At 44.2% G+C, this 57,671-nt stretch carries 38 protein-coding genes and 3 pseudogenes (2 of these 41 cut by a window edge); 17 read left to right on the top strand and 24 right to left on the bottom strand.

The window, feature by feature from the left end; translation table 11 throughout:
• Window positions 1-634, bottom strand: the 5' portion of a protein-coding gene (locus tag CCZ37_RS18395) for a polyprenyl-phosphate transporter (RefSeq protein ID WP_094501995.1). The gene continues 287 nt to the left of window position 1, outside the view; 634 of the gene's 921 nt are visible here — the first part of the coding sequence; its start codon is at window positions 632-634; the stop codon falls past the left edge of the window.
• A gap of 650 nt (window positions 635-1,284) precedes the next feature.
• Between CCZ37_RS18395 and gltS the strand changes: the two genes are divergently transcribed.
• Window positions 1,285-2,511 carry a sodium/glutamate symporter gene (gene gltS, locus CCZ37_RS18390; protein ID WP_094501993.1) on the top strand — a complete coding sequence of 409 codons (1,227 nt, stop codon included), beginning with the start codon at window positions 1,285-1,287 and terminating at the stop codon, window positions 2,509-2,511.
• Between the two features lie 44 nt (window positions 2,512-2,555).
• On the opposite strand, the gene CCZ37_RS18385 is transcribed toward gltS, so the two are convergent.
• Window positions 2,556-3,299 (bottom strand): flagellar brake protein, encoded by a 744-nt coding sequence (locus CCZ37_RS18385; RefSeq protein WP_010320088.1) that lies wholly within the window; start codon window positions 3,297-3,299, stop codon window positions 2,556-2,558.
• A 135-nt stretch (window positions 3,300-3,434) separates the two neighbouring features.
• On the opposite strand from CCZ37_RS18385, the gene CCZ37_RS18380 reads away from it, so the two are divergent.
• Window positions 3,435-3,722: a GNAT family N-acetyltransferase gene (locus tag CCZ37_RS18380; protein ID WP_094501991.1), complete on the top strand. Its 288-nt coding sequence runs from the start codon at window positions 3,435-3,437 to the stop codon at window positions 3,720-3,722.
• Window positions 3,723-3,734: 12 nt separating this feature from the next.
• Here the strand turns inward: CCZ37_RS18380 and CCZ37_RS18375 are convergent, their stop codons facing one another.
• Entirely contained in the window at window positions 3,735-4,706 is a 972-nt protein-coding gene (locus tag CCZ37_RS18375) for an endonuclease/exonuclease/phosphatase family protein (RefSeq protein ID WP_094501989.1), read from the bottom strand.
• 37 nt (window positions 4,707-4,743) lie between these two features.
• Here CCZ37_RS18375 and CCZ37_RS18370 point away from each other — a divergent pair.
• A pseudogene (locus tag CCZ37_RS18370) lies at window positions 4,744-4,899 on the top strand (MFS transporter); the annotation flags it as partial.
• Window positions 4,900-5,002: 103 nt separating this feature from the next.
• On the opposite strand, the gene CCZ37_RS18365 reads toward CCZ37_RS18370, so the two are convergent.
• From CCZ37_RS18365 to deoD, 6 genes are all read right to left on the bottom strand, one after another.
• The gene (locus tag CCZ37_RS18365; RefSeq protein ID WP_094501987.1) at window positions 5,003-6,133 is read right to left on the bottom strand and encodes an HlyD family secretion protein; all 1,131 of its coding nucleotides are present in this window, start codon (window positions 6,131-6,133) and stop codon (window positions 5,003-5,005) included.
• Window positions 6,133-6,519 carry a DUF3302 domain-containing protein gene (locus tag CCZ37_RS18360; RefSeq protein ID WP_064626596.1) on the bottom strand — a complete coding sequence of 129 codons (387 nt, stop codon included), beginning with the start codon at window positions 6,517-6,519 and terminating at the stop codon, window positions 6,133-6,135. Before CCZ37_RS18360 ends, CCZ37_RS18365 begins: the two co-directional genes overlap by 1 nt.
• 62 nt (window positions 6,520-6,581) lie before the next feature.
• A complete protein-coding gene (locus CCZ37_RS18355; RefSeq protein WP_094501984.1) occupies window positions 6,582-8,162 on the bottom strand; it encodes a GGDEF domain-containing protein in 1,581 nt (526 codons plus the stop codon).
• Entirely contained in the window at window positions 8,143-9,630 is a 1,488-nt protein-coding gene (locus CCZ37_RS18350; protein WP_094501982.1) for a hypothetical protein, read from the bottom strand. The genes CCZ37_RS18355 and CCZ37_RS18350 overlap by 20 nt, the downstream gene beginning before the upstream one ends.
• A gap of 163 nt (window positions 9,631-9,793) precedes the next feature.
• Entirely contained in the window at window positions 9,794-11,263 is a 1,470-nt protein-coding gene (locus CCZ37_RS18345; RefSeq protein ID WP_094501980.1) for a lactate dehydrogenase, read from the bottom strand.
• Between the two features lie 60 nt (window positions 11,264-11,323).
• On the bottom strand, window positions 11,324-12,034 hold the full coding sequence (deoD, locus tag CCZ37_RS18340) for a purine-nucleoside phosphorylase (protein ID WP_094501978.1): 711 nt from the start codon (window positions 12,032-12,034) through the stop codon (window positions 11,324-11,326).
• A gap of 309 nt (window positions 12,035-12,343) precedes the next feature.
• On the opposite strand from deoD, the gene CCZ37_RS18335 reads away from it, so the two are divergent.
• The 4 genes from CCZ37_RS18335 to CCZ37_RS18320 are packed head-to-tail and all read left to right on the top strand — an operon-like array spanning window position 12,344 to window position 16,478.
• On the top strand, window positions 12,344-13,297 hold the full coding sequence (locus CCZ37_RS18335; RefSeq protein WP_094501977.1) for a YbgA family protein: 954 nt from the start codon (window positions 12,344-12,346) through the stop codon (window positions 13,295-13,297).
• Window positions 13,287-14,120 carry a MerR family transcriptional regulator gene (locus tag CCZ37_RS18330; RefSeq protein WP_010317560.1) on the top strand — a complete coding sequence of 278 codons (834 nt, stop codon included), beginning with the start codon at window positions 13,287-13,289 and terminating at the stop codon, window positions 14,118-14,120. Before CCZ37_RS18335 ends, CCZ37_RS18330 begins: the two co-directional genes overlap by 11 nt.
• Window positions 14,121-14,136: 16 nt before the next feature.
• Window positions 14,137-15,549: a deoxyribodipyrimidine photo-lyase gene (gene phrB / locus CCZ37_RS18325; RefSeq protein ID WP_094501975.1), complete on the top strand. Its 1,413-nt coding sequence runs from the start codon at window positions 14,137-14,139 to the stop codon at window positions 15,547-15,549.
• Window positions 15,550-15,554: 5 nt separating this feature from the next.
• On the top strand, window positions 15,555-16,478 hold the full coding sequence (locus tag CCZ37_RS18320) for a L,D-transpeptidase family protein (protein WP_094501973.1): 924 nt from the start codon (window positions 15,555-15,557) through the stop codon (window positions 16,476-16,478).
• Window positions 16,479-16,599: 121 nt separating this feature from the next.
• Here the strand turns inward: CCZ37_RS18320 and CCZ37_RS18315 are convergent, their stop codons facing one another.
• Window positions 16,600-16,869 (bottom strand): Lpp/OprI family alanine-zipper lipoprotein, encoded by a 270-nt coding sequence (locus CCZ37_RS18315; protein WP_010319826.1) that lies wholly within the window; start codon window positions 16,867-16,869, stop codon window positions 16,600-16,602.
• Between the two features lie 389 nt (window positions 16,870-17,258).
• Here CCZ37_RS18315 and CCZ37_RS18310 point away from each other — a divergent pair, with 389 nt between their 5' ends.
• Complete coding sequence (locus CCZ37_RS18310) at window positions 17,259-18,605, top strand: DEAD/DEAH box helicase (RefSeq protein ID WP_010319827.1); 1,347 nt, start codon at window positions 17,259-17,261, stop codon at window positions 18,603-18,605.
• Between the two features lie 227 nt (window positions 18,606-18,832).
• Here CCZ37_RS18310 and CCZ37_RS18305 read toward each other — a convergent pair whose 3' ends face one another.
• The 8 genes and pseudogenes from CCZ37_RS18305 to CCZ37_RS18265 all read right to left on the bottom strand — a co-directional run.
• Window positions 18,833-19,258: an NUDIX domain-containing protein gene (locus CCZ37_RS18305; protein ID WP_094501971.1), complete on the bottom strand. Its 426-nt coding sequence runs from the start codon at window positions 19,256-19,258 to the stop codon at window positions 18,833-18,835.
• Complete coding sequence (locus tag CCZ37_RS18300) at window positions 19,255-20,565, bottom strand: adenylosuccinate synthetase (RefSeq protein ID WP_094501969.1); 1,311 nt, start codon at window positions 20,563-20,565, stop codon at window positions 19,255-19,257. Before CCZ37_RS18300 ends, CCZ37_RS18305 begins: the two co-directional genes overlap by 4 nt.
• Window positions 20,558-21,226, bottom strand: a complete 669-nt coding sequence (locus CCZ37_RS18295; RefSeq protein WP_094501967.1) for an HAD family hydrolase — start codon at window positions 21,224-21,226, stop codon at window positions 20,558-20,560. The genes CCZ37_RS18300 and CCZ37_RS18295 overlap by 8 nt, the downstream gene beginning before the upstream one ends.
• Before the next feature lie 70 nt (window positions 21,227-21,296).
• Complete coding sequence (locus CCZ37_RS18290) at window positions 21,297-22,373, bottom strand: hypothetical protein (protein WP_094501965.1); 1,077 nt, start codon at window positions 22,371-22,373, stop codon at window positions 21,297-21,299.
• Window positions 22,324-23,112, bottom strand: a complete 789-nt coding sequence (locus tag CCZ37_RS18285) for a 1-(5-phosphoribosyl)-5-[(5-phosphoribosylamino)methylideneamino] imidazole-4-carboxamide isomerase (protein ID WP_094501963.1) — start codon at window positions 23,110-23,112, stop codon at window positions 22,324-22,326. Before CCZ37_RS18285 ends, CCZ37_RS18290 begins: the two co-directional genes overlap by 50 nt.
• A gap of 376 nt (window positions 23,113-23,488) precedes the next feature.
• Window positions 23,489-25,834 (bottom strand): VolA/Pla-1 family phospholipase, encoded by a 2,346-nt coding sequence (locus tag CCZ37_RS18280; RefSeq protein WP_094501961.1) that lies wholly within the window; start codon window positions 25,832-25,834, stop codon window positions 23,489-23,491.
• Between the two features lie 15 nt (window positions 25,835-25,849).
• Window positions 25,850-27,085, bottom strand: a complete 1,236-nt coding sequence (locus tag CCZ37_RS18275) for an outer membrane protein transport protein (protein WP_094501959.1) — start codon at window positions 27,083-27,085, stop codon at window positions 25,850-25,852.
• Window positions 27,086-27,430: 345 nt separating this feature from the next.
• Window positions 27,431-27,580 (bottom strand): annotated as a pseudogene (locus tag CCZ37_RS18265) (alpha-amylase); the annotation flags it as partial.
• Between the two features lie 199 nt (window positions 27,581-27,779).
• Here CCZ37_RS18265 and CCZ37_RS18260 point away from each other — a divergent pair.
• Complete coding sequence (locus tag CCZ37_RS18260; protein WP_094501955.1) at window positions 27,780-28,688, top strand: aldo/keto reductase; 909 nt, start codon at window positions 27,780-27,782, stop codon at window positions 28,686-28,688.
• A gap of 127 nt (window positions 28,689-28,815) precedes the next feature.
• Here CCZ37_RS18260 and CCZ37_RS18255 read toward each other — a convergent pair whose 3' ends face one another.
• On the bottom strand, window positions 28,816-30,399 hold the full coding sequence (locus tag CCZ37_RS18255) for an EAL domain-containing protein (protein WP_094501953.1): 1,584 nt from the start codon (window positions 30,397-30,399) through the stop codon (window positions 28,816-28,818).
• A 377-nt stretch (window positions 30,400-30,776) separates the two neighbouring features.
• Here CCZ37_RS18255 and CCZ37_RS18250 point away from each other — a divergent pair, with 377 nt between their 5' ends.
• Window positions 30,777-40,217, top strand: coding sequence for a retention module-containing protein (locus CCZ37_RS18250; RefSeq protein ID WP_094501951.1), 9,441 nt, complete (start codon window positions 30,777-30,779; stop codon window positions 40,215-40,217).
• Between the two features lie 145 nt (window positions 40,218-40,362).
• Here the strand turns inward: CCZ37_RS18250 and CCZ37_RS18245 are convergent, their stop codons facing one another.
• The 3 genes from CCZ37_RS18245 to CCZ37_RS18235 form a co-directional block, all read right to left on the bottom strand.
• Window positions 40,363-41,685: an anaerobic C4-dicarboxylate transporter gene (locus CCZ37_RS18245; protein WP_094501949.1), complete on the bottom strand. Its 1,323-nt coding sequence runs from the start codon at window positions 41,683-41,685 to the stop codon at window positions 40,363-40,365.
• A 280-nt stretch (window positions 41,686-41,965) separates the two neighbouring features.
• A complete protein-coding gene (locus CCZ37_RS18240; protein ID WP_010318425.1) occupies window positions 41,966-42,415 on the bottom strand; it encodes a GNAT family N-acetyltransferase in 450 nt (149 codons plus the stop codon).
• Between the two features lie 42 nt (window positions 42,416-42,457).
• Window positions 42,458-43,552 (bottom strand): response regulator, encoded by a 1,095-nt coding sequence (locus CCZ37_RS18235; RefSeq protein WP_094501947.1) that lies wholly within the window; start codon window positions 43,550-43,552, stop codon window positions 42,458-42,460.
• A 129-nt stretch (window positions 43,553-43,681) separates the two neighbouring features.
• On the opposite strand from CCZ37_RS18235, the gene CCZ37_RS18230 reads away from it, so the two are divergent.
• The 3 genes from CCZ37_RS18230 (at window position 43,682) to CCZ37_RS18220 (ending at window position 50,543) form a co-directional block, all read left to right on the top strand.
• Window positions 43,682-47,644 (top strand): hybrid sensor histidine kinase/response regulator, encoded by a 3,963-nt coding sequence (locus CCZ37_RS18230; protein WP_094501945.1) that lies wholly within the window; start codon window positions 43,682-43,684, stop codon window positions 47,642-47,644.
• Window positions 47,645-47,806: 162 nt separating this feature from the next.
• Window positions 47,807-49,543 carry a methyl-accepting chemotaxis protein gene (locus tag CCZ37_RS18225; protein ID WP_094501943.1) on the top strand — a complete coding sequence of 579 codons (1,737 nt, stop codon included), beginning with the start codon at window positions 47,807-47,809 and terminating at the stop codon, window positions 49,541-49,543.
• Between the two features lie 385 nt (window positions 49,544-49,928).
• Window positions 49,929-50,543, top strand: a complete 615-nt coding sequence (locus CCZ37_RS18220) for a LysE family translocator (protein ID WP_094501941.1) — start codon at window positions 49,929-49,931, stop codon at window positions 50,541-50,543.
• Window positions 50,544-50,640: 97 nt separating this feature from the next.
• Here CCZ37_RS18220 and CCZ37_RS18215 read toward each other — a convergent pair whose 3' ends face one another.
• On the bottom strand, window positions 50,641-50,850 hold the full coding sequence (locus CCZ37_RS18215) for a hypothetical protein (protein ID WP_010319361.1): 210 nt from the start codon (window positions 50,848-50,850) through the stop codon (window positions 50,641-50,643).
• Window positions 50,851-50,933: 83 nt separating this feature from the next.
• Window positions 50,934-51,121: pseudogene (locus tag CCZ37_RS18210) on the bottom strand (glyceraldehyde-3-phosphate dehydrogenase); the annotation flags it as partial.
• Window positions 51,122-51,345: 224 nt separating this feature from the next.
• Between CCZ37_RS18210 and CCZ37_RS18205 the strand changes: the two are divergent.
• The 4 genes from CCZ37_RS18205 to CCZ37_RS18190 all read left to right on the top strand — a co-directional run.
• Entirely contained in the window at window positions 51,346-51,762 is a 417-nt protein-coding gene (locus CCZ37_RS18205; protein WP_094501939.1) for a hypothetical protein, read from the top strand.
• Window positions 51,763-51,843: 81 nt separating this feature from the next.
• Window positions 51,844-53,307: a TolC family protein gene (locus CCZ37_RS18200; RefSeq protein ID WP_094501937.1), complete on the top strand. Its 1,464-nt coding sequence runs from the start codon at window positions 51,844-51,846 to the stop codon at window positions 53,305-53,307.
• A gap of 9 nt (window positions 53,308-53,316) precedes the next feature.
• On the top strand, window positions 53,317-54,819 hold the full coding sequence (locus CCZ37_RS18195) for an efflux RND transporter periplasmic adaptor subunit (protein ID WP_094501935.1): 1,503 nt from the start codon (window positions 53,317-53,319) through the stop codon (window positions 54,817-54,819).
• Window positions 54,816-57,671 carry the 5' portion of an efflux RND transporter permease subunit gene (locus tag CCZ37_RS18190; RefSeq protein ID WP_094501933.1) on the top strand. 273 nt of this gene lie beyond the right edge of the window, so the window shows 2,856 of its 3,129 coding nt (coding positions 1-2,856); it begins with the start codon at window positions 54,816-54,818; the stop codon falls past the right edge of the window. Before CCZ37_RS18195 ends, CCZ37_RS18190 begins: the two co-directional genes overlap by 4 nt.

The raw sequence follows: 57,671 nt of genomic DNA, 5'->3' as shown, positions 1-57,671 counted from the left end.
GAGAAAAACTCAGTAAACCACCGACACATCCGAGTAAAAAGAGTGCCAAAATATCGGCTTGCATCTCTTTCACCGCGCCCAGTACCGGTGCGTACATACCAATCAGCAACAGGATAAAACTGCCTGAAATTCCCGGTAGAATCATGGCGCAGATGGCAATAGCACCGGCTAGAACTGTGTTCAGCGCTGTTGGCTCCATCTGCATTGGGTTAAGCACCGTAATACTGTAAGCAAACGCAATTCCCAGCAAAGCGAAGACCAATCGAGAAAGTTTGAACTGCTCAATTTGTTTCACAATATGGAACACCGAAACCAGAATTAAACCGAAGAAGAACGACCAAATAGGAATAGGATGCGTGGCGAGTAGCCAAGAAATGAGTTTAGCCAAAGAGAGGATACTGGTGAATATTCCCCCAAACAGTGCGAGCAAGAAGAAGCCATTAATATGTTGAAATGCGGCGGCTAATCCATCTCGTTTGACTATACGCAATAAACTCGGGTTAATCCTACGAATGCTTTCAAGCAAAGTGTCATAGATACCAGTGATGAATGCAATGGTTCCACCCGAAACACCCGGCACCACATCGGCGGCACCCATGGCCATTCCTTTTAAAAATGTACTGAAATAATTCATTGAATCTGCATGATTAAGTGTATGTACCGGAAGTATATAATGAAATAACCAAGAAATGCTTGTACAAAAGAGGAGTGAGTGGTGCTGGCTTAATGTGAAAAAACGCAGAGAATGAGTTTGTTTTATAGCAACTGGGTGAGTATTATTTTGCATTTTTTCGCATAATGCAATTCGCGCAATGCGATAAAGTACTACATTTTGATGAATTGATGTGATGTATAGCTAAAAAGTAGCCATTTTTTAGTTGGCATACTTAATGCATAAACTTATTTGACCCTTCTTAAAGCCGAGGGTCACCTAGCCAACTGACGTTGTTAGTGAATGAGTTTGTTCACACTATATATAAGCCAATCGCATCATTGCGGTTGGCTCTTTTTTTGTCTGTTAGGTATGATACGCCTCCTCGCTCGTCTAATGAGAGTTTGCAAATGACAATCAAAAGCCGTGAGCGAAGATGTTTTTCGAGCAAAACCAGTTAGGCCATATGTTCGTAAAACCCATCAAATAAACATCGTATGTCATTGTAAATAAACAATATCCATAAGGATGATCCGTATCGATCAATCGTATTTTTTTCGAGCTTATCAAGTTTTCTTTGATGATCTCCAAACTCATTAAGGAAGATGAGTGAAGCAGTAATAAGAGGTTATATGCACCATTTAATTTCAATTGGGCCCCTTGAGTCTTTCTTAATCGCTATTAGCGTGCTTTTTTTAGGCCACTTTATTAACGCAAAACTGCCTATCTTGGAAAAATTCAACATTCCTGAGCCCATCGTCGGTGGCTTAATTGTCGCTTTCGCGATCACTCTTCTACATTTTTACGGCTTAGATTTAGAGTTCTCATTGCCGTTGCAGAATATTTTTATGCTGATGTTTTTCAGCACCGTAGGCCTTGCGGCCAATTACACTCAACTGGTTAAGGGTGGCGCAAAAGTCTTTCTTTTCCTCGCCGTTGCCTCGTTTTATATCATCATCCAAAATGGCGTCGGTGTATCGTTAGCGACGGCTCTTGGTCTTGACCCACTGATGGGGTTGATCGCCGGTTCTATTACCCTCTCGGGTGGACACGGTACGGGAGCGGCGTGGGCTCAAACATTCAACGACAATTATGGGCTTAGCAATACGCTAGAAATTGCCATGGCCTCAGCGACCTTTGGTTTGATCATTGGTGGGATTATCGGTAGCCCAGTAGCTCAAAAACTCATTAATAAAAACGGGTTTGAATCTGAGTATGGACGAGGAACTAAAACGCACGATAAGTTCCCAGAACTAGTTACCTACAATGAATATGAAGAAGATAAAGTCACCGCAAAGAAAGTGATTGAGGGTTTGTTCATTCTTCTCATTTGTGTCACAGGTGCTAAATATTTAGAGCAGGGGGTAAGTGCATTTGAAATCAAATGGTTGATGATCCCCGATTTTGTCTATGCGCTTTTCATCGGTGTGTTCATTACCAATATACTGGAATTGACGAAAGTTCATAAAATTGATGCTGAAACCGTTGACATCTTAGGCACCGTTTCCCTATCGCTATTTCTTGCTATGGCGCTCATGAGTTTAAAGTTATGGAATATTTTTGACTTGGCTGTCCCATTTCTGGTGATTTTAGCAGTGCAATCGGTGGTGTTGGGTATCTTTGCTTATTTTGTCACTTTTAAAGTGATGGGATCAAACTATGACGCCGCTGTGATCGCTGGTGGGCACTGCGGCTTCGGCCTTGGCGCTACTCCAACAGCGGTGATGAACATGGGGTCGCTAGTGACACGATATGGCCCATCACCACAAGCGTTTATGGTCGTGCCAATCGTTGGGGCATTCTTTGTAGATATTGTGAATTTGGTGATATTACAAGGGTATATTTCGTTTCTCGGTTAAAAATAATAGCAATACACCCTAACTTATTGGTTAGGGTGTATTGCTTACTTCAGCGTTAATTTTGTGCCATCAAACTTCAATTGACTTAATAAACTCTTTGCATTTTTGACACCTTCTTCATCAAACTGCACTCCGTAACGAGCATAGTGCAGTGAGCGTTGCAGGTTACAAACTTTGCCCATCAAAGGCGCAAAGAATTGGCTGCCGCGAGCATCAGTAAATAATTCGAGACTAATCTTATCACCCACTTGGAAAGTGCGCCCAAGAGGCGGTGTGACAAAACGGCAGCCACTTTTGGAGAGATCTCTTACCTCACAATCCGACTTATGCGTTCCTACCGTTGCTTTTCCTGCCAGATTCACATCGTAACGAGCTTCTTTGCGCAGTTGGGTCACTTGCATGCTGTTGGGAATGGATAACATGGCGAGCGGTATAGGCTCTTGCAAGACATGTAACAACTGGCTACGAAAATGGATTAAAGCCCCTTCGCCACGTGGTGAAATAGCTCTGATATTCATCCAAAAACCTTCTTGGAAGAAAAAAGAGAGATCATCTGCGGAAATTTTAGGAATTTCTACAAGGAGATGGGAATGAGAGTAGGTACCGATAAATGACGTTTTACACTGAAATTTCGTACCAACGGGAGTGGTTATACTTAAGGTTAGTTCGCTGCTGTGCTCAACCATAGATAACGCATCAGTACTATTAAGTGTCGATAGAGTTTTGTTACGTTCAACCGAATGATTTTGGCTCTGTTCATCTTTCAGCACTGCCGACTGCGATTCCATCTTATTTTCTCCGTGATGCAGTAGCTGCATTTTATTCTAATTTTTGTAATAGTTTAAATTCTAGGAGTAGATATTTAAAGATTCAATTTTGAGAATAACAATTTATTTGATTTATATATCAATTGGGAAGTTATCATGACCCATGAAGTGCGACATGACATACAAAATTGTCAATATAAAGTACATCTTGAGGGTAATCTATTCGCAACAGTGGCATACCAAAAACAGGATGATGTGTTGTTTATTGTTTCGACTCGCGTACCGGATGAGCTTCAGGGTAAAGGATACGGGAAAATTATGATGGAAAGTGTATTACCGCAAATTGAAGCGCAAGGTTACACCATTAAACCTGTCTGTAGCTATGTTGTGCATTATTTAAATCGACACAGTGAATGGCAGCATTTATTGCATCGAGAGCCGTAACATACAACCCCATTAGAACGGTGCTGTGTTTACTTTTAATGTGACTGCGACCAGTGCATGATCAGTGCTGCAGTTATCCAGTTCATAGCTTGGGTTAACCAGATGCTGGTCAAGCACAGTGTAGCGGCTGACATCACCTTTCATTGTATGAGTAAAAGGGGAGAAATCCGCAGAAAGAAGAATATAGTCGAGTACGGACCCCTTGGCTCCGGCGTAATGAGTGGCTTTGCGAGGCTGCTCCATACTCTCGGTATGCAGATCCCAAGCATCGTAAAGCGCATAGCCAGCCAGCGGTTGCTGTGTTTCTGGTCTGCGGTATAAGGCCTGCGATAGTAGTCCTTGAAACTCCTCGTGATGTAAAGATTTATTAAAATCGCCCATTAACACGCAAGGTCGCCCAGTTTGCTTTTGAGTATTGATAATATATTGGTGAGTTAGGTTTGCTTCAAACCCTCGTTGAACAGTAGATTGCCAGCGTCCTAGCGTCTCTTGTTGCCATTCATCGATCAGGTTATGAGGTGCAGCAGAGGATTCTGCCGGACGCTGAGATTTAAAATGCACAATATAGACATCGATCTCCCCGAGCATTGGCAGGCAAAGCGTAGCCTGTAACGGTGTACGATTAAAGCAAAAAGGGGCAGCTTGGTTTGGCAGCGTGCCATGTACAGCGCTCACTTGGCGTAGAGGATAGCGAGAGGCTATCGCCACAACCGGATGGCTGTAGATGTATCCATCTTTGACGATCGGCTCATCAACACAAGCCACATACGGATAGCCTAAATCTATCATTTGGTTGCGCAGTTCATCAAAACTGAAAACTTCTTGAAAGCCAATGATATCGGCATCCACTTGTTGGATCTTCTGGCTAAACCATTGCTTTTTTTGCTGCCACTCTGCTTGCGTGTAAATATTATCGAACTGATAATATGCGTTCGGCGGAGCTAAATAATTGAATAAATTAATCGTTGCGAACGTAATCGTCATGTTAAATTCCAATAGTTGTGTGTGGTTTAATCTCACTCCTACGACGTTTGGTTTAATTTGGCTTATCTCTCCGGCGAGCGTCTTTTACATTGGAGCGGTAATGGCACTTGTTGCGCTGCTTTTATCACTCAATATTCCAGTAAAACCCGAAGCGGGTAATGAAGTTAGAATTCTACGTTGGAGCGACAGGTAACAAAAGGGTCGTTTACGACCCTTGTAACACGATGTCAATAGTCACTAGACAAGCAATATCTGGGTTGGCTGTTTTTTTCCACGTATGTCGTGACGGATGGTATCTAATGATCTATGTAGAGATAGTTTTGCCAACTTTTCATCCGGATGAGTACCTTACGCATAATCGAGACATGAGAGAAACTGTCTGAATAGATAGCGGCTTCAAAAGCGGTACCGAGCGGCAGGTGATAATCGCTTAAATCATCGGTAACTTTAAGGGTGACGAGTACGCGTCCATTGGTACGTAATGCCTCAGTTCCTAGCAAGGTGCCTCGTGCTTGGATCTGGCTTTCACCAATTACAGGCAATATCTCAACCACTTCTCCTTTGAAGACTTTTCCGGGCAGTGCTCTGAACAAAAACTCGGCTTCAAAGCCCGGTTGTAGGCGTTGAAGAGAATTTTGCCTAAATGCAGCTGTGTAGATTTTATCTTCTGTGTGTACAAACGTCATCATTGGTGCTAAGGGTAATGGTACGGACATCGCACCTGGTCTGAGAGCTAATTGCGTCACATAGCCATCAGTAGGCGCTCTGACAACGGTTTGTTCAAGGTTGAATTGGGCTTGTCTAAAATCGGCAAGCAGGCGAGCAACGGTAGTATTCTCACCATTGATTTCTGAGTTTAAGGAGATATTGGCTTGATTTAGACGTGCTTGGGCGACTTCTACTGCTGCCTCTGCTGCTTTATAAGCTTGGCGACGGGTATCAAGATCTTGCTCGGTGAATGCTCCTTTATCATACCCACGTTGATAACGAGCATACTCACGTTGTGCTTTATCCCGGTCAGCGATAGCCTGTACTTTCGCTGCCGCAGCTTCAGAAACATTCGATTCTAGGCCGAGTGCACCTTGGCTCGCCTCTTTGATCTGAGCTTCAATTTTTGCCAATTCCGCTTCAAAAGGCACAGGGTCAATTCTAAAAAGCACATCACCTTGTTTTAAGGGCTGGTTTGCTTGTACCGGAACCTCAATCACTCTTCCTCGTACTCCTGAGACGACAGGTGTTGTGGAAAAAACTTGGCTACCCAATTGAGTAAAAGGATGATTATAGTTCATCAGTAAGATCAGGGTGCCGATCAAAATAACGCCACCTAATACAGCGGTAGGGACGGTCCACTTATTTAATGGAATTTTAAAGACTTTGAATATCGCAATACATAAAGCGGCATAAGTCATGATCAGAAGTAAATCCATTATTTTGTCTCCTGATTACTGGTATGGTCGATGTTCGCTTGAGCAACGGGTGGCTGCGCTTTTAACTCATGTAATTCTCGAGTGAGTGTTGCGACTTGATCGATAAGTTCATCGACACGATGATGAATATCGTGCTGCTCTTCTTGAAGTTTAGTGAACCCCCACCCACGATCTTTTCGCCACAAGGTTGCCCAAATCCACAAAAATGGCCAGATGGCATGTAAGGTAAATAGACTGACCCAGCCAGAAACATGAATGGCATCTTGATGTGGATGGTCGCGCTCTTTGGCGATTTCATAAGGGATATCATGAATGACGATGATTCCATAAAAAATGACCAAGGCTACGAAAATCAGTAGACCAAGGGCAAAGTAATCTAAAAACATAGTTGCTCCTGTATTTCAATAACGAGTGTAAACGGCAGCCAATAGCTTAACGTGATGGAAAGTTACTCAGTGCACACTTGGTTGCGGCCATTCGCTTTCGCGCGATATAAGGCTTTGTCGGCGCGGTAGAATGTGCGTTGTGTATTTTCACCATCTCGATGCAAGGTGATACCGATGCTGACGGTTAAGCCGCGCTCACCTAGAATATCGTGCCAACCAAATTGGAATATGCGTTCACGATAGTTTTCGGCATGCATCTCAGCTTGGTCGAGTGAGCTATCTTCTAAAATCACCAGAAACTCTTCACCACCAAAGCGGACACAGGAAGAGCCTCGGAATTTAAAGTAGTTTTTCAACTCACGTGAAACATTGACTATCGCTTTGTCACCAACCAAGTGGCTAAGTTCATCATTAATCGATTTAAAATGGTCAATATCAATGACTAGAAATGCAAATAGCTTCTCATGAAGCAGTAGGTCTTTGAGTTTTACGTCTAACCAGCGGCGGTTGTGTAAGGTGGTGAGTGGATCTGTGAAGACATCCTGTTGAAGCTGGGCCACCGTATTTTTTTGGTGTTCGGTGGTTTCTTTTAGCTCGCGATTTTCAATCTCAGATAAGATCAGTTTGAGCTGCAATTCAAAGCGCGATAAGCGGCGCAGTTGATTGGCCCCCAGTTCACTAATCGGAATATTTTTCATCAGATCAGTTTCAATTCGAAAGCCCTTTTTTTCATAAATTAGGGCGGCTTGATAAAGGCCTTGGCGCTCGCACACGGCGCTGAATGCTCGATACAACTGCTTTGCCATCGTTGGTGACGTGTATCGTTGCAGGCGTTTGTCTGTACTGGCCAGCATCATATTGGCAATATGACTTTTGCCTATTTTAGCAAGGCAGTTGGCCGTTTCAATTCGAATCATATTCGATAGCCAGGTGGAATTCATATTCCCAGCACTGTACTGAACACTAGAGAGCGTAATGAGCGCTTTATCGACTTGATCCTGATAAAGATAAAGTTGAGCTTGATAGAGTGAAATTTGCCCGGTAAGAATTTTATCGCTGACCAAAATACTCAGCTCTTCACACTCTTTAATCAAGTCGTTGGCCGCGGAGATTCTGTGCAGTTGAATGTAACACGATAGCATGTAAAGTTTATAACGCAGGCGTAATGAGCGGCTGGTGATTGCATGATCAATACTGTCAATTTTTTGATAGTAGCGAAGGGCTCGGCTATGCTCGCCGTAAGCATCACATAAATTGCCCATGCCAATGACAGCCATGACATATTCATCAATATATCCAGTATCGACGGCGATATTAGAAACCGACACATATTCGTTGAGTGCAGAGGTAAAGTCACCACTTTCCATTAGGCGTTCACTCAAACTGTTTTTCACCGATAATATGATTTCAGCATCGTCAGGCAATTCAAGTAATGCTAAGGCGTGGCGAAGTTCTTCTATGCTAGCGGACGACTGATGCAGTTCTGAACGGTATTCGGCACTGATGATGTAGCTGAGCGCTTTTTCTTTTGGTGTAGAGGCAATATGTTGTCGGACATGATTCCAGAAAATGATGGCCTCTTCACCCGATACGGAGGTGGCATCCAAACCCGTATCTTTAATCTTACTGAGCAGTACTTCCATGCGACGATTCCTGAGGTTGGCTGTCTTCCAGTTGTTCTAATGTGAATGGGAAACTCAAAATATCTTGGAACATTACTTGAGGTAGCGACCCCGTTAGCCCTTTTCGTTGCCAAGGATATATCTCAATCATCTTGGCTAACACGTGAAAGACGTGCAGTGCCGCATCCCCCTTGTCGGCAAGAAGAAGCCCTAAGCGCTCGCTGCTCAGACGAGAGACGAGATCTTTTTGATTGCAAAGTGAATGGGCAATCTCGGTACATACATCGAGGTACTTTGAATCGCTATGTTGGATAACAATAACCGCGTGATTGGAATGTTTTAGTTCGGTTTTAAACAGCACGAGCTGCTCCCACCAATAGGTTTCTGAAACCACATTGGATAGGTGTTTCTCTGGATCGTACTCGTGTTGCCCTCGAATACGGTTAATGAGTTTTCGTGCTCGTTGCTCAAGCTGCCGCTTAGAGGCTCTCGCTTTATCAAGGCCAATGCGCGCCGTTTGTTCTCGAAGCATCTCAACCGTAAATTGGCGGTATTTCTTAAATGAGTTCAAAGAGGCTTTAAAATCACTACGCTGTTCTGCGACTAGGGATTGTTGGTAGCAAATTTGTGAGAGCAGTTCACCTTTATCAAACGAAGCAGCAGAGGCTTCAGCAAGGTTTAACAGCTCGGTCGCTTTCTTGGAGTTTTTCCTCAGCAGTTCTAAACGAGCTCGACTGATGAATGAGTGGGCTTTCATCCATATCAGGTTATGCTCAACAGCAAGTTCGAGTGCTTTGGTGGTTGCCGCTTCTGCATCTTCGATTCGTTCTAGCCCGAGCAGTGCCAAACCACGAAAATCCCAAACTTCGGCTTGCCAAGTTTTATCGGGATGATCCTGTAGCGCTTCTTCTGCACCATCCAGCACCGTGAGCATATCGATGTATTGGTTAAGTAAGTAGAGATCCCATGCCCACAGAATACGGGCTTTTCCTTCTAACCAATGGATACGGCTGTTATTAGCAACTTTAACCGCTAACTCATGGGTTGAACATGATAGTTGATACTCGTTGGTGATACGCCAAACATTTCCTAAACCAATCAGGCTTTCTATTTGGATCTCAACTTCATCAACCAGAGCCGATTGTTCTAGGGCATTTATCCAATATTGTTGGGCGGTATAATATTTTGCCTGACCCCAAAGTTGCAGCGCGTGAATATGTAGAATTTCGGGGAGGTGGTCATCAGTATCGAGGGTATTTTGAGTGGATAAGGCTTCTTTAATGCGTTTTAAACCGACTCGGTAATCCATTAAACACCAAGCGCAGCGAGATAAAATGATCAAACATTGAATCGCCCCTTCAGGGAAAAAGATCTGCTGTGCTCTCAATAAACACTGCTCAGCGACGATCGACACCTTCTCCGGCTCAGCTTCAATGCGAGTTCTAAGCTGTTCTATTTCAATTTCAAGAAGATATTGGCTTTTATCCAAACGGGTTGTTCCTCAAAAGTAAGAAGCCTAAGTCACCGATTCATTATATGAAGCCAACGTTAAAGCGCACTATTTACTTTCCCAAAAGTGGGTGCATTGGTTATTCATTACCACAATAATCTGCGCTACTTCACAATCCACAGTCTAAATATAACCTAAAAATCTAAGAGAGTAGTTCTTTCAATGTCAGTGGATGTTTGGTTAATTCCAAATTTTGGGCGGCGGTGAATCCATGTTTATCTTGGTAGCACAAATTGTGCCAAGCACGAAAAATATCCAGCATTGGTTGTAGGCCGCCAGGGCGAAGTTTGCGCCTCGGTTCGTTGATAAAGCTTTCGAACAACAGTTGGAAGCGTTTTTGATAGAACTCTGTTTGCTTAATCGATGCTTTATCGAGCCAAGCTTCGGGTGTTGGATTGTCTCCTGCCAAATAGCAAACACCTTTGACAGCCTGTGCCTGATTGGCAATAGCCCAGCGATCTCGCCACCATCCCATGTGAACAATGTCCGTTTTATTCACGGAATGTCCATTTTGCCATTGCGGATCTTCCTCAACGTACATCAAGTCAACATTCTTACGCTTGATTCGCGGCAAACAGACGCTCAATGCGGCAGAACGTAAAACCGGATCTTGAGGCAGATAGATAGAAACTCGCTTATCTTCAAGGCACAAATCCAGCACGTGGAGGAAGTGGGCATAAGAGGTGTAAGGAGGGCGAATCAAGGCGCCTTTAGAAGGATAATGAAAAGTGGTGAGGTTACCCATGGGGTCTTCTACATTACCACGGGCTAAAATTGTTTGGTATTTCTGATCAATACGCTCACGTAATAGCGGAGATGCGTCAGGAGTGGGTAGATTCGCCTCGGATGAATGTTCACGAGAAACAAAACGCGCGGGCGAGTGATAGGGGTTGTGATCAAGCTCGCCAGCAGGCTCTTCATTGGCGGAATAGTTTACGTGCTGACAGAGTATATAACCTGTTTTGGCTTCACCTGTTGCAAACCACAATACGCTGTTGTCGCTATGGGGTTGGAGCGGGATATAATTGCAAGCCAGTTCATATTGGTTTGCATGATTCACCCAACGCGCATCAATCATGGCCAGTTTTCGCCGACAGCGACTGGCAATGTGCTCGACATGATCATAAAACGTTTTTGGGTTGATGGATAATTTACGGCAAATCTCTCGCACCGAATAACTCATGAAGAGTAGGCCGAGTAAGGTTTCTTGAAAAGCGAGTTTTTTGTTGGCTCCTGACCACTTATCAACAAAGGTACTCTGACAAGCTTTGCAACGGTATCGCTGGCGATCGCCGCTGTAGCCAAAAGCGTGATAGAGATGTTTGTGCGTATGAACAGATAAACCGAAATTTTGGCAATCATCACTGCGGCAAGCGGGCAATCCGTCGCTGTGAAGCTGTCTTAAACGGTGTAATTCGTTTAACACTTCTCGGTTGTTAAGTAAGGGGGGGAAGGCTCCACATTCACGACAAACCATCGTTGGACGCTTCGGGTTTACGCGCTGCAGAACGTACCGTTCGGCTTCACTCAGTCCAAAGTTGTCACACGCCAATGTTTTACAAAAGTTGAGTTGTAAACCATCTGCGTCCTTGGGTAGTTGGTCGTTGGACACAATCGCCCCCTCGGGGTAATTTAATGCTGCCAATTTGGGTGAGCAGCTGAGGTTTAAAAATTAGATACTAATCGCGGTTTCAAGCGCGACTTTCATCATGTCGTTAAAAGAGGTTTGGCGATCTTCAGAGCTTAATTTCTCACCGCGAATGATGTGGTCTGACACGGTAAGAATTGTCAATGCTTTTGCGCCTAGATCCGCTGCAACGCCATAAATACCGGCCGCTTCCATATCCACACCTAAGATACCAAGCTTATTCATTTTTTCGAATAAATCACCTTCAGGTGTGTAGAACAGATCAGCGGAAAACACGTTGCCTACCTTCACGGGTACGTTTTGTGCGCGGGCTTGATTGACGGCCGTTTCAAGCAATCCGTAATCCGCAATCGCGGCGAAATCGTGGTTATTAAAACGGATGCGGTTAACTTTGGAATCGGTTGAAGCACCCATACCAATAACGATATCCATTAGATTGACATCGTCACGAACTGCGCCACAGCTACCAATACGGATGATATTTTTTACACCGTATTCTGAAATCAACTCGTGAACATAAATCGAGCATGATGGAATGCCCATACCGTGGCCCATAACGGATACTTTTTTACCTTTATAAGTACCGGTATAACCGAACATATTACGAACATCACAAACCTGTTTAGCGTCATCTAAAAAAGTTTCAGCAATGTATTTTGCACGTAATGGATCGCCTGGCATTAGAACGGTTTCAGCGAAATCACCAACTTGTGCATTAATGTGTGGGGTTGCCATCGTTATTACTCCAAAGTTTTCGAGTCAGCAATTCATTTCTCTAATCAGATAAATTACTAATTCTGTTGAATCTGATGTGTTTTGTTGAGGCAATACTAGCCATGCATGGCAACTCTCCTTGAGAGATTGGTCACAGAATGAAGGTTAATACCCTTTTTTGAGTCCATTGATAACTAAAAGTGTTGGAAGTGGTAAGGCAATCGATTTGGGTAAACGTTTACCTTTTATGTGTACATAAATATATTTTGTATAAGTAGGTGAGCTTGTGCTATACATTATACAACAAATATTTTTGTACACGAGGCGATGATGAGTAATCCTGAAATTCGTATTGGTGTCAGTGCATGTGTGCTAGGAGAGCAAGTCCGTTTTGACTCTGGCCATAAAGCGAGTGACTTTGTAACTAAAGAACTCACCAATTATTTCTCTTTTATACCTGTTTGCCCAGAAGTTGGAATTGGCTTAACGGTTCCTAGGCCTACCATTCGCCTGATCTCTCACGAAGAGCGTTTAGCGCTGGTTGAAACTAAAGATGAAACCAAAGATTACACACAAGCCATGTTCGATTTCTCAGAACGAAAAGTCGATGAACTCGAATTGATGAAATTGCGTGGTTATATCGTTTGTGCTAAATCCCCGACATGTGGCATGGAAAGAGTCAAAGTCTATAAGCATCAACGAGCAGACAAAGAGGGCGTTGGGCTTTATACCGCCACTTTAATGCGTAAAATGCCGTGGTTGCCTGTGGAGGAAGATGGTCGTTTGCATGATCCAGTGCTTCGCGAAAACTTCATTACGCGTGTCTACTGTTTACATGACTTTTATCAATCGATAGGTGACAACCCGACACCGGGCAAAGTAGTGGCCTTTCATTCACGCTACAAATTGACGTTAATGGCCCACCACCCGCAAGCGTATCGAGAACTCGGTCGTTTGGTGGCTGAAGTCAAGCAGCATCCGCCACAGTATTTTATTGAGCACTACCGCCAAGGGCTAATGGATGCGCTCAAACACAGAGCGAGCCGTAAAAACAACACCAATGTTCTAATGCACATTCAGGGTTACTTCAAACGAGCCTTAAACAAAGAGCAAAAGGCAGAATTAGCTCAGGTTATTGATGATTACCGAACAGGTGTTCTTCCTTTACTTGCGCCTATTACGTTGCTCAAACACTACATAAAAATGTATCCCGATGCTTATTTGCAGCAACAGCACTATTTGTCGCCTTATCCACAAACGCTAAGGTTACGTTATGGACTATGAGAACGATCCGGCTGAGAACATGATGACTGAAAAATTATACGCTATTCGAGACGTTGCTGAGATGACGGGAGTAAAGCCAGTGACCTTGCGTGCATGGCAGCGCCGCTACCATCTTGTTCAGCCACAGCGAACAGACAAAGGGCATCGCCTTTATTCACAAGAGGATATCGCGACGATTCGCACCATTCAAGGCTGGCTGGCGAAAGGGGTTTCGATTGGTAAAGTGAGTGCATTGCTCAGTGGCAGTGAAAGCATCACCGATGCTTTGGCAAATCATGGCTCAGAGCTTTTAGAGCAAGAACAATTGCTGCAAGCTTTAGTGGATCTCAATAAAAGCAAAGCAGAATCAACCATTGCCACGGTATTGAAAGAGTATCCGTTAGAGATTGTTGAGCGGCAGTTTGTCTTTCCTGCTATCGATACCTTAGAGCGGGTTAAAGGACCGCTGCGCAGTTTGCAAAAAGGGCTTTTTCAGGCACTGATGATCAGCAAGTTGAGCTCGATCATTGAAGCGGAAAATAAAGCGGCGACTAAGGGGAAATGTCTTTGCGTTAATCTTGATCCGACATCGAGCATACTGGCTTGGCTATGGTTCGTGGGAAAGGTGGAAGCGGGTTATAACCTCACTATCTTAGATGGTGTCGAAGATCTTACCGCTCTTGTTGATCATGATGCTTTAGCAAACTACCAACAGGTTGCGCTGTTTGCTAATCGCTCTTTTACGGAGCAGCAAGTTCAAGCGTTACGGAAATTGCGTATCTCACTGGGAGATAAGCTTTCGTTGTCAGATGTGGTTGCTCGTCTGCACCATTCGTTAGATTAATCAGTAAGGATGTACAGTGAAATTACTCTGGCTGCGCCGAGATTTACGATCCGTAGATAATACGGCATTACATTCCGCCATTGATGGAGAAGAGCCTGTTGTTGCCGTATTCATTGCAACGCCAGCACAGTGGCAAAAACATCATCTTGCCCCAATGCAGGCAGATCTTATTTATCGGCGTTTATTTGAGCTGCAACGTGAACTGCAAGTACTCAATATTGCTCTATTGTATGAGGAAGTCGATGATTACGCTGATGCTGCGCAGCAGATTGCCACCATGGCTAAGCAGCTTAATGCCAGCGCAGTGTTGGTTAATCGCGAGTATGAAATCAATGAGTTGCAGCGTGATGAGATGGCGAGCCAGTTTTGCCTAGAGCACCAGATCGAGTGGCGAGCATACGACGATAAGTGCATTATTGCGCCCGGTTCGGTCAAAAACAAGCAAGGTGATTATTTCAAAGTCTTTACCCCTTTTAAACGAGCGTGGTTATCACAAGCAGCTATCCCTCAAATTTTACCAACGCCTATTTCGGCACATTATGGACCTATAAAGGATCTTGATCCGTTGCTGTGGAGCGAACACCGCTCGTTCAGCTACCCACGCATCAGCAGTGATCATTGGGTGGTCGAGTTCGATGCAATTCGCGCTAAATTACGCCAGTTTTGCCGTGATAAGGTACAGAATTACCACCAGCAACGTGATTTCCCCGCGTTGGATTCGACCAGCGCACTGTCGCCTTATCTCGCAACAGGGGCGCTTTCTGCGCGTCAATGTATGGCGCGCCTATACGCTGAATCGCAACATATTGGGTTGTCAGAAGGGGCGCAAACTTGGCTGAGCGAAATTATTTGGCGTGAATTCTATCAGCATCTGATCGGGTTTCGTCCTGATCTCTGCAAAGGAAAAGATTTTGCGCCTTGGGGGAAATATGTATCTTGGTGGGAGAACTCAACGGCCTTTGAACGTTGGCAGCAGGGGCAAACCGGGTTCCCTATTGTCGATGCGGCGATGCGCCAACTCAATAAAACGGGGTGGATGCATAACCGATTAAGGATGGTTGTGGCCAGTTTTCTAACCAAAGATCTGCATATCGATTGGCGACTTGGTGAGCAATATTTTATGCAAACATTAGTGGATGGCGATTATGCATCCAACAATGGTGGTTGGCAGTGGTGCGCTTCAACAGGGTGTGATGGGCAACCTTATTTTCGAATTTTTAACCCTACCAGCCAAGGGGAACGTTTTGATCCGAAAGGTGATTTTATTCGTCAGTGGATACCTGAATTGGCTTCGTTGCCAGATAAGTACATCCACACGCCTTGGAAATGCCCTGCCGTCAATTCCTTGTCATATCCCGCGCCAATGGTTGATCACAAAGTAGAAAGAGAGATAACCTTACAGCTCTATAAAGACGCCAAGGATACCTGATCACCATGCTACGCAAGCTACTCTCTTTGTGTTGTTGCTGGGGCGCGTTCAGTGTGAACGTGTTCGCCGCGACTTATGATTTTCCCGCCGAAGGCAGTAGCATGGTTGGTCGAACTCAATATCATGTGATTGAGCAGGGCGAAACCCTAGCGCAAATTGCAAAGCAATACGATGTGGGTTTTTTATCTTTGATGGCGGCTAACAAAGGAATTGACCCATTTTTGCCGCAGCAAGAGTTTGTGCTAACCATTCCTTCACAAATTATTTTACCGCGCGTGGCTTACGAAGGCATCGTCATCAACTTAGCGGAACTGCGGCTCTATTACTTCGAGCCTGAAAAACGCAAAGTACATATTTTCCCCGTGGGAATTGGCCGTATTGGTCGTGACACGCCTGAAATGGAAACCACTATCAGCCAAAAACGGCCGAACCCAACATGGACACCTCCTCAATCGATCCGCACTGAATATAAAGCGAAAGGTATTGAACTGCCTGCGGTGGTGCCTGCTGGTCCAGATAACCCGCTTGGCGAATACGCGCTTCGTCTCGCTTATGGTGCGGGTGATTATTTGATCCACGGTACTAACAAAGATTTTGGTATTGGTATGAGAGTCAGCTCAGGTTGTATTCGCATGGATCCCAAGGATATTGAATGGCTGTTTAAGCAGGTTCAGCGTGGCGAGAAAGTGAAAGTGATTGATGAGCCTATAAAATTAGCCTTAGAGCCAGACCGAAGCGTATTTCTTGAAGCTCATGAACCTTTGACTCGTAGTAACGGCAGTAAAAAAGAGTTGCAGGTACCGCAAGAACTTCGCTGGTGGTTAGATGAATTTAACAAATCCGATGCGAAAGCGAGAGCGGTGATCTTGGCGCAAAATGGTGTGCCTGTCGAAGTAGTGGCTGCCGATTTTTCAACCGCATTAGAATAAAGGAATAAGTCGGTGAGCGTATTGGATGGGTGTGTTAATGGGGTGGAATGTTAATAATATTAATAAAAAGGCTTGAATTAACAAGCCTTCGTAGCCATTTTTGTCATGAAAAATAACGAAATTATTTCGTGTATGACTGAGCAATATTATCGATACGCTCGTTTGCACGAGCGGCTTCTTCTTGCGCAGCAGTAGCGGCATCAGCCGCTTGGCTTACTTTAGACGAAAGTGTCGATTGCTCGCTCTTAAGTGCAGAAATTTGATCACTAAGTTGGCTAACTTGATTGCTTAGCTGATCCATTTTCGTCATTTCTACTCCATCAGGTCCTGATGCGCAACCAGCAAGTAGAAGTATAGAAGAAGCGGTAGCTGCAATTAACATCTTGTTCATTATGGAACTCCTGTTTATAAAATTATTATCAATGACGCCTATCCCTTGATGACTTGAAGTATCAGAGGCTGTTTACCTGTAATATCAAGTCGTTTGGGGACCATTTTTTTTGGAAATCATCTTATAGCGACGAACTCAATTGTAGACACTATTTTAGGCTTCACACAGTGGGTAAACGTCAAAATAACCCAAGAATTTCAATTTATGCTCATTTACTCCGCTATTTCTCATCGTTAAGATGCGTATTTTTTTATTTTCTTATGCCTTGAAAAAGTGTACGTGCTGATTATTTTTATGTGATCTCTATCTATCTAAGCGCCTTTCGGGCTATCATATTGCGTTTTCATTCTGACCTCTTGCCCTATTTACTGTGGCAACTTTACAAATTTTTGGAGAATCCTTTGCAGTTTAAAGATTTAGGCTTAGACAATCGCTTATTGAAGACCCTCAAACACTATGACTTCAAACAAGCGACAGAGATCCAACAACAAGCGGTTCCCGTGGCGATTGCAGGTAAAGATTTGTTGGCATCCTCTAAGACTGGTTCGGGTAAAACATTAGCGTTTGTTTTGCCAATGCTGCATAAGTCTCTTAAAACTAAAGCGTTATCAGCAAAAGACCCTAGAGCTCTGATTCTTGCTCCGACACGTGAGTTGGCCAAACAAGTGTACGGTGAGCTGCGTACTATGCTCAGTGGGTTGAGCTACGAAGCAACGCTGATTGTGGGCGGTGAAAACTTTAACGACCAAGTAAAAGCACTGCGCCGTTTCCCCCGTTTTATTGTGGCGACTCCTGGTCGTTTAGCGGATCACTTAGAGCATCGCTCGTTGCGTCTTGATGGTTTAGATACGCTGATCCTTGATGAAGCTGACCGCATGCTGGACCTAGGTTTTGCGCCGGAACTACGCCGTATTCATCATGCGGCGAACCACCGTCGTCGCCAAACACTGATGTTTTCCGCAACGCTTGATCACGGCCAAGTGAATGACTTTGGTACCGAGTTGCTTAAAGATCCAAAACGCATTTCGATTGGTGTTGCCAACGAAGAGCATAAAGACATCACCCAAAAATTCTACCTCTGTGATCATCTCGATCACAAAGAAGCCTTACTCGAACGCGTGCTGCAAGAAGCCGAATATCGACAAGTGATCATTTTTACCGCAACTCGTTCTGATACTGAGCGTTTAACGCTTAAACTCAACGAGCAGAAACTGAAAGCCGTTGCGTTGAGTGGTAACTTAAATCAAAACCAGCGCAACACCATCATGAGCCAGTTTGAGCGCGCTGTATTTAAAATTTTGGTCACGACGGATGTGGCTTCACGTGGCCTTGATATCGCGAATGTGACGCACGTGATTAACTTTGATATGCCCAAACATACGGAAGAGTATGTGCACCGTGTTGGTCGTACAGGCCGTGCGGGTAATAAAGGTGATGCAATCTCGCTGGTTGGCCCAAAAGACTGGGACAGCTTCAAGCGCGTGGAAGCTTTTTTGCAACAAGATATCGAGTTCTCTCAATTTGATGATCTAAAAGGTAAATTTACTGGGCTAAAACCACGTGTTGCGGCCTTTAAGAAAAACGCAGCCGCTAAGACCAAAAGTACTAAGCCTAAGGCGCATGCCGTCAATAAGAAGCCCGTTAAACGCGATAAAACCTTTTATCAGAATGTGGCAGTGGGTGATGCGGTATTTGTGCCGAAAAAAAGAGTTGCACCTAAAGTGGACGATGAGTAATGATGATCGTCATGGCAGTATGAGCTTGTTGTATAGGAGGCTCTGATCCTTCAACATACAATATTGTCTGAAAAAAATATATTATCCGATAACTTAGCTTCTTATAAAAACACCGCTCAATTAGCGGTGTTTTTATATATAAATGAAGGTTTTTTTCTAATTTTCTTAAATAATAATTAATATTGTTTACTGTAGCAGCAATCTAGATAATATTATAATTAGTTTTCTTAAGCATTCTCTTCAATTTCAATAGGTTTAGTGAAACTTAAAGAATGATTTAGTGCTAATGGAATTAACCAACGTAAATTTTCAATTATATTACTGGGTAATTCATCACTTCGTAATTGTATAATTTCTTCTTGTTCAATAGTTTTGGTTGAATAGACCTTATCACTAAAAGTAAAAAAGAAATGGACACGATAGTTATTTGGCCTAGTTAGTACACAAAACAAAGTCCAATCATCGGGTTGAGTAATGACTCCAGCCTCTTCTTCGAACTCTCTTGCCATACTTTGATGAGGAAGTTCATTTTTTTCTATTTTCCCACCAATTCCATTTAAAAGACCATTTTGCCAAGCTGGTGTTAACTTTTTGATTAATGCAACCTGACCGCCATTTTTTGAAAACATAAAGCCAGTGACGTAATAAATCATGCACATTGTTCCAAACTTTGAGTGAAAGCCTGCGTAACCCCATGGTGGTCTAATTGGATCGTTTGATTACGGTCAGCACCGTAAGAGATATATCGAATAGGAGCACTGATCCGTGACTGAATAAATGTAAGGTACTTAATTAAATTTTCATGAAAATCAAAAGATTGCAATTCTTCATTAGGTAGTTGAGGCCAACTGTCTAATTTGGTATAGCTTGGTTTTACTTGATCAAAATGCAATAAGGCTTTGTCGGTGCAGACTGTTTGACCATGTAATGTATAACCTGTACAAATCCAAATTTCGTCCATTCCAGCAAGAACATCGATATTGGTAATTGCTACTTCATTGACGCCATTTAAACGGATAGCATGCTCAATCAGTGCAAGGTCTAACCAGCCACAACGTCTAGGGCGTTGAGACACTGTGCCATATTCACGACCTCTCACGCGAATATACTGGGCGATATCGCCATTAATTTCAGTAGGGAAGGGGCCATTACCTACACGAATCATATAGGATTTCATTACACCCAATACATTGAGTTTATCAGCGGGAATACCAATATAAGCAAAGCAGCTTTGAATTAATGTTGAATAGGCAACAGTATAAGGATAGGTTCCGAAACTGTTATCAAGGTATGTGGCTTGAGAAGACTCTAATAATATGTCATGCCCTTCTTTAAGGAGCTCTGCAATCGCTTGGTTCGTAAAATGGAAATAAGGTTTTAATTTTTGACCTAATTCTAGTAGACGTTCCACTTCTTGCTCAAAACAGAGTGTTAATTCACCTTCAAACACCGCTTCAATTTGCTTAGTTCTAATTTTCCAGAGGAGTTCGAGTTTTCGACGTAGCACTGGCTTATCAAGAGTATCCTCCAGTCGAATACCCAAACGATTTGATTTATCTTCGAAACAGGCACCAACACCAACGCCAACAGAGCCTATCTTCTTAGTACCTTTGTACCTTTCTGACGCTTGGTTAAGCTGAGCATGGATAGTAAGTACAATGTGGCAACGAGGATCGATAAAAATCTTGCTATGTGGACAAGTGATCGTCATAAATTCAATTTCTTGTACTAATTTTTCTAAACTGATAAGCGCACCTTGGCAGACATACAGACATTTACCATCGGATCGGGTTGCTGGTAGTTGAGAAAATGCAGATCGCTGGCCGTTGACTACTACAGAATGTCCGGCATTGGCTCCGCCATTAAATCTGGCAACATGCTGATAATGTTGAGATAATAAATCGACAAACTTACCTTTTCCTTCATCGCCGAACTGAAGTCCTACAATGGCTTTAAACATGTTTTTTCTCCTTAACAAGATAATCGGCAAGTGTTACTGCTTCAATCAGCGTGTTTACTACAGGTTTTCCCGTCGCGGCTAAACGCTGATGGTTGAATGTTCCCCCTGAATAGAGGATCGAAGCGAGTCCCAGCTCTTGAGCTGAATCCGCATCATCCGCCGTATCTCCAATAACCACTATTTCCTCTTTTTTTACCCCCCAATTATTGATGAGATTGTTAACGTGTTGTTTTAGATGAGCGTATTTTCCTTCTGTTGCTAGAGGGGTGGTACGTCCATGAATTTCAGTAAAATGGCTACTGATTCCGAAAGACTCGAGCATTTTTATTAATAAGTCGCGTTCCATTAGTGAACAGATGGAGTGTCGTCGACGCTTATGCAGTAAATCGAGCACATCTTTCGCTAAAGGTGCGTCCAATATTTCATGCTTATAGATAGTGCTAAATTTTTTACCGATATTTTCCCATTCAATTAGAGTTGGCTTACGACCTAAAACTTTACGATAGAAATCGTATACAGGTACGCAATAGAGTGAACGGTACTCTTCTGAGTTTAGAGGGAGTACATCAATATTCATTAATGCCACATTGGTAGCTTTGAGAGAAATATGAAAATCATCTAACAAGGTGCCGTTCCAATCCCAAATAATATGAGCTTCCATAGTGCCTCCTTGTGGACTACTGAAAGTTGGAGTTGTGTAGTGCCTTCGTATTTAAAATTTCTTGAGTATATTAATGATGTTCTAACTGTGAACAATATGTAATCATGGATTCAAAGGCAGAATCATGAATTCCAAGAGTAGATAAAATATTGAGAACATTTTTTGAGTAAGATAACCATTCTTTTATGGTCGTTTTATTATTTTTAGATACTTTATCTTGTTGTATTAATTGTTTGAGTAAATTATGATGGCGAACATTCCATGGTGTTAAATAATCTAATTTTGCCAAATCAAAAACAGTATCTTGGTGTTGATATCCTTTTACTCTTAATAGTTTTTCCCAGTGTAATTCGATAGCTGCAATTTTTGCATTGATTTTATAATAGTCTTTTAATATGCATTTGGTTAAGTTTAGCGTCTTACCTGTCCCGCAATTATCATCTAGTACCAGTACGGATGTATTGAGATCAAGCTCATTCCCCCAAATGTAGTGATTACTGTTACTTATGTCATCATAACAAGAGATCTTAATGTAGTTGAGTTGGCTAAGATGATATGCAGAATAAATTGCTGCGTTTGCTGCACCTCCAAATAAGATTCCTACGCATATATCAAAACGAGGGATTTTCATTATTGAAATTAAAGTTAGTAAGTGGTTATCTCCTTCTAAATAAACTCTAGGTGTTAATCTTGCAATGCTCTGCGGTAAAGATACAATATAGTTACCTAGGGTGTTTATATCCTTTCCTGTTAAATAGTTTACAATTTCAACTGCTATTTCTTGTACTTTCCTTATATGGTATTTAATGGCATCTTTCTCTTGATATATAACAAGTATATCTAATATCCTGAGCAACCCATTAAAAATATGGTCTAATAATATATATTTAATGTGAATATTATTTGTTTCGTTAATTCTATGATAATAATCAAAAATGTCTAGTGTAAGTTCGAAGCATGTCAATTGGTAATAATATCTATGGCCTCTTGATAAATAAAAATTCTCGGTCTTTTTTAATTGAAGATCATTGATGAAAACTAAATCTAAGTTGGTAATGTTCGCAGTAGGTATAACAATTTCTCCTAATAGGCCTACATCAGATAAATCGACTCTGAACGGGCTCATTTTTATTGAGTTTTTGTGCATACTGGATAAACCTCTCAAGTTGGTGTCGCTGAGTATGAATAACTTGTCCTAAGACACTCCCTTCTGTCCCAAGATGTTTTAATCGCGTGATATCTTGTTCTGATGTAACACCTCCACCAGATACTATCGGGGTTTGAGTTTTAGCTATGACTTGTTCAAGTAGAGTGAAATTTGGATGATTCATCATTCCACCACGCTCTATGTCTGTCACCACATAGCGTGGGCAGCCGGACTTATCTAACCATTCGATCACATTCCATAAATCACCTTGTAATTTATTCCAACCACGTGTTGCTAATTTATATTTTGAATTTTTATGGCTCACATCTAAAGCAACTGCGATTTTATCTCTATGTTTTTTAAATAATTCATCACAGAGTAAAGGTTGCTCGAATATCATAGAGCTAATATTAACTCTAGAGCATCCAGCATCAATGTATTTTTCTAAATTATACTTACTCCGTATACCACCACAAATTTGAGTATTCATTTTACTATCAATATGTTTGATGGTTTTAATTATTAAATTTATATTATTTCCAATCCCTGATGCTGCATCAAGATCAACAATGTGAACCCATTTTGCACCTGATTCAAAATAATAGTCAACGACATCGAGTGGATCGCCGATGATATCTTTTATTGAATTTTTATTCATTGTAAAATCTATAGCAGATCTTGAAGTTAAAGCTTTACCTTCTACAATATCAAGCGATGGAAATAAATTAAAATCCAACATCTCTTAAATCCTTAAATTATTTAGTATGACAATATTATTTTATGGTGCGCGGTCTAATTACATCGATTAGTGTTTAAACTCTAATTTGTGTGATTGACTATTTAATAATTTAATTCATTTTTTGTCTTGAGCAGAAGCTAAATTAATATTTTTTTATAGTCAAATAAAAAGTTAAATTATAATGTATAGTTTGATTGTGATAGTGGTTTTGGCTTCTTTTTCTGATAATTCTATGCTTATCCATAATATTTATATGGCTTTATGTTAGGGTGGAATAAATAAGCATGAACTAAAAAATAGAAAGAGAAATGTTATGGTAATCGATATAAGTTTAAAAGCTCCCCAATAAGGGAGCTTTTCGATAGGTAAAGACTGTTTACTCGGTTAAGTTCAAGAAAATAGCCAGTTGTGATAGCGCTCCAGCGCGAAGCACGGCATCGGCCGCGTCTTGTGGTGCGAGAAAGGTTGTGTGTGTACCACTGTCCATTTTTACGAAGACTTTAGACGTATTAGTGATTACATCAGAGGGTACTGCGTTGGCTAATCCCAATAGTGTTGCTAGGGGTTCGGTGCCTGCAGGTGTATTTGTGACATTGTTAGGTACACTCTCGTCTCCCGCCACTTGCAGTAGATAAGCAGGGATTGTTGCGGTTCCACCACTGATTAGGTAACTTGCGTTTGTGTATGGATCCATAGTATCGAGCAAGGTTTGAGTCGCGTAGGTAAATTGATCCAACTGACTTTGCAGTGCCGCTTTGTCTGAGGCAGAGGCTGTGTTTTCAAACGTGGTGTAGCAAACTTTCTCTGTTAACCCTGGACAGTATTGGTCGGCGAATGCTTTGTATTTGGGGCTCGCACTTAAGGCGAGATTATGTTTAATGAGTGGGCCATAGTTTGCTGAACCCATTAACAAGTTACCGATTTGACCACCTGAGTTTGCAATGGCCATTCCAGAGAATTTATACAGCGCATCACCATTAGCATCACCGATAGTGCGGTTCGCGTTCGCAACAGCGCTTAAGCCGACGATTCCTCCCAATGAGTGGCCAAGGAATTTTGGTGGTGTCATCGCGGTATCGTCTGCGTTTGCTAATTGAGAACCAACAAACAATCCTGCATTTTGTGAATAAGTAATGGCCGCACGCAGCCCCATGATATCTAAGATACTCTGACGCGTGTTGTCACGAGCGACCGCCAAGTTGTTCAAGTTGAGGTACGCTAGAATATCGGCATTAGCTGAGCGCTGTGCATCTAAACTGCGAGCACCATGCAGCGGTTGATCAATGGCAATCACGGCGATACCAGCATGGGCTAACTGTGCGGCTGTGAAGTACGCATCTTCTTTAACAGAAGTTATACCGTGTTGGTAAATCACGATCGGCCCGTTTGCTCCTGCGTCAGGAGTAAACAGTAAAAAATCAACGTTTTCTAAGGATTTCACCTTAGGTACAGGACTATAGCGTGTCATGATGCGCTGAGGATCGAGTGGGCTGCCATCAGACTTGGTGAGGGTCAAGCCCACCAGTTTAAGCTGTTCACTTGGGCTGGTTGCTAGTTGAGTCACGTCGATATTGTTAGCAATGAGCTGATTGGCGATGGTGGCTTTTTCATTGTCATCTGCCAAAGCATTTTTAATCAAGGCCAAACTTGGCATTGCTGATTCAAACGGCTGTGAGTTCCAGTTGCTTCCTTTCTCTAAATAATAAGGGAGCTTAACCGTTCCAGTCGTGACATTAACTTGATAACCATTGGTTGTGTATTCAGTTTTAATAAACGCTTTAGCGGTTGTTTTTTCTGCGCCAATGTAAGTTTGAAAATTTGCATCGTTATCAAGTGCGGTTACAAAATCGGTTGTAGCACCAAAGCTCATGGTGTAGGCGGCGCTCAAATTAAGGTTGTTTGGGTTCGCACCTTGCTTCCAAATATTACCAATATCTGTCGTTGCAAGGCCTGCTGCGGTGGCGCCTTTCACACTGTAGAGTGTCTGACCAACAGATTGAGTACTAAACCAAGTTGAATAAATAATCTTGGTTTGATCCACCCCTGTCAAAGCGAAAATGCTTTCCACGCCTTGGGTCACTTTTTGTAGTGCCCCTAGCTTATCATCGGTATAGATTTTCACTTTGGACTTCAACGCGGCGTAGCTGCTGGATGTGCCTGCAATATTGCCATTCACATCGGTAATCTCATCTGTCACGGCTAAAATATATTCACTGGCAGGGTTGAGCGCTTTGTTTGGTACGATCGCAATTTTATCGCTGCTGGCACTGGCGATGGCAGCAAAGTCGGTGTTCAATGTCAGCACATTTTTAACCGTTGGGCTGCCAATCATACTGTCGGTCAGCTCAATTAAATAAATACCGTTAGAGATAAGACCATCAGCCAATCCTACGCCTTCAAAGTCTAAAAACAGTGGCATTGATGTTGACCAACCATCCATTGTGCCCATAGCGGCGACTGGATTGGTTAAGGCGTCATCACCCTTGGTTGGAATTTCTAACGTGCCGTCTTTGGCATTCATGAGTGCAAAAGAGGGCAGTGGTACGTTTGCGTTTGCGCCACTGAGCCTGAATTTTATGCTGGTCTCGCGTGTTAACGCGTTTTGAATGTAGGCTTCGTAAGTGGGTGTTGTGCTTGCTCCCGAACTGCTCGTTTCATCACCACAACCGACTAACCATAACGCAGAGCAGAGCAGCGATATTTTGAATGTTGTTTTAAGCATGACTTGTCCCTGAGTTTAGTTGAACGTGTAGTTAAGTTGAATAGCGCTAAGGTAAGCAGTCCCTTGCGATTCAAACGTCAATGTTTCATTGAGTTTGTTGGTTTCGGTAAACGTGCCGCTTTTACTTTTCACCAGTGCAAAACCCGCATCAATGGATAGCGAGTCGCTGATCACGTAGCTCACGCCTGCTGAATACCAATAACGGTCGCTATCTGGAATACTCAATGTGGCTTCGCCAGCTTGTTCATCAAAAGCAAAACCGGCGCGTAGTGTCCAAGTCGAGTTTAATTGATAAGTTGAGCCCAATGACCAACGGCCACTGTCTTCATACTTTTCAGATTTATAAAAACACTCTCCGTTGGTACATTGTGATGACGTTGCCTTTAACTCTTTGAATGAACTCCAGCCGGTACGTTGGTACCCGTAATGCAACGCCACGCTATCAGTGAGTTGGTGAAATGCGGAAACTTCCCACATCGCAGGTAGCGTGATTTTTAAACGTCCTTCAACAACAGCGTTTGTTGCAACACCTGAGCTATAGCTTGAAAACTCACCATCATCAAAATCCAGATCAACGGCAGAGCGGTAAGCAAAACCGACACGGTGGTTTTGGTTGAACTCATATAAGCTGCCGATGTTCCAGCCCCAAGCCACGGTTTCTCCAGTCATTCCGACTAGGTTGTCAGAGGCAGAGCCGCCAGTAAATACGGCTAAAGCACCTTTATGCCGTGTCAGCTCTGCTTCGGCATAGACGAGGTTAACACCCGCAGCGAGACTAAGCTGTTCGTTAACGCGGTAGGCAATGTTCGGGTTTAAATTGACAGAAAGAAGAGAAGTATCGCCTGCAAGATCGCCTGCATAAATATCATTAGGGTAGTCTGTAGCGACGCCGTAAGTGGTGAATATTCCCATCCCCCAAGCCCATTTTTCATTGATTGGACTGACGTAGTAAGCCGCGGGAACGACTTGCAGTGGCGCAACATCGTTCATTTTCTGTTGGTTTTTCACATCATATACATCAACCTCTGGGTCAACGATGGACAGTGCACCCGAAAACTGCGTCGTATCAAACCGTGTCATGGCTGCGGGGTTGTGAGCAATCACACTCGCGTTATCGGCCACAGCTCCTTCACCAGAGAAAGCACGTCCTAGCCCTGAGGCTGAATGCTCTGCCACTTGGAAGCCAGCAGAGTGAACATGAAACGCTGTCAATATTGACAGCGCGAGTAGCGTGCGGGGTTTGATGATCATTCTCGACCTCCTAAGGCCTTGTTATGGTAATGGCATTACAATGCGAAATATTGATTTTGTGTTGCCTTTGTGTGAATAAAAATGATGCATTTATTTCGATTAGCGGCGAATAATAGTGTGTAAGTATTTGTAAATCAAATGGAAGGTTGACAGTTTTGGTATGACCAGTAGGTTTGTGCTTATTTGATAGGGTAATTGGTTTAGCTTATGCTAAATTTAATTTTTATGTTTCAACACATTAATAATATTGAAGTTTTAGTGGGCAAGTTTAAATTATTTGACCAAAAAAATGGTGAAGAAACAGAGGCAGTCACTATGGTGTTTGCAACTACCTCTGTGCTGGGTTTAACGGCCAACAAAAGCAATAACGACACGGTCATTATTTAACGTTCTAGAGAGCAGATAGGCATTTTGCTGTTCAATCTCATGATGAATGGCTGCGCCAATGGCAGGGTGCGATTGACGAAATTGGCCTAGCGTTTGCGAATGCTTGAGCCTAAGCCTTAAGAATTCGGCGTTGATCACAAAGCATGGCTTGGGGGCGTAGAAGCGATGAATTTTTCACCGATATAAATTGTCAACGTGTAGTGAATCTCACAACTTCGGCGCGTAATCTTAACTTATTCGGTAGATTCATTGAGCCGTCATCGAAACCTGCTTAGGATGGCGGCAATTAAGTCAAAGGAGACAACCAATGGTTGCTAAAGTAACAATCGCGCCGCAAGGGCCAGATTTTTCAGAGCTAGTACAAGGTTACTGGCGTTTGGCAGATTGGGGCATGACGCCACAACAGCGTTTGACGTTTTTAAAACAGCACATTGAATTGGGCATTAGCACGGTTGACCATGCAGATATTTACGGTAACTACCAGTGTGAAAAACTGTTTGGTGAAGCTTTAGCACTGGAGCCCGCGCTGCGCGAGCAGATCCAAATCGTCACTAAGTGCGATATCAATTTGTGTGGCGCAAAAACGCCGCAGCGTAAGATAAACCACTACGATACCAGTTCTGCGCATATCTATCAGTCGGTCAATAATTCACTGGAACGACTCGGTGTGAGCGAAATCGATCTACTGCTGATCCACCGCCCAGATGCCTTGATGGATGCCGATGAAGTCGCCGAAGCGTTTTCTGAACTGCGCAAAGTGGGTAAAGTGAAGCACTTTGGTGTGTCTAACTTCAGCCCGCGCCAGTTTGAGCTGCTGCAATCTCGCTTAGGTAAACCGTTAGTGACCAACCAAGTGGAGATTAACCCGCTCAATTTCGATGTGGTACACGATGGCACCTTGGATCATTTGCAAACGCAGCATATTCGCCCAATGGCTTGGTCTTGTTTAGCCGGTGGCGAGATTTTTAACGGCCAGACTGAACAAACCCAACGTGTGCGCAGTGAGCTAGAAGCGATCGCTCAAGAGATCGGCGCAGACAGCATTGATCAGGTTATTTACGCTTGGGTATTGCGTCTGCCTTCTAAGCCGCTGCCGATTATTGGCTCTGGCAAAATTGATCGCGTTAAAGCGGCAATTGCCGCGCTCGATTTAGAACTGACCCGCGAGCAGTGGTATCGGGTTTGGGTCGCCGCCAAAGGGCATGGTGTACCATAGATTCTATTACTCTTTGTCCTGCTATATGGTTTTTGTATTATGGACTCAACCAGCCCCAGTGGCTGGTTTTTACTGACAAGGATTGAAGGGGTATGGAGGAAAATATGCGTGTTGATTAGCTTCGATTTCAGCGGTGTGCGATCTGCTTGGCGGAAAGGGTGAATCGGAAGAACGCCTCTACCGACATAGGTTCAGAATAATAAAAACCTTGGATGTAGCGTACACCCAACAACTCTAACTCTCTCACCTGATCTTGGTTCTCAACGCCCTCAGCAATCAGCCGCATGTTCAATTGCTTTGCTAGTTTAATCATCGACACTAACACCGAAGTAATAGCTGAATTTTGGTGCAAGCTTTTAATAAACACTTGATCAATTTTGAGAGTGTGAAAGTCGTGCTGGTGGATAAAATTTAAGCCTGAGTAGCCGGTACCAAAATCGTCAATCGCGATTTTAAAACCGAGTTGTTTCAGCCGCTGTAAGTTTGCCATGGCTAACTTCAATTCGTCGACGTTGAAATGATTGTCTTCAGTAATCTCTAATAACAGCCTTGGGACAATAGCTGGGTGTTTTGCTGCGTAGCGTTTCATGTAATCCATAAAGTAATTATCAATGATCAATAATCGGCTGATATTGATGCTGATGTACTGATCGAGCAGCGCATGTTTGTGCTGCTCCACACATTCCGTCACCAATTTCAATACACGATATGTGATTTGATGAATGACGCCAATACGTTCTGACAACGGGATAAAAATAGTGGGTGAAATATAACCTTGAGACGGTTCATTCCAGCGCAGAAGCGCTTCACTCCCGACAATTTTATTTTCGGTAATATCGACGATCGGTTGTAAATAGAGTTCCAACTGATGGTTTGATATTGCCTCTCTCAAAGAGACTTCTAAGGTATTTCGGCTGAGATGATAGTTGTGATAAGCAAGATAAATCAAAGAGATAATACTTGCTGTTAGCAAGACAAGCCATAAGTTATCGAGAAAATGGTAAGCATAAGAGCCGTTATTTAAGTAGATCTGAATTGAGAGTGGGTAATGCTCGGATTTAAAGAGAAAGCTAGTATGAGCAGAATCGATCTCTTCCTGGTCACTGCCAATACTTTGGCTTAATACATTGACCTGATAGCCGTAGTGCCATTTGGCAAGTTTAGGAGCGACTAGGTTAATAAACTGTTCTGGAGGCATCAGCGCATTGAGGCCACTCATATCTGGCTGGGAAGCATACACAAAAAAAGTCTGTTCTTTACTGCGCGATCCCGCTAATGAAATGGTTGTATTACTCTCCGATTGTTTCAGTCGGTTCAGAATATATCTGTAAAGATGAATGGTGGTACGACCTTCGTTACTGGTACAAAAAATAGTCCCGTAGCTATTGAATATGCCGACTTCTTTGATCATTTTTGAACGAAATACAAAACTTCTCAGAGCGATGACATCCTCTCTGAGGCAGCGGTTTGAAACTTTTTTACTCAGCTGGTTCAGTTCATCCGACGTTTGATTGATGTACTGTTCCAGTTGCGTAATGGCTTGTTCACCGAAATGGGTTGCCAGACGATCAGTGTCGTAAAAGTTTTTAATTATCGCCAAAGCGAACACAAAAAAGAAAATACCCAAAATAGGTGCGAATGTGCTTACCTTTGCCGACAGTATTCCTTTTGCAACGCTAAACTTGCTCGGTGAACTGTCATTATTATGCATTACAGACAGTGCTCATAGGTTATTACCAGTAAAAATCAGTATTGCTTTGATGTTGATTACTATAAGTAATTAATCCCTAAACGTAACCTAAGTAACCGTCTCAAAAGTGAGATGAGGTGCAGTAATCTGCTTGCCAATCTCTTCGCTGAGCGTCTCTAATTCCATATTTTTCTTAATATACAAGCCGATAGGTTTTCTTATGTGACGTTTCGCTAGCCCGACTCTGTTTTGACGCTAGTGATGCTTTAACGCACAATTATGCTCAGTGATGTAATTTACATAAATATAAATTTGCATAATCAATTGCGACTAAAATAACAGTTGGTCTATTGCTCGTTTTCTGAATCTTTTTTGCTAAAGAAGTATCTGGGGGCTCTATGGATTTACATGTGGTTGTTCAACCTGCGTTAGTACAAGAAGTGGTTGGTGATGTTATCGCAGCAGATGCCAAAGGTAATGCGCGTAAAGTAATCGCGGGTGATCAATTAAATAAAGATGAAATTTTAATCACAGTGAATCATTCGTCGGTGACGATACTGCTTAATGGCCAAGCTACCATAGTCGATCAGAATTGTATTACTTGTTTTAGCCATGCGTCACTAGATTCTGAGACCTCAGTTGACTTAGTTCAATTTCCGATTGAAGGCGAGATCAACGCCGATCTGAGCTTATTAGACGAGGTGAGTTTTGACGCAGACAATATTGCTGCCATCCAACAAGCCATTTTAGGTGGCCAAGACCCGACCCAAATACTTGAAGCAACCGCTGCCGGAGCTGGGGGTGAAGGCTCTGCAAATGCTGGGTTCATCACCATTGATTACAATTTCACTGAAGTGTTGGCGAGCACGTTTTTCGAAACCACTGGGCGTGATGCTCAGCAATCATTGACTGAAACGAATTTGAGTCCGTTGCGTTTTACCGCTGGCGGTGAGTCACTATCGGCAGCACTGGTTGAAGGTTCGCTCTCGCTAAATTCGTACCCACAATCAGCCACGGCAAATGTTTTAATCGCGGCGGGAGATCTGCCGCTGGATGCCGCCTCTTTTGTTCCTGAATCCCTTTCATTAGCTGCGCTATTGTCGGAGCTGAATAGCGATATTACTTCGGCTGGGCGAGCGGTAAGCTTTCGTTATGATGCTACGGCTAACCATATTGTCGGTGAACTTGACGGCAGTGAAGTGCTACGGATTGATTTAGTGGCGACGTCTATAGGTAAAGATATCAACTTAGAGATAGTGACGACCATTAGTCAACCGATTGACCATGTTCCCTCCGTGGGAGGTGGCTTAGTTTCTTTTGCCAATGATCAAATTGCGATTCAATTTGATGTAACCGGTTCTGATGCGGGTGGAAATCCTATTCGCTCGCCGATTTCTATCGCAATCAGTATTGGTGATGGTAATAACCCTGTTATGTCCGATGAACCGTCGACGTCCGTTTATGAGGATAATTTGGCAAATATCGGCTCGGATGCCAGCGCTTCACAGTCGATTACTGTTTCAGGGCAGTTTGATACCCAATTAGGTTCTGATCAAATTGAAAGCTATCAGTTGGATTTAAGTGCTAACCCGTTGGCGGGGTTAACCTCGGCTGGTGTCGCGGTGCAATTGGCCTCTTCCTCGTCATTGAACGGGGTTTATACCTATCAGGCGAGCGCCAATGGCCAGCCTATTTTTGAGTTGATATTAAACCCAGACGGTCGTTACCAGTTTACGTTACAAGGTGCGCTGGATCATCCAATCAATAGTGATGAGTTATTACTCAACCTTTCGGTATTGGCAACCGATTATGATGGCGATAGCTCTGAAAGTGTGCGTTTACCAATCAACATTATTGACGATAAACCGGAAATCATTGGCGTGGATGCGCTCAGCGTTGACGAAGACGATTTAGCGTCAGGCTCAGACAGCAGCAAAGAGCCGTTGTTCGCCGAAGGCTATTTCACCACCACCCAAGGGGCCGATACGGTAGTGAGTTATCAGCTTGATACCAGCATCAACCCCATCGCTGGGTTAACCTCTCAAGGTGAAAGTGTGGTATTGTGCGCGGCGACAGTTGATGCCAACGGTAACTACCTCTATCAAGCAAGTACTACCCCAAGCGGTCATACGGTATTTAGCTTAGTGCTTAACGCAGATGGCCGTTATCGTTTTACCCTACAAGGTCCGATTGACCATGCGCAGGGGAGCGATGAGCTGCTGGTAAATTTCAAGGTAGTGGCAACCGATTATGATGGCGACAGTGCCAACGTTCTGCTGCCCGTCACCATCCATGATGATCAGCCAATCATCTCGGGCGTGCAAGCGCTCAGCGTTGATGAAGACGATTTAGCGTCAGGCTCAGATAGCAGCAAAGAGCCGCTATTCGCTGAGGGAATCTTTACCACTCAAAGCGCGGATAAGGTGGTGAGCTATCAGTTGGATACCAGCAGTAACCCGCTTGCAGGCCTAACTTCGCAAGGTGAAGCGGTGAGTTTGGGCGCGGCGACAATCGATGCCAACGGCAACTACCACTATCAAGCTAGCGCTGCACCGAGCGGCAATGCGGTGTTTAGTTTGGTGCTCAATGCGGATGGTAGCTATCGTTTTACCCTGCAAGGTCCTATTGACCATGCGCAGGGGAGCGATGAGCTGCTGGTAAATTTCAAGGTAGTGGCAACCGATTATGATGGCGACAGCGCCAACATTCTGCTGCCCGTCACCATCCATGATGATCAGCCAATCATCACGGGCGTGCAAGCGCTCAGCGTTGACGAAGACGATTTAGCGTCAGGTTCAGACAGCAGCAAAGAGCCGCTGTTCGCTGAGGGAGTGTTTACCACTCAAAGCGCGGATAAGGTGGTGAGCTATCAGTTGGATACCAGCAGTAACCCGCTTGCGGGCTTAACCTCTCAAGGCGAAGCGGTGATCTTGGGCGTGGCGACAATCGATGCTAATGGTAACTACCACTATCAAGCCAGCGCGGCACCGAGCGGTAATGCGGTGTTTAGCTTAGTGCTCAATGCGGACGGCAGTTACCGTTTTACTTTGCAAGGTCCGATTGATCACGCCGCAGGCAGCGATGAGCGACTGGTGAATTTCAACGTGGTGGCGACGGACTATGATGGCGACGCCTCTGCCTCTGACATTCTACTGCCTGTCACTATTGTTGATGACAAGCCAACGATTGTCGGTATTCGCGTCGGTAGCGAACAGAGCGTTGATGAAGATGACTTAGCCACGATCGGTTCTGATCGTTCAGACAGCACCGTTATTGCTGGGCACTTTGATGTGATTGACGGTGCCGATGGTATTGTCAGTTATCAATTATCGGATCTTGTAACGCCTGTCGAGAATTTAACGTCCGGTGGTCAAGAGATAGAAATCATCCAAATTTCAAGCAGTAATGGTGTCACTGTTTATGAGGCGGTGATTAAGAATACGACGGACGTGGTTTTTCGTCTCACGCTAAATGGCTCGGCCGATAGTTACCAATTTGAACTGCTTAAAGCTATCGACCACCCGACGGGTAATGGTGAAAATAGTTATATTTTAGAGCTTCCGATTACTGCAACTGATAGAGATGGCGATGTTTCAGCGTCAGCGAGTTTGCCAATATCGATTGTTGATGATATTCCAACTTTGCATGATAAAAGCATCACTAGTGTTGAAAATACGGCGATAAAAACAGTCAATTTATTTAGCCAAGACAACAATACCTCACCGGATACTCAAGGTGCAGATCATGGTGCGATCACTAAATTTGTGGCCGTTGATGAAGTGGGTCGTGATATTCAATTTAGGGATGGCAATGGTGCAAGCTTAGCGAATGAAATTGAACTTAACGGCATCACAAAAACGGTCACAGTTGTCGAAATAAAAAATGGTGTTGAGCGCGATTTGGGGACTTTAGCTATTGCACCAAACGGCAATGCGACTTTCAAACCCGTTTCTAGTTTAGATCATGGAGAAAATCCAACGATTTCATTTACTGTTAATGTGACAGCAGAAGACATCGATGGTGATAGTTCGACCGAACAGTTGAACATCAATATTCTTGATAGAAATGCCACTATCACAGTTGCTAATGTTATTGGCGCTGAAGATGCAGGACGCGACGGCGTCACTATTCCGTTTAGCAACCCCAATCAAATCACTAATGGCCAAGATAACCAGTCGGGTTTAGATACTTCACCGCTTAAAGTGGATTTGCGAGTCAACCTGCACGATTTAGATCGAAACGAATCGCTTGGCGAAGTGAAAATCACGGCCAGTAATGCTCATGGTGATTTTTATTATCTCAACGACTCTGGTGTCTATGTCAAGCTAGAGGTCGTCAGTGGACGGTTTGTACTACCGGCTGATGCGGTTGAGCAAAGTCTAACCGGCAGCGTGGCGAAGGTTGAAAACTTGTATTTTGTGCCTGACCGCCACTATGCCAGCGCTGACGGTGGCTTCCAACTTAATATCGCTGTACAAATTTTGAATAATGGCCTGCACGATCATAATGTGAACGGGAAATTGCGCATTGAGGTGGAAAGTGTGGCTGATATTGCGACTTGGACCTCAAGCAGCCAATTTCATTATGATGCAGTAGAAGATAGTGACAATATTACTCTCGATGTTTTAGCGCAGACACAAGATAACAGCACCCCTGAAACAATCCTGTATGAGATCCGCTTTACTCAAGGTGAAGGTGAGGCGCAGCTAGTTTATGCCGATGGTACGCCAGTTGTGATGAGCTCGGATGCTTCAGGTCACTATTATCTTGTTAGTGCCAGTGACATTAACCAAGTACAAGTTGACCCCAATGATAATTTCAGTGGTCAGATCAAACTTGATATTACAGCGATCACGACCGAGCAAACTAACGCTCACGTTGGTAAAGAGAGCGCCCGATCAGAAACGAAAGAAATCGTCATAGATGTTAGTCCTGTTGCCGACATGGGTAGCTTCTCTGTCAATCGAATCAATATTTTTGAAGATAATGCCGCTACGCAAAATACCGTTGACCCTACCACAGAGCACGATCCCTTGTTATTAAGTGAAGTCATTACGATGGCCGGATCCGTTGATTCTGATGGTTCAGAAACACTCTATGTGCGTCTCTCTGATTTTTCAGAAACAGGTGTCACACTGATTTGGTTGGGGGCCGGAGCCAGCGAAATATCACAAATAACCGATGCCAATGGTCATACTTATTATGAAGTCCCTGAACAATATCTTGACCAAGTTGAAGTGCTACCCCCGTTGCATAGTAACGCTGATTTTACCTTCTCTGTTGAAGGCATCATTAAAGATAGCGTTACTCTTTCTACGGGTGCGGTGACAGATGAAATCTCATTAGGTGCTAAGACGGTTAATGTTTCAGTTAAGGGCGTAGCAGATATTCCAACCATTGATTTTCACTCAAACAGTACTAACACTTGGAATGAATTTAGTGAAAATGGTCTGCAAGTGATTGAAACGACGATTGATGAAAATCAATCTGTTGGATTTGGCTTTAGTGTGTTATCTGGTGAGCTTGCGGATAATCCAGCTGACAGCTCTGAGTCGATCACCGTTTTACTGTCGAACATTCCAGATGGTGTCAAACTGTATGACAGCGTTGGTAGCGTGATTAACTTGGTATTTGTTGGTTACGATACTGCACAGCAACCTATTTATCAGGCGAATCTAACTTCAGCGCAGGTTGATTCAGGTATTCGAGTGGAGCCATCTCATTCATCGACCGAAAATATCAATATCAAAGTGACTACCATCGTTACTGAAAATGATGGACATACGCGTCAAATTGAGTCGGAAATTCGCATTAAAGTGGCACCGGTGATTGATGTTGTTGACAACTATCAATCACACTCGCTTGGGAACGAGGATAGCCGCATTAATATTCATTGGCAGCCAGAAGAGGAACAACATCTTGATGCTGATGAGTATTTTGCCTCTGTTACACTTTCTGGTTTCCCAGCAGGTAGCACTATTTACGTCGATGGTGTTGTCACGGCCTTAGATAGTGACGGCAAGCTCATTTTGATCCCCGCACTGGGACAGAGCGATCAAGATTTTTCAGCGCAAGTGCTGACAACGGGTTACGTTCAAGTTCAGCCACCAGAGCACTCCAGTACTGATTTTACCTTGAGCACTGAGATTGTGGTTAAAGAACAAGACAACGAATACGTCGATGCAATCAATTCTGGTGAAGGTATTGCTTCGAAAGTCATTCATGGCTCTGTTGATGTCACGGTAAGGCCGATAGTTGAAGCTGATGGACAGCTACGTGTTGAAGAGAACGGCGCAGTCATAAACAAGGTTGTCGCGGATGCCTCTGGTGCTATCTACTTTACGATTAATGATGCGGCCGGCGGCGAGCCTGATGCGAACGTTATACGCTTTGATAATGTAGACACTCAATCGACAGAAGGTTACCAATCATTAGAAGTGGTTGACCAACTGGTGGTGCGTTTTAGCAATATGACGCCACAGGTACTTGATCAACTACTGATTACTGGTGCAATTAATAATGGGGATGGTTCATGGACCATTGTTGATGAGCAGAATTTCAGTGTAAAAGCGCCGAATGGCCTGACATTGAGTAGTGGTAACGATCCTGATGGTGATGGTTATAACGACATCACTGTGACCATTTTTGCCCAAGTGTATGACCAAGGGGAAGATAGCTCTGAAGCCAAAGTGGTTCAACAAGTGCAATCAGAGCTCACCTTACAATTTCCGCTCACTGCTACGGGCAACAACACGGTAGCGGCTGACATTACTTTAGTTGGCAATGCGGATGATATTGTATTAGGCATCGAAGATAACGCCATTAATTTAGGTCAGCAAATTCAAGATAAATTGATGGTGAACGCTTCAGGTTTTGATGGTGTAGAAGATGAGCTCAGTATTGTCATCGCGCAAAGTGTATTGCCAGTTGGCGCAAGTTTATCTGGTGGTCATTTTGATTTCGTTGATGGCTTATATGTGTACAAAGGTACCGTGAATACCGATGGCTCGATTTCAGGGTTAGAAAATCTGCATCTGCATCTGCCCGAAGATTACGCTGGCGACTTTAATTTGCCGATCACTTTTGTGACGACAGACACGGCTTCTGGTGACGAAAAAACCCTCAGTACGCAAATCCCGGTGGCAGTTTCTCCGGTGGCCGATGTTCCCGGAACGCATCAACCGCAAGATGATAACATTAACCCTAAAGCGACATTGACTGTGGAAGGTTCGCTTGGGTTAGATGCAAATCATCAGCCGACTTCAAGCTCGTCCGACGTTCCGACCAATGACGGCATAGGGTATGAAGATGGTATTATTCATCTTTCGCTCGACATTGACCTTGCTGATATTCGCAATAGCGCCACGGAAGGGCAAGAGGTGCTGAGCGAAGTCACCTTAACCCTGCAAGGAACCAATATCGGAACCTTTGTTGATGCGCAAGGCCATGATCTCGGTACCAGTATCACTTTTAGTCAGTCTCAGCTACCTGCGGCATTAGACAATGTTTATTTCAAACCCGCACCCAATTATCCGACTGGCGATGATGATAATACCGTCAACATTACTGTGGCGGGGAAAGTGACCGATATCACGCAATTTGATGATACCAATGCCAATGCGTTGGGAGTAGTCAATACCGATGCCGATAAACCATTTACCACACAAGTAAGTTTTGATGTGACGCCAGTGGTAGACGACGTCATTATTTCCAGCGGTGGCAGCAGCAATATTGAAGTGAGCGGTTTGGAAGATGAGTGGATTGTCCTTTCTAAACCGGGTTCCGAATTTACCGTTGATCTGACCGATACAGATGGCTCTGAGGTATTTGTGTCGATCAAGCTTACTGGGGTGCCGACGGATTTTGTCGTGAGTTCTCTCTCTTCTGACTATACCGTGAAAAATAATGGTGGTGGTGAGTGGAGCATTCAGATTAACAACCCAGCACAAACCTCGATCAATTTATCCGATATTGCGATGAAACCTGCGAAGAACTTTAGTGGCGAAGTGGAAATCGGCATCAAGGTCTTTACCCAAGAATCCTTGCTTGGTGTGCCTGTAGAGCATAACGGCAGCTTTAGATTGGATATTACGCCCGTTGGGGATGTAGTGGACGTTGAACCTGTTGAGCAAACGAGTGGCGATGAAGGCGTTGACATTGAAATTGATATCAACGCGCAAATTATCGATAAAGCCGATTCGATTGCAGCCGGTGCTAACCATAGTGAAAACTCGCCAGAAACGTTGCGAATTGAAGTTTCCGGGGTGCCAGATGGAGCAAGTATTGCATTGCCTAATGGCACGCTGGGGACTTACATCGGTGGTGGCGTATGGCTGTTGAATGCCGATGCACAAAGCTTAGATAAACTGATTTTTAATTCTGGTGATTGGCATAAGGACACTTGGGCGGGAGATCTGACGATTAAAGTGCAGTCGGTCGATACAGGGCTGGACGGTACTGAACATTTGGGACCTGCGCGTGAGTTTACTGTTTCAGTTGATGTTCAGGCGGTCAATGATGCGCCCACCATTGATACTGCTACGGTCACCACAACGATTGATGAAGAGGCGGGGCAAAAAGTTACCGGCTTGAGTGTGAGTGATGTTGATTACGCTGGATCACATACTAACGACATCATGACGGTAACTTTGAGCGTGAGCGAAGGTCTGCTCAGTGCCGTGATCCCCGCGTTAAGTTCTGTCACGCAGAGCACCAATTTGGCTGGAGAACTTGTCCTACAAGGCACGTTATCGGATATCAACGCACTACTCAATAGCAGCGATCCCGCCAGTGGTGTTTTTGTTGATGCCACCGCGATTGGCAGTGACCAGATTGATCTGACAATTAAAGCCAATGATGGTGGTATCTATGCCGACAATGTTTCTGGTATGGCGTTAGAAGAGACAGAAACCGTCAGTATTGCGGTGACGCCTAAAGCCAATACGCCGATATTAACCCTTGATCCGAGCTTTAATTATATGAAGCAGACCTATGTTAGCCAAAGTGTCAGCGCTCAAGGTATTGCATTGCTGGGATTAATCGCGGCATTAACGGATAGCCATGAAGTGTTGTCATTGGAGATCGACAGTCTGCCAAGTGGCGCTGCGCTTTCTAGTAGCTCGGGTAGCGTGACTGAGCAAAACGGGGTGTGGATTGTCTCCGCTGATGCTATCGACGGATTACAGGTTAGCGGGCTCGATTTAGGGCAACACACTCTGTCGGTAGCGGCTATCTCAACAGAAACGGATGGTAGCCGTGCAGCCTCTGCATCAATTGATATTGCAATTGAAGTATTGCCTGACGGTAGCACGATTGATCAATCAACGAACGGGGATGATGCGCAATTGCTCGCCGGTAATGTTGGAGCGCAGTTGCTAGGAGGCAGTGGTCATGATCACCTTGAAGGTGGCGATGGTGATGACTCCTTAGTGGGTGGTGGCGGAAATGATACCTTGATTGGCGGGCTTGGTGCCGACATCTTAACCGGGGGAAGTGGCGCTGACATATTTAAATGGACGCTCGATACTGTTGACGAGAAAACTGACACTATCACTGATTTCAACGCAGGTGAAGGTGATGTGATAGATCTCACTGATGTTGTGGCCGATTTACATTTGCCCATGGATCAACTGCTCGCTTCATTACAAGCTTCTAACCAGATAGAAGCGAAAGTAATAGCCAACACGACGGATGTGGAATTGGATATCATAACAGACAATAACGTGCACCAAACCATTGTGGTCCAAAATCTCGCTAGCCAATTTAATTTTGATGGTATGGCATCGATTGATATTGTCAGCACCTTATTGGACAACAATATTATCAAACATGACTTTTAAATAGAGAAAGGGCCGTTAAATAAAGAGAAAAGGGCAGTTAAATAAAGAAAAAGTGCACCCAACGGCTTCAGGCTCAGTTGGGTGCACTTTTATTTAGCAGTAAACACACCCCAGCGTTGTATCAGTCTGGGGTATTTACAGTGGGTTAACCAATGACGATTTGGCTCAGAACATAACCTAAACAGCACGCACTCACTACGCCAATTAAACCGACAGCCATGAATGAGTGGTTAAAGTAGTACTTACCAATTTTGGTGGTTCCTGTGGTATCAAAGTTGACCGTCGCAATGTCTGACGGATAGTTCGGAATAAAGAAGTAGCCGTACAATGCAGGCATTAAGCCCACCAGTAGCGCAGGTTCTAAACCGAGGCCTACAGGTAACATCATCACCGCCACTGCGGCTTGAGAGTTCACTACAACCGAAACAATGAATAATGCCAGTGCGAAGGTCCAATGATGGTCGGTAACCATCTCAACAATGCCTGATTTAAACTGCGGCATTGCGTATTGGAAATAGGTATCCGACATCCAAGCAATACCGAAGATGGCAATCGCCGCCACCATACCCGATTTGAATACCACACCGTTTGGTACATCACGTGGGTCGGTTTTGGTTGCCAGTAAAATGATACCGCCAAAGCAGAGCATCATCATCTGGATAACCACCGCCATACTGATCGGTTTACTGCCTTCAACAATAGTGCGTGTTTCTGGCACCATCGCTAGCACGACAATCGTTAATATTGCACCAACGAAAATCAGCACAGAATTACGTGCTGCTACTGGCAAAGTTTCATTGAGCGTTGTGGCGGTTGTGTTTAGGATTTTCTCTTTCCACACCGGATCTTGCAGACGTTCTTGATACTCAGGATCATCATCTAGTTCTTTCCCACGGCGTAAGCTGTACAAAGACATCAACAGCGTTCCGAACAAGGTCGCAGGTACAGTAACGAGTAAAATAGAAAGTAAGGTGATCTCGTGCTGAATATTCGACAACTGAGCAAGGTAGTAAACAACAGCGGCAGAGATAGGCGAGGCGGTAATCGCGATTTGCGAAGCAACAGAAGACGCAGCCATTGGCCGCTCCGGACGGATGCCATTTTTTAAGGCTACGTCGCCGATGATCGGCATGATGGAATACACCGCGTGGCCAGTACCTAGCATAAACGTCATTGCGTAAGTGACAAACGGTGCAATTAAAGTGACATTTTTCGGGTTCTTACGCAGTAAGCGTTCAGCCACTTGCAGCATGTATTTCAATCCGCCAGCGGCTTCGAGTATCGAAGCACAGGTGACAACGGCAAGAATGATCAACATGACGGTGATCGGTGGTGATGTGGGTGGCATTTTGAAGACAAAAACTTCAATGACCAAGCCAATACCAGAAACCACACCAAGGCCAATGCCACCGTAGCGTGAGCCTATATAGAGCATTAATAGCAGGAATAAAAATTCCAAATACAACATATCTGTTTCCTATCCAAAGGTGTTAATGAAAATATTGTCTATTGTAACGATAAAAAAAGCTGAAACCTTGTTCACACAACCATTTAGCCTATAAATGAAACCACATTAATCAGAGATTGCTCACGAATTTTATTCAATAAGTAATCAATATGAATAAATAAATGTAACCATTTTGTTGTGCTATAGGGGGGCTGGCGTTAATGATGATGCTTATTTTCTCCTCGCGTAGGCTGTTTGCCTACCGCCAACCTTAATTTAAGATAGCATAAAGGGTACTAAGCTATTGGCCTTTGGGCGTTGGAATGAAATGCATATGAGAAAACTCATCGTCCATTTGATAGTGCGTAAACCCAAATCGCTGATACAAAGCACCGACGGGGCTACCTTGCAAATAACAGAGCTTACATGGGTATTGAGTCAGATTGGCTTGGTTGACGACCAGTTGTAACACTTGGCTACCCACCCCTCTATTTTGAAAATCTGGCAGAATAAAAAAGCGCGAGAAATAGAGATTTTCATGCTTGCTCTGCAGTAAATAAGTGCCTATTGGTTGGCCATCGGCGCAGATGATGGTTGGTAGACCAGAGTGCCATTCTTGGCGATGCAGTACTTGTTGCAACTCTTCATCCCAGCCAAATATCGCCGTAATACCATCCATTTCTGCGACTTTTTTTAGATCAAAAGCAAATTGATAATCGCTGTCACTTGCGGGGCGAAAGGTTACCTTCATACGCTTATCTTTTTGTTTAATAATACGTTGCTTACCAAGATATCAATCGTCGGCGTATTCATGTGCAATTGAGATAAAACGTTCTTCTATCGCCAAGAAAGCATCAATGACTTCTGGGTCAAAGTGGCGTCCTTTTCCTTCTAAAAGAATGGTTTTTGCATTGTCATGAGGCATTGCTTCTTTATAGATACGCCGGCAAATCAGTGCATCATATACATCAGCAACAGCCATTAAGCGTGCACTGAGAGGGATAGCATCACCTCGTAAGCCCTTAGGATAGCCAGAACCATCCCATTTCTCATGGTGTCCATAGGCGATCTCTTTCGCCATATCGATAAGGTCATTTTTCGCGCCTGACATCTTTTCCGCTTTTTCTAGCGCACGTAGACCTAAGCTGGCATGGCCTTTCATGACCTCAAATTCATCACTGTCCAGTTTTCCAGGTTTTAATAGTATGTTGTCGGCAATACCGACTTTACCAATATCGTGTAAGGGCGCAGCTTTAAAATAGGTATCAATAACATTTGGCGTTAGTTTTTGTTGATACTTTGGCAGTTTAGCCATTTGTTCGGCCAACGCTTTCACATAATGTTGTGTTCGCAGGATATGGTTACCCGTATCCGGGTCTCTGGTTTCAGCAAGGCCGGCGAGTGCATACACGACCGCGTCTTGCATTTTATCCAACTCATTTGAACGTTTGATCACCTCTTTTTCCAAGTAGCCATTTTGGTTCTTAAGTATGTCTTTTGAGATCTTGTTTTGCAGGTGAGTATCTACTCTGGCTCTTAGCAATGGTACGCTTACGGGTTTGTATACATAGTCAACCGCACCTAACTCAAACCCTAGTTTTTGATCTTCAGGGTTATCTTTTGCGGTCAGAAAAATTACAGGAATATCTTGGGTGTTAGGATTTGCCATGATCTTTTGTATCACTTCAAAGCCTGACATTTCTGGCATCACAATATCGAGTAGCACCAAATCAATGGGAAATTTTTCTAAAATATTAAGGGCCATCGCTCCCGATTTCGCCGCTTTGATATGATACAGGTTTGCTAACCCTTGTGACATAAACGCAAGGTTATCTGGCGAATCGTCAACGATTAACACGGTACAATTGTCTAATTTCTCGCTGGGCATGAGTCTTTCCTAATAAAAACTAACAATTGAGCTGCGAAAGGTGGGTTTGTGTCTAAACTTACTTGTAACTATAGCTAAGCTTATCTGTAGTGCAGTGAAAAAATTGTTAATCATCAGAAGGCGCTTCACATGCGATCCATCCGAACTCTATTCACCGTTTTATTTATCGCAATGGGGTTATGCTCTATTGCGATGTTTAGCATCACGGGTAAAGTAGCGGCTCTGAGAACGGAGAGTCGGCAACTTAACGATGAACTTTACCAATTCTATCGTCTGTCACAAGAGTTGAAGCAGAGTTCGGATCATCTGACTAAGTTTGCTCGCGCTTACGCATCGACTGGTGATGAAAAATGGCTCAATCTTTTTAATTATGTACTCAATGTCAGAAATGGCTCTGCGCCTTTGCCGAAAGGTAATGAGTATGCGTTTTGGGACGTGGTTGCGCAAAACGATCACCTCGTTCGTTCATTAGGTGGTGACCCAACCCCCCCTTCTTTGCTTGATAGAATGCGACTTTCAGGGATTGAATCGATAGAGTTCTTGGAACTCAAAAACGCGCTTATGTTGTCTGATTCATTGGTGTCACTCGAAAGAGAAGCCTTCATGGCTATTAAAGGATGGAAAAAGAATAGCCAAGGCGAATTTTCCGATACGGGGGAGCCGGATCTCGATTTGGCACGCTCGCTTCTTTATGGACAGCAATATTTCTCTGAAAAAGCAAAAATCATGCAGGCGATAGGCTCTGCACATCAATCGATCATGCAACGCATGGAGCAAAATATTCAGAGTGCTGACAGCGAAGCGCTGCACTATGAATGGATAAGTTTAGTGCTCGTATTAACCTTGCTCAGTGTGATTATTATTTCTTTTATTTTGTTATGGCGTCTTTACATCAATCCGTTAAGTCAACTATTGCAAACGGTTGTGACTCAAGTCAAACGCGAAGATTACGCTTTTACGATCACTCAAACTGCCTATGCAGAGCTGCAACATTTTATCGACAGTTTGAATGTGGTGTTTCATCACATCGCTGAGCAGCTTAGCCAAAATACCTTGCTTAAAGATTTCAATATCATCCTGCGCAAAAACGATTCTACGGACCGTTTATGTAATGAAGTTACACAATTTTTGCTGCATCAATTTCCTTTGGAAATGGTTGGCATGTACATCTATCAAGAGGGCGTATTAAAGCGAGTTGCTGGTGTGGGTTATGGTGAGAACTCGGCCAGACAATACACCGATCCATCATCGACGCAGCTCAGCGTGCTGCTCAGTGGCCAGCCCTATGCGATGAAAGCACTCGATGGCAACTGTCACATTGAATTTAACGGTGGCAAGTTAGCCATTAACGAAGTGTATTATTTACCCTTACATGTCAATCAGTACCCGGTAGCCTTGTTAGAGCTAGGAACGATCGGGTCGTTGTCGAGTTTACAATTTCAGTGGTTATCGCAAATGTTGGATGACCTATCGGTTAGTATTCAACTAAGCCAAAATGTTGAAATTCAACGCCGAGCCGAGCAGAAAGTACTCGAACAATCTCAACTCAATCAAGAGATCCTCGACGCGACGCCGAACCCCATGTATTGCTTATCGGCTTCCGGTGCGTATCTCACTATTAACGCTAAGTTTATGGACTTAGTTGGCCTGTCGGCTGAGCAAATTATCGGTAAATCGCCGCAAGATATCTTTCAAAATGAAACAGCGGCCATTTTTGCCAAAGTACATAAAAGGCTCGGAGAGGAGCAATCTTCGCAAGATTACGAGTTGTCTCTCTATGACGCTTCGCACCACAAAAGAGAGATGTTGGTTTATGAAGCTTCTTTCCAAAATAACCGTGGTGAAGTCTCTGGGATTGTTGGCATTTTGCTTGATTTAACTGATCGCAAGCAGATGGAGGAGCAATTAAGAGAAGCTAAAGAGACCGCAGATGCGATGAGCCAAGCCAAAGGCGATTTCCTTGCGAACATGAGCCACGAGATCCGTACACCAATGAATGCCATTTTAGGTATGGCCCATCTAGCGCTCAATACCGAGCTCAATCCTACGCAACAAAAATACATTTCACGGATTAATGAATCGGCGAAGAACTTGCTTGGCATCATTAACGACATTTTGGATTTTTCCAAAATAGAGGCGGGCAAGCTGAATGTTGAGCACATTGATTTTAGCCTTGATGAGGTATTGGATAACCTCACCACCTTGATTTCGCTAAAAGCCCAAGAGAAAAACATCGAGTTTTTATTAGACATCGACCCACATATTCCTGTGGGCTTGGTGGGCGACCCACTGCGTTTAGGGCAAGTCCTTGTTAACTTATGTGGCAATGCGGTGAAATTTACCGAACAAGGGGAGATCATCGTTTCGGTGCGAGTCGTGGGGCAAAACGACGCTAACGTCACACTGAAGTTTACTGTTTCTGATACGGGTATTGGTATCGCTGAATCTAACATTGGCACATTATTCTCTGCTTTTTCTCAAGCAGATAATAGCATTACTCGCCAATATGGAGGCACAGGCTTAGGGCTTAGCATCAGTAAACAGCTAGTCGGATTGATGGGTGGCGACATTCAAGTACGCAGTGAAGAAGGGTCAGGATCCACCTTTGAATTCACGATTGAGTGTGGGTTGCAAGAAGCCAAAATGCGCGATATTGCCAAGCCATTAATTGCTCTTGCAGGTAAGCGAGCATTAGTGGTTGATGACAATGATTCGGCACGTAATATTTTAATGACGTTGCTCAATGCGATGCATTTTGAAGCGAAGTCAGTCAGTAACGGTTTTGAGGCGCTAGATGAAATTCGCAATACGCATTTTGATATGATGTTTATTGATTGGAATATGCCGGGCATGAACGGTATAGAGTTGCTACAAAGAATGAAATCATTGGGGGCTTTTGATAACACCAAACGATTCCTCGTCACGGCTTATGGGCGAGAAATCTCCTTGGTGGGAGAAAACAGTAAATTGGTTGATGCTTTGATTGTGAAACCAGTGAACCCATCAAATCTCCTTGATGCCATTATGGACAGCTACGGAATTGAACAATTAAGGCAAAGCCATGAGCATCTTGATTATGATATAAGGCCATCATTTATGGGGCAAAAAGTGCTGTTAGTAGAAGATAACGTAGTAAATCAAGAAGTGGCGCTAGGTTTATTGGAAAGCACCCAATTGAGTATTGTTGTTGCCAACAATGGGCAAGAGGCATTGACAAAATTGCAGCAAGAGGCCTTTGATTTAGTGCTAATGGACATGCAAATGCCGATTATGGATGGCATCAGTGCAACCAAAGAAATACGTCAATATGAGAAATGGAAAGCGCTACCGATTGTCGCAATGACCGCCAACGCGATGTCTTCAGATGTCGAGCACTGCTTAAATGCAGGTATGAATGATCATGTGGCGAAACCAATTGATGTACAGCGCTTGTACCACGTACTACGCAAATATTTAAAGGCGGATGAAACCACTCCAGTACCCTCTACGGTATTACCGAATCAAGTGAAACCGAGCACTGGCTACCCAGAATTGACCGGTATTGATGTGGAGCAAGCGATTTTCCGAATTGGTGGCAATGCGCAGCGATACTTTGAAATATTGGATCACTTCCTTGCCAGCCAGCAGCAAGAAATAGCCACATTCCCTAAATTGATTGATAAGGGGCTGTGGGAAGAGGCAGAGCGAGTGATGCATACCCTAAAAGGCTCCGCGGCTAATCTAGGAATTGAGCCTATTGCACAGCTAGCCAACGAGATGGAAGGGGTAGTACAGCGACATAAGCAACCCGCCATTCAAGATCTCAATACGGTATCAAAGTTGATGTCTACTTTGTTGGATGAGCTAAGAAATTGGGAGCAGACACAATCACATCCGCAGCAAGAGCACGGTGATATTGCATTGCTCTACCAACAATTAGTGCAATGTGTTGAAAACTACGATGCTGATGCGATTCATATGATCCACCAAGTTAAACAATGCAATTTATGGTCTGATGAGCAAAAGAAAAGTTTGATGCATGCGATTGAAGATTTTGATTTTGAAGCGGCTAAAGAGGTGTTGGCTCAGTTGCCAGTACCGACTGAAAAATAAGTTGAAGTATGATAGTTCTTAAAATTGATGCAATTGATGCAATAGATGCAATAATTGTGGCGTAAAATTCGACACTTTGGCCATTCTCATCCTATGCTAAAAGCAATAATAACAATGAACAAACAAAAATAATTTCGTTGATAAATGAAGAAGGATACTTTTATGAATATCAACAACACCATGAAGCTCGTGTTTGCGGTGATCGGCATTGGTATTGTCATCAGTGTTGTGACGGTATTACAGCTCAATGGGCTAATGCAGCAAGTTGATCATATGGCTCAAGTTCGTTACCAATCTTATCAAGCGGCCGATGAGCTTCGTCAAAGCTCTGATGACTTAACTCGGTTAGGCCGAACTTACGTGGTCAGTGGCGATGAAAAATACGAAAAAATGTACATGGATATTCTTGATATTCGTAATGGTAAGAAACCTCGCCCGCAGAACTACCACACTATATATTGGGATCTTGTGCTGCAATATGGACAAAAACCTAAAACAGACGGTAAAAATATCTCTCTTAATCAAATGATGACTGATCTTGGTTTTAGTCAGCAAGAGTTTAATTTTCTCAAAGAAGCTCAAGCCAATTCAGATGGCTTGGTGAACATGGAAGTTAAAGCGATGAATGCTGTTAAGGGCCTTTACCCTGATAGCAATGGCAACTATACGGTTAGAAAAGAACCAGACCGTAATATGGCGATATCTCTCTTACATAGTAATGAATACCACCAAGAGAAAGCCAAAATTATGGCCCCGATCGATAAATTCTTTATTGAATTAGAAAATCGAACCAATAAGCAATTCATGGATGCGGCGCAGAAAGTAAAAAGTACGGTATTGGTTGGAAATATCTCATTACTCAGTGTTTTTGCTATCGCTATTATCGGTTATGTGATGGTGAACCGGAAAGTGGTAAAACCGATTGATACCATGGCTAAATTGCTACAACAAGTAGACAAAAATTCTGATTTGACTTTGCGAGTTGACGACAACAGCCACAACGAATTGGGTATAATCGGTGGCACTATCAATAAAGTGCTTGGTAGTTATGCCACCACCATTAGCAAAATAAATCAAGTAAACCACACTATTTCTACTATCTCTGAAACCATCAGTGACGTCACTAAACAAAACGTTAAAGTGGCGAATCAGCAAAATCAAGAGCTTGAAATGGCAGCAACGGCGATGGAAGAGATGACATCGGCGCTTTCTAGTGTTGCTGAAAGCACGACTATGGCAGAAAAGTATGCAGGCAGTGCGGAAAAAGAAGCCAGTACCAGTAAACAAGTCTTTGATAAAACAACTCATGAATTTGGTGATTTAGAGGGTGAATTTACCAAAACATCTGAGATCATTCAGCAGCTTGCTAATGAGTCTAATAACGTAGGGAATGTGCTTGATGTGATTAAAGCGATTGCCGAGCAAACCAACCTATTGGCATTAAACGCTGCGATAGAGGCCGCTCGTGCGGGTGAGCAAGGTCGCGGTTTTGCGGTGGTAGCGGATGAAGTACGCTCACTTGCCCAACGAACTCAACAATCGACGGGTGAGATTGAAAGTATGATTTCGATGTTGCAGGAAAAAGCAGAACAATCGACCAAAACGATCCGAGTGAGTGCTGATAAAATGCAGTCAACACGTGCCAATATGTCGGTGGCGAACGAAGCGCTTGGTACCATCCAAGGATCGGCAATTGAAATTCACAAATTGAATACGTCGATATCGGCCGCAACAGAAGAACAACTGTCCGTGAGTGATGAAATTTCTAGTAACCTTAGCAACATTAAAGCCCTTTCGGGTGATATGAGTGTTGCTATCAATCAACTCGGTCCAGTTGTTGTTGATTTACAACGTAATGTCGATGAATTAAGTAGTGCGATTAAGCACATTCGCACTTAAATTTAATATCCTCCCCTTGCTATTTTCTTAGGCTCTCTATAAGGAGAGCCTTTTATTTGGCCAAAAATTTTTTTAGAATGATGTTCGATGAGTTGTTATGGCAATACTGCAAGGCGTTAGGCTTTCTCCACTTTTTGGGGCACAAGGTAACCGCGATAGGTTAAAGCTCTTATTCCTAGTGTCCTTTCCTAAATATCGTTCTGGCGGTTAGTATACGTTGAAGCAAAATAAGATATCTCTATTCAAGTTGAGCTCCGTTTATTGGGGAGTATAGCGACTTGCCTGAAAGGTCGAGCCGTTAGGTTGTATAATATCCAGGTAGCATTATACGAGCCAGTCCGTTATCGTCATTACTTTGAATTGCTGAAATAACAGCGAGAAATCCATGACATTCACCGTTTGGTTATCACTATTTACCATTTGTATTTTAGGCGCGATGTCGCCAGGGCCGAGCTTGGCAATGGTGGCCAAGCACAGCCTCGCTGGTGGGCGTAAAAATGGGTTGGCAACGGCGTGGGCGCACGCATTTGGTATTGGTGTTTATGCCTTCATTACCTTGATTGGCCTAGCGGTTGTACTGTATCAATCCCCCTTGCTGTTTAAGACAGTGGGCTATGCAGGTGCGTTGTATTTGGCCTATTTGGGTATCAATGCATTACGTTCCAAAGGGGGCGTGGCGGCTAAATTAGAATCGGGTGAGATGGTCAGTGTGTGGCAGTCGGCTAAAGAGGGGTTATTGATTTCTCTGCTTAGCCCTAAAATCGCGCTATTTTTCATCGCGTTATTCAGTCAATTTGTCGCCATCGGCAACGAACTGAGCAGCAAAGCCATTATTGTGTTAACACCATTTTTAGTGGACGGGATTTGGTATACATTCATCACCCTGATTCTTTCTAGCCCGCTCTTACTCGATAAACTGCGCGCACGAGCCGCATTGATTGACCGCTTGTCTGGTGTGGTACTGATTGCGCTTGCAATCCGCGTCGTCATGACTCTTTAGTTGATACCAAAAAAGCGGGAGGAAATCAAAAAAGCGGGAGGAAATACCTCCCGCTTCTTGTTTCGCCGTGCCAATGAAAGAGTGGGAATAGGGTTGTTCATCGATAGTGTGCTTGAGTTTTTTCTTCATATTCACCTTCAATAACGTAGCCGCTTTTTGGCGTAAAGGTGTGGCGCTTGAGCTGCTTTTCTATACGTTTTCCAGTGATGATCGCCGCAATAGCGAGAGGGATGGCGAGCAGCAAACTCAGCATTAACGCGAAAAACCCTACAACCAGCGCTAATGTAGTTACAATAAATCTATTCATAACCTGTACCTCTTTCTGAATTAAAGCTAGGTTAGCGCAGCTAAGATGAATCCAACATGAACGTTTGGATACAACGGGATAGATTAATCTATCGAAGGGAAAGTTCGGTAACGAACACCCAGCATCTGCTCCGTACAATGTACAACTTGGCCGCTTAGCCAAATTCATTGTCATACCAAATGTAGAACACGCAGCGATTATCTTGAGCGATGGTCGCTGCGCCATCAACCACGCCAGCATGGCGAGAGCCAACTAAACTGTTGGCTAGGATGTATTACTCCTAAGGATGATAACAATGGTAATACTTACTCACTTCTCAATGAAGGCATGGTTGTTCTTACTCTACTTAATGCCAGTAGCAGATTGTCAGTTAGACTACTTAGTCGTGTAATCATAAACGTATTTTTATCGATTTTCGAAATTTAAATTAATTGACCTTACCCCTAGGGTAAGCTTTAGTCTGTGGGAGTTTTCAGTCAGATAGTGATATTGGATATGCAACTTTCGCTGCATACAATTTGGGTTTCCATGTTGGTGATGATGACGCTGCTTGCTTCAAGCTTAGTGTCTAGCGCACCATTAATGGCGATCACAATGTCACCGACTTCGGCTGTATCACATTCAGTGACTGACGATGCAAACCCGCCGCAACACTGCTCAAATATGAGCGCCGCTCACCATGATTCCGATGCAAGTGACATGACTTCATCAGCGATGAGTAACGGTTGTATCGATCACAGCGACCAAGGTGCTGATTCCTGTTGCAGTGTCATGTGCATGACCACGTTAGCTTTCTTTATCACTGAACACCAACCCTTCACACCTCACGCGGTTTTATTGTTGATCAATGCAGAAGCAACGCGTGGCATTGTGATGGTCGCTCGCTCACTTTACCGTCCCCCTGTCGCTTAATTTCCCTTTCATTACGCTTATGGCGTGTTTGTGCGGCCTTTAACTAGGTGCGTGACTCTCTGTTGCATCTCAATCTTTGCGATGCATGAAAGATGGAATTTTATTGTGAACCTTAAACTCTCTGTGATCGCTTGGTCGATCAGTATAGTGGGCGTTTTGTCATTCCCCTTAATGGTGAGGGCAGCCCCACAAGCCGCGATGGCTCAGCCAGATTCGCATGCAAAACAATTAGCTCAGCTGATTGACGCTGCATTATCGAATGATGCCGTCCGCAAGCAATATTTTGCTCAATCTCAAGCAATACAAGAAACGGGAATGGCCAGTTCAACCCTAATGGATCCTAAGATCAAAGTTGGCTTTGGTGGTTTGCCCATTGATAGTTTTAAGTTTGATGAAGATCCTATGACTAACATTTCTGTGGGTTTAATGCAGCAGTTTGAACGGGGTTCAAGCTTGGCATTACAAGCGAAAAAAGCAAAGCAACAAGCCAGTGGTGTTGCGCTTCAGGTTAATTTACGTGAGTTGGAAGTGGCAAACAGCATGACTCAATTATGGTTAGAGTTAGGCTACCAACAACGCGCTGAACGTATCGTGCGGGCAAACCAAACCTTAATGCGTGAGCTGGTCGGTTTTATTGAAACGAACTATTCATTAGGTAAAAGCGAAGCGCAAGATCTGCTGCAAGCGCAGCTACAAGTTTCCAAGTTGGACGAAAAATTACAAGCCAATCAACAAACGCAGCAACGCATTGTGTCGCAATTATCCGAATGGTTAGGTAGCGAATGGTTAGGTAGCGCTTGGTTGGTTGAACAGCCTATGTTAGCCGCTGAAGAGCCAGTGAACTGGTCCCGTTTGGAAGCGCAATTGGCGGCCATGAATGACAGCACCACTCACTATGCTTTATTGGTCACTCACCCGATGGTCGGCATGGCAGAAGCGACAATTCACACCAACCAAACGCAAGTCGAAATAGCACAAACGGCCTATCAACCTCAGTTTGGTGTCGAAGTGATGTACGCCTATCGCCAAGCAAGCAGCATGCAAGGTGGGCCCGCAGCCGATATGGTCAGTGCTTATCTCACCATGGATATCCCGCTGTTTACAGGGAACCGTCAAGATAGAAATCACGCGGCGGCGCAATATCAAGTGGGCGCGGCTAAATCACAGCGTGACGTTCTATTGGCGCAGATGAACGCCAAAGTGAATGCCTTACTGGTTGACAAAACGAACCTCGAACAGCGTTTATCGCGCTATCAAACCACCTTATTAACGCAAGCGAAAGCGCGCACTCAAGCGGTTGAGAGAGGCTATGAAAACAATACCTCCCAGTTTAATGATGTCGTCAGTGCCGCCAGCGATGAATTGGCGTTACAACTAGAGCAAGTACGCCTAATGGCCGATCTAAATCTAACCAAAAGTAACCTTGCTTATCTGTTAAATGGGTTCGATTTTCAAGTTAGCGCCCCTTCACTTACCTCTTTAGAAACACTTACGTCTGTAGAAACACTTACGTCTGTAGAAACACTTACGCCTGTAGAAAAGTAGGAGAACTCAATGAAATCATTAAACATAGCCGTACTTTCCTTAGCGATAGGTGGATTACTGGGGTTTGGCATCAATCAATACCTGTCTGGTCATGATATGGAGGCGATGAACTCAGCCAATGCGACGTCTGAGCCGCTGTATTGGGTTGCGCCGATGGACCCAAACTATAAACGCGATAAACCGGGTAAGTCGCCGATGGGGATGGACCTCATCCCGGTGTACACCGAATCGCTGACGCAAGCACAAGAGAAGAGTGGCACGGTGACCATCAGTGCTGCGGTCGAAAATAACCTGGGTGTGAAAACGGAACCCGTGGTGTTTGCGCCGTTATCTCCACGCATTGAGACAGTGGGCTACATTGCATTTGATGACAGTTTATTGTGGCAAACGAACGTTCGCGTTGCCGGTTGGGTTGAAAAACTGAACATTAATGCGGTTGGAGAGCGGGTTCGTAAAGGCGATGTCTTATTTACGCTCTACTCACCAGAGTTGGTTAAAGCGCAGGAGGAGCTGTTAAATGCCCATCGAGCCAGCCGTGAAAGTTTACTGAAAGGCGCAACCGAGCGTTTGGTTTCACTGGGGGTTGATCGTGAACAGATCAGACAGATTATTGCTCGAGGCAAAGCCACTCAATCGATAGAGGTCAAAGCCATTGCTGATGGGGTGATTGCGAGTTTGAATATTCGCGAAGGGGGTTACTTATCGCCAGCGCAAGCGGTGATAAGCGCAGGCCCTTTAAGCGAAGTGTGGGTCGATGCTGAGGTATTTGAGCGCCAAGCACATTGGATTACGTCGGGTAGTTTAGCGTCAATGACACTGGATGCTCTTCCCGGCAAGGAGTGGCAAGGGAAGATAGATTACGTCTATCCCATTTTGGATCCGAAAACCCGAACGCTGCGTATGCGTTTGAAATTTCTTAACCCGAATGGAGAGTTGAAGCCTAACATGTTCGCCAATATCGCTTTGCAGCCCGTATCGCAACAAGCGGTGCTCACCATTCCTAAATCAGCAGTTATTCATTCGGGCGGCATGACGCGAGTCGTACTTGCTGAAGGAAATGGCAAATACCGCTCAGCAAGGATTAAAGTTGGCCGCGAAGCAGGCGAACGCCTTGAAGTTTTACAAGGGTTAACGGAGCAAGACACGGTCGTCACGTCGGCGCATTTTCTGCTGGATTCGGAGTCGAGCCAAAGCGCTGATTTGTCGCGAATTAACGGAGTGGAAGCTGCCAATGAAGCGTGGTTAACGGGTGATGTCAGCACATTGATGGCAGATTTTGGGATGATCACTCTCAATTACAAACCAGTAAGCAAATGGGGTTGGCAAGCAGGTCAGATCAATTTCACGGTCGAGGAGGCGTTGGATCTCAGCTTATTTGCTGAAGGGCAAACGGTTCGATTTCTAGTGGCAAAACAGGGTGACGAATATGTACTAAAAGCACTGGAAGCGAGTGAGCAGGTAAGTAGTGCGACGAACATGACTGCAGCAGAAACGTTAGGAGGTCAACAATGATCGGTGCGATTATTCGTTGGTCGATCAATAACCGATTTTTGGTATTGGTGGCGGCTCTGTTTCTCACTTTGGGCGGACTTTACAGTGTAAAGAACACGCCTGTTGATGCCTTACCGGATCTCTCAGATGTGCAAGTGATCATCAAAACCAGCTATCCCGGCCAAGCGCCGCAGGTAGTGGAAGATCAGGTCACTTACCCACTCACAACGGCGATGCTGGCGGTTCCCGGAGCGGAAACGGTTCGTGGTTATTCATTCTTCGGTGATTCCTACGTCTACATCATCTTTGATGATAAAACCGATATGTATTGGGCTCGCTCGCGAGTATTGGAATACTTAAGCCAAGTGACGCCAAAACTGCCACCCAATGCCAAACCAACCTTGGGGCCAGATGCGACTGGGGTTGGCTGGATCTACAGTTATGTACTGCAAGATAAAACCGGCCAACACGATCTTGCGCAGCTACGCAGTTTGCAAGATTGGTTTTTGAAGTACGAGCTGCAAACGGTGAATGGTGTCTCCGAAGTGGCTACCGTTGGCGGCATGGTTAAGCAGTATCAAGTGCAAATTGATCCGGCAAAGCTACGCGCTTATAACCTGACTTTGCAACAAATCAATGCGGCGATCCAAAATGGTAACCAAGAGTCGGGAGCGTCAGTGATTGAGGTTGCGGAAGCCGAACACATGGTACGCACCAGCGGCTATCTGACCAGTATTGAGGACATTAAAGCGCTACCACTGAAAGTGACCGATAAAGGAACGCCATTATTGTTAGGTGATGTGGCGGATATTAACCTCGGCCCACAAATGCGTCGTGGTATTTCTGAGTTTAACGGTGAAGGAGAAGCGGTTGGAGGTGTGATCGTGATGCGTTTTGGCGAAAATGCTAGCCAAGTGATTGATGACGTCAAAGCGAAATTGACTGATCTCCAACGCAGTTTACCGGAAGGTGTCGAAATTGTTGCCACTTATGACCGTTCAACCTTGATCAATCAAGCCGTTGAAAACCTTTGGCATAAGTTAGCAGAAGAGTTCATTGTCGTTGCGGTCGTGTGTGCGCTGTTTTTATTCCATATCCGCTCATCATTAGTGATTGCTTTGAGTTTGCCCGTGGGCATTCTATCGGCTTTTATTGTGATGCATTGGCAAGGTATCAATGCCAACATCATGTCACTTGGGGGGATCGCCATTGCTATCGGTGCCATGGTCGATGGGGCGATTGTGATGATCGACAATGTGCATAAACACATTGAACGCACCCCATTGACCGACAAAAATCGCTGGCAGGTGATCGGTAAAGCCGCTGAAGAAGTTGGCGCGCCGCTGTTTTTCTCTCTGCTTATCATTACGTTAAGTTTTGTGCCCGTTTTTGCACTCGAAGGCCAAGAGGGCAAGATGTTCTCACCATTGGCGTTTACTAAAACCTATGCCATGGCCGCTGCGGCAGGTTTAGCGATCACGCTCGTCCCTGTTCTCATGGGCTATTTTGTGCGTGGCAATATTATTTCCGAGCACAAAAATCCTGTCAATAAAGGGCTTGTGGCACTTTATCGTCCATTACTCAATCTGAGTTTGAGTTATCCTAAGCGCATGATTGTATTCGCTTTTATGTTAATGGCCTCGACTTATTATCCAATGAGCAAATTGGGTAGTGAGTTTATTCCGCCATTAGATGAAGGCGATCTCATGTATATGCCAACAACCTATCCGGGGATCTCGATTGGTAAGGCGCGTGAGCTATTGCAGCAAACCAATAAACTCATCAAAACCGTACCAGAGGTCAAAACCGTGTGGGGCAAAATGGGTCGTGCAGAAACCGCAACCGATCCCGCGCCTTTGACCATGATTGAAACGGTGATCCAACTGAAACCTCGCGATCAATGGCGAGAAGGCGTAACCACAGAATCGCTACGCAAGGAATTTGACAGCTTAGTGCAATTTCCGGGGTTAACCAACGCGTGGGTGATGCCAATCAAAACACGCATCGATATGTTAGCTACAGGGATCAAAACACCGATAGGTATCAAGATAGCGGGTCCCGATCTCAAACAGATTGAAACCATCGGTGCGCAACTTGAACCTATCCTTAACCGCATTCAAGGCACGGCATCGGTTTATGCTGAGCGTGTGGCTGGTGGCCGTTATGTGACGATAGACATCAATCGGTTACAAGCGGCGCGCTATGGGCTAAGTATTAAAGATGTGCAGCAAGTGGTTTCAACCGCAGTGGGGGGCATGAATGTGGGGGAAACCATCGAAGGGTTAGAGCGTTACCCGATCAACGTACGTTACCCGCAAGATTACCGCGATTCGGTAGTCAAGCTGCAAAACTTACCTTTGGTGACTCAAAACGGTGCACGTTTGGCCTTGGCCGATGTAGCTGATATTCGCTACGAAGACGGCCCGCCGATGATCAAAACTGAAAACGCACGGCCAAACGGCTGGGTCTTTGTCGATATTGATGGACGCGACCTCGGTTCGTATGTGGCAGAGGCGCAACAAGCGGTAGCGGAGCAATTACAGCTGCCAGTGGGATATTCTCTCGTGTGGTCTGGCCAATATGAATACATGGAGCGGGCCAAAGCGCGTTTGAGTGTTGTCGCGCCGATCACAATCGCGATCATCATGTTACTACTCTATTTCAGCTTCCGTCGAATCGAAGAAGTGTTGATCATTATGGCGACATTGCCGCTGGCGATGGTGGGTGGCGTGTGGTTGATGCACTACCTTGGCTACAACTTTTCAATCGCCGTGGGAGTGGGATTTATTGCACTTTCAGGTGTTGCGGTAGAAATTGGCGTGATCATGCTCGTTTATTTAAACCAAGCTTGGCAATACAAAAAAATTGATGCA

Source organism: Vibrio qinghaiensis (assembly GCF_002257545.1).
Lineage (GTDB): Bacteria > Pseudomonadota > Gammaproteobacteria > Enterobacterales > Vibrionaceae > Vibrio > Vibrio ordalii.
This window is presented reverse-complemented; position numbering and strand designations above follow the sequence as displayed.

Coding starts and splice junctions, on each gene's coding strand:
- CCZ37_RS18215 (WP_010319361.1), bottom strand. CDS start 50,850: ATGAATAGATTTATTGTAACTACATTAGCGCTGGTTGTAGGGTTTTTC.
- CCZ37_RS18250 (WP_094501951.1), top strand. CDS start 30,777: ATGGATTTACATGTGGTTGTTCAACCTGCGTTAGTACAAGAAGTGGTT.
- CCZ37_RS18205 (WP_094501939.1), top strand. CDS start 51,346: ATGCAACTTTCGCTGCATACAATTTGGGTTTCCATGTTGGTGATGATG.
- CCZ37_RS18360 (WP_064626596.1), bottom strand. CDS start 6,519: ATGTTTTTAGATTACTTTGCCCTTGGTCTACTGATTTTCGTAGCCTTG.
- CCZ37_RS18320 (WP_094501973.1), top strand. CDS start 15,555: ATGCTACGCAAGCTACTCTCTTTGTGTTGTTGCTGGGGCGCGTTCAGT.
- CCZ37_RS18255 (WP_094501953.1), bottom strand. CDS start 30,399: ATGCATAATAATGACAGTTCACCGAGCAAGTTTAGCGTTGCAAAAGGA.
- gltS (WP_094501993.1), top strand. CDS start 1,285: ATGCACCATTTAATTTCAATTGGGCCCCTTGAGTCTTTCTTAATCGCT.
- CCZ37_RS18220 (WP_094501941.1), top strand. CDS start 49,929: ATGACATTCACCGTTTGGTTATCACTATTTACCATTTGTATTTTAGGC.
- CCZ37_RS18245 (WP_094501949.1), bottom strand. CDS start 41,685: ATGTTGTATTTGGAATTTTTATTCCTGCTATTAATGCTCTATATAGGC.
- CCZ37_RS18285 (WP_094501963.1), bottom strand. CDS start 23,112: ATGTTGGATTTTAATTTATTTCCATCGCTTGATATTGTAGAAGGTAAA.
- CCZ37_RS18300 (WP_094501969.1), bottom strand. CDS start 20,565: ATGTTTAAAGCCATTGTAGGACTTCAGTTCGGCGATGAAGGAAAAGGT.
- CCZ37_RS18305 (WP_094501971.1), bottom strand. CDS start 19,258: ATGATTTATTACGTCACTGGCTTTATGTTTTCAAAAAATGGCGGTCAG.
- CCZ37_RS18335 (WP_094501977.1), top strand. CDS start 12,344: ATGAGTAATCCTGAAATTCGTATTGGTGTCAGTGCATGTGTGCTAGGA.
- CCZ37_RS18290 (WP_094501965.1), bottom strand. CDS start 22,373: ATGCACAAAAACTCAATAAAAATGAGCCCGTTCAGAGTCGATTTATCT.
- CCZ37_RS18355 (WP_094501984.1), bottom strand. CDS start 8,162: ATGGAAGTACTGCTCAGTAAGATTAAAGATACGGGTTTGGATGCCACC.
- CCZ37_RS18380 (WP_094501991.1), top strand. CDS start 3,435: ATGACCCATGAAGTGCGACATGACATACAAAATTGTCAATATAAAGTA.
- CCZ37_RS18275 (WP_094501959.1), bottom strand. CDS start 27,085: ATGATCATCAAACCCCGCACGCTACTCGCGCTGTCAATATTGACAGCG.
- CCZ37_RS18385 (WP_010320088.1), bottom strand. CDS start 3,299: ATGGAATCGCAGTCGGCAGTGCTGAAAGATGAACAGAGCCAAAATCAT.
- deoD (WP_094501978.1), bottom strand. CDS start 12,034: ATGGCAACCCCACACATTAATGCACAAGTTGGTGATTTCGCTGAAACC.
- CCZ37_RS18375 (WP_094501989.1), bottom strand. CDS start 4,706: ATGACGATTACGTTCGCAACGATTAATTTATTCAATTATTTAGCTCCG.
- CCZ37_RS18330 (WP_010317560.1), top strand. CDS start 13,287: ATGGACTATGAGAACGATCCGGCTGAGAACATGATGACTGAAAAATTA.
- CCZ37_RS18365 (WP_094501987.1), bottom strand. CDS start 6,133: ATGGATTTACTTCTGATCATGACTTATGCCGCTTTATGTATTGCGATA.
- CCZ37_RS18235 (WP_094501947.1), bottom strand. CDS start 43,552: ATGCCCAGCGAGAAATTAGACAATTGTACCGTGTTAATCGTTGACGAT.
- CCZ37_RS18200 (WP_094501937.1), top strand. CDS start 51,844: ATGCATGAAAGATGGAATTTTATTGTGAACCTTAAACTCTCTGTGATC.
- CCZ37_RS18260 (WP_094501955.1), top strand. CDS start 27,780: ATGGTTGCTAAAGTAACAATCGCGCCGCAAGGGCCAGATTTTTCAGAG.
- CCZ37_RS18280 (WP_094501961.1), bottom strand. CDS start 25,834: ATGCTTAAAACAACATTCAAAATATCGCTGCTCTGCTCTGCGTTATGG.
- CCZ37_RS18225 (WP_094501943.1), top strand. CDS start 47,807: ATGAATATCAACAACACCATGAAGCTCGTGTTTGCGGTGATCGGCATT.
- CCZ37_RS18315 (WP_010319826.1), bottom strand. CDS start 16,869: ATGAACAAGATGTTAATTGCAGCTACCGCTTCTTCTATACTTCTACTT.
- CCZ37_RS18230 (WP_094501945.1), top strand. CDS start 43,682: ATGCGATCCATCCGAACTCTATTCACCGTTTTATTTATCGCAATGGGG.
- CCZ37_RS18295 (WP_094501967.1), bottom strand. CDS start 21,226: ATGGAAGCTCATATTATTTGGGATTGGAACGGCACCTTGTTAGATGAT.
- CCZ37_RS18195 (WP_094501935.1), top strand. CDS start 53,317: ATGAAATCATTAAACATAGCCGTACTTTCCTTAGCGATAGGTGGATTA.
- CCZ37_RS18240 (WP_010318425.1), bottom strand. CDS start 42,415: ATGAAGGTAACCTTTCGCCCCGCAAGTGACAGCGATTATCAATTTGCT.